This is a genomic window from Pseudomonas sp. GW822-FHT06D10 (genome assembly GCF_058799535.1).
In genome coordinates this window covers 1-57,432 of record NZ_JBXALN010000014.1, presented here as the reverse complement: position 1 = coordinate 57,432, position 57,432 = coordinate 1, and the positions used below count along the sequence as shown (strand labels likewise).

The 57,432-nt window shown below is 66.7% G+C and carries 45 protein-coding genes and 1 pseudogene (1 of these 46 only partly in view); 22 read left to right on the top strand and 24 right to left on the bottom strand.

Annotation, left to right across the window (positions count from 1 at the left end; translation table 11 throughout):
• A protein-coding gene (locus tag AC1RL5_RS31720) for an amino acid adenylation domain-containing protein (protein WP_492590219.1) crosses the window boundary here: on the bottom strand, positions 1-3,775 show its beginning. Its footprint begins 7,373 nt before the window's first position; only the first 3,775 of its 11,148 coding nucleotides appear in the window; it begins with the start codon at positions 3,773-3,775; its stop codon lies off the left edge, out of view.
• Positions 3,776-3,987: 212 nt separating this feature from the next.
• On the opposite strand from AC1RL5_RS31720, the gene AC1RL5_RS31715 reads away from it, so the two are divergent.
• On the top strand, positions 3,988-4,956 hold the full coding sequence (locus tag AC1RL5_RS31715; protein ID WP_015636427.1) for a siderophore-interacting protein: 969 nt from the start codon (positions 3,988-3,990) through the stop codon (positions 4,954-4,956).
• 181 nt (positions 4,957-5,137) lie between these two features.
• On the opposite strand, the gene AC1RL5_RS31710 is transcribed toward AC1RL5_RS31715, so the two are convergent.
• Both AC1RL5_RS31710 and AC1RL5_RS31705 read right to left on the bottom strand, forming a co-directional pair.
• Positions 5,138-5,878, bottom strand: a complete 741-nt coding sequence (locus AC1RL5_RS31710; RefSeq protein ID WP_015636428.1) for a thioesterase II family protein — start codon at positions 5,876-5,878, stop codon at positions 5,138-5,140.
• Positions 5,879-5,948: 70 nt separating this feature from the next.
• Positions 5,949-7,121 (bottom strand): MFS transporter, encoded by a 1,173-nt coding sequence (locus tag AC1RL5_RS31705; RefSeq protein WP_011062379.1) that lies wholly within the window; start codon positions 7,119-7,121, stop codon positions 5,949-5,951.
• 135 nt (positions 7,122-7,256) lie between these two features.
• Here AC1RL5_RS31705 and AC1RL5_RS31700 point away from each other — a divergent pair, with 135 nt between their 5' ends.
• The 9 genes from AC1RL5_RS31700 to AC1RL5_RS31660 all read left to right on the top strand — a co-directional run bounded on the left by AC1RL5_RS31700 (position 7,257) and on the right by AC1RL5_RS31660 (position 17,111).
• Complete coding sequence (locus tag AC1RL5_RS31700) at positions 7,257-7,844, top strand: TetR/AcrR family transcriptional regulator (RefSeq protein ID WP_492590217.1); 588 nt, start codon at positions 7,257-7,259, stop codon at positions 7,842-7,844.
• Positions 7,845-7,956: 112 nt separating this feature from the next.
• Positions 7,957-8,757 carry a glucose 1-dehydrogenase gene (locus AC1RL5_RS31695; RefSeq protein ID WP_011062381.1) on the top strand — a complete coding sequence of 267 codons (801 nt, stop codon included), beginning with the start codon at positions 7,957-7,959 and terminating at the stop codon, positions 8,755-8,757.
• The gene (locus AC1RL5_RS31690; RefSeq protein ID WP_492590215.1) at positions 8,750-10,576 is read left to right on the top strand and encodes a glycoside hydrolase family 15 protein; all 1,827 of its coding nucleotides are present in this window, start codon (positions 8,750-8,752) and stop codon (positions 10,574-10,576) included. Before AC1RL5_RS31695 ends, AC1RL5_RS31690 begins: the two co-directional genes overlap by 8 nt.
• A gap of 66 nt (positions 10,577-10,642) precedes the next feature.
• A complete protein-coding gene (locus AC1RL5_RS31685) occupies positions 10,643-11,020 on the top strand; it encodes a VOC family protein (protein WP_145714143.1) in 378 nt (125 codons plus the stop codon).
• Positions 11,017-11,478 (top strand): cysteine hydrolase family protein, encoded by a 462-nt coding sequence (locus tag AC1RL5_RS31680; RefSeq protein ID WP_011062384.1) that lies wholly within the window; start codon positions 11,017-11,019, stop codon positions 11,476-11,478. The genes AC1RL5_RS31685 and AC1RL5_RS31680 overlap by 4 nt, the downstream gene beginning before the upstream one ends.
• Positions 11,479-11,744: 266 nt before the next feature.
• Entirely contained in the window at positions 11,745-12,650 is a 906-nt protein-coding gene (locus AC1RL5_RS31675) for an alpha/beta fold hydrolase (RefSeq protein ID WP_072453056.1), read from the top strand.
• Positions 12,651-12,726: 76 nt separating this feature from the next.
• Positions 12,727-13,200, top strand: coding sequence for a hypothetical protein (locus AC1RL5_RS31670; protein ID WP_065363168.1), 474 nt, complete (start codon positions 12,727-12,729; stop codon positions 13,198-13,200).
• A 15-nt stretch (positions 13,201-13,215) separates the two neighbouring features.
• The gene (locus AC1RL5_RS31665; RefSeq protein ID WP_011062387.1) at positions 13,216-14,658 is read left to right on the top strand and encodes a TIGR01777 family oxidoreductase; all 1,443 of its coding nucleotides are present in this window, start codon (positions 13,216-13,218) and stop codon (positions 14,656-14,658) included.
• 14 nt (positions 14,659-14,672) lie between these two features.
• Positions 14,673-17,111, top strand: coding sequence for an alpha/beta fold hydrolase (locus AC1RL5_RS31660; RefSeq protein ID WP_492590213.1), 2,439 nt, complete (start codon positions 14,673-14,675; stop codon positions 17,109-17,111).
• Positions 17,112-17,120: 9 nt separating this feature from the next.
• Here the strand turns inward: AC1RL5_RS31660 and AC1RL5_RS31655 are convergent, their stop codons facing one another.
• On the bottom strand, positions 17,121-18,104 hold the full coding sequence (locus AC1RL5_RS31655) for a GlxA family transcriptional regulator (protein WP_019094099.1): 984 nt from the start codon (positions 18,102-18,104) through the stop codon (positions 17,121-17,123).
• Between the two features lie 92 nt (positions 18,105-18,196).
• Between AC1RL5_RS31655 and inhA the strand changes: the two genes are divergently transcribed.
• Positions 18,197-18,883 carry an isonitrile hydratase gene (inhA, locus tag AC1RL5_RS31650; RefSeq protein WP_011062390.1) on the top strand — a complete coding sequence of 229 codons (687 nt, stop codon included), beginning with the start codon at positions 18,197-18,199 and terminating at the stop codon, positions 18,881-18,883.
• A gap of 4 nt (positions 18,884-18,887) precedes the next feature.
• On the opposite strand, the gene AC1RL5_RS31645 is transcribed toward inhA, so the two are convergent.
• Together AC1RL5_RS31645 and AC1RL5_RS31640 are read right to left on the bottom strand one after the other, a co-directional pair.
• Positions 18,888-19,232, bottom strand: a complete 345-nt coding sequence (locus tag AC1RL5_RS31645; RefSeq protein ID WP_011062391.1) for an antibiotic biosynthesis monooxygenase family protein — start codon at positions 19,230-19,232, stop codon at positions 18,888-18,890.
• A gap of 24 nt (positions 19,233-19,256) precedes the next feature.
• Positions 19,257-19,889: a LysE family translocator gene (locus AC1RL5_RS31640; protein ID WP_011062392.1), complete on the bottom strand. Its 633-nt coding sequence runs from the start codon at positions 19,887-19,889 to the stop codon at positions 19,257-19,259.
• Positions 19,890-19,976: 87 nt separating this feature from the next.
• On the opposite strand from AC1RL5_RS31640, the gene AC1RL5_RS31635 reads away from it, so the two are divergent.
• Positions 19,977-21,302, top strand: coding sequence for an aminotransferase-like domain-containing protein (locus tag AC1RL5_RS31635; protein ID WP_015636436.1), 1,326 nt, complete (start codon positions 19,977-19,979; stop codon positions 21,300-21,302).
• Positions 21,303-21,635: 333 nt separating this feature from the next.
• On the opposite strand, the gene AC1RL5_RS31630 is transcribed toward AC1RL5_RS31635, so the two are convergent.
• Together AC1RL5_RS31630 and AC1RL5_RS31625 are read right to left on the bottom strand one after the other, a co-directional pair.
• Positions 21,636-22,439, bottom strand: coding sequence for an aminoglycoside phosphotransferase family protein (locus tag AC1RL5_RS31630; protein ID WP_093410219.1), 804 nt, complete (start codon positions 22,437-22,439; stop codon positions 21,636-21,638).
• A gap of 78 nt (positions 22,440-22,517) precedes the next feature.
• A complete protein-coding gene (locus AC1RL5_RS31625) occupies positions 22,518-22,976 on the bottom strand; it encodes an SRPBCC family protein (protein ID WP_011062395.1) in 459 nt (152 codons plus the stop codon).
• A 133-nt stretch (positions 22,977-23,109) separates the two neighbouring features.
• On the opposite strand from AC1RL5_RS31625, the pseudogene AC1RL5_RS31620 reads away from it, so the two are divergent.
• From AC1RL5_RS31620 to AC1RL5_RS31610, 3 genes and pseudogenes are all read left to right on the top strand, one after another.
• Positions 23,110-24,009: pseudogene (locus AC1RL5_RS31620) on the top strand (ADP-ribosylglycohydrolase family protein); the annotation flags it as partial.
• Complete coding sequence (locus AC1RL5_RS31615; RefSeq protein WP_239690439.1) at positions 23,983-24,432, top strand: GFA family protein; 450 nt, start codon at positions 23,983-23,985, stop codon at positions 24,430-24,432. The pseudogene AC1RL5_RS31620 and the gene AC1RL5_RS31615, both read left to right, overlap by 27 nt.
• A gap of 37 nt (positions 24,433-24,469) precedes the next feature.
• The gene (locus tag AC1RL5_RS31610) at positions 24,470-24,868 is read left to right on the top strand and encodes a lysozyme inhibitor LprI family protein (protein ID WP_015636438.1); all 399 of its coding nucleotides are present in this window, start codon (positions 24,470-24,472) and stop codon (positions 24,866-24,868) included.
• A 102-nt stretch (positions 24,869-24,970) separates the two neighbouring features.
• Here AC1RL5_RS31610 and peaD read toward each other — a convergent pair whose 3' ends face one another.
• The 4 genes from peaD to peaA all read right to left on the bottom strand — a co-directional run bounded on the left by peaD (position 24,971) and on the right by peaA (position 29,531).
• Complete coding sequence (gene peaD, locus AC1RL5_RS31605; RefSeq protein ID WP_011062398.1) at positions 24,971-26,089, bottom strand: quinohemoprotein amine dehydrogenase subunit beta; 1,119 nt, start codon at positions 26,087-26,089, stop codon at positions 24,971-24,973.
• Positions 26,090-26,112: 23 nt separating this feature from the next.
• Complete coding sequence (qhpC, locus tag AC1RL5_RS31600; RefSeq protein WP_011062399.1) at positions 26,113-26,436, bottom strand: quinohemoprotein amine dehydrogenase subunit gamma; 324 nt, start codon at positions 26,434-26,436, stop codon at positions 26,113-26,115.
• 1 nt (position 26,437) lies between these two features.
• On the bottom strand, positions 26,438-27,871 hold the full coding sequence (peaB, locus tag AC1RL5_RS31595) for a quinohemoprotein amine dehydrogenase maturation protein (protein ID WP_015636440.1): 1,434 nt from the start codon (positions 27,869-27,871) through the stop codon (positions 26,438-26,440).
• A 79-nt stretch (positions 27,872-27,950) separates the two neighbouring features.
• Positions 27,951-29,531, bottom strand: a complete 1,581-nt coding sequence (gene peaA / locus AC1RL5_RS31590; protein ID WP_492590211.1) for a quinohemoprotein amine dehydrogenase subunit alpha — start codon at positions 29,529-29,531, stop codon at positions 27,951-27,953.
• A gap of 412 nt (positions 29,532-29,943) precedes the next feature.
• On the opposite strand from peaA, the gene AC1RL5_RS31585 reads away from it, so the two are divergent.
• Both AC1RL5_RS31585 and AC1RL5_RS31580 read left to right on the top strand, forming a co-directional pair.
• A complete protein-coding gene (locus AC1RL5_RS31585) occupies positions 29,944-31,599 on the top strand; it encodes a WG repeat-containing protein (protein WP_015636442.1) in 1,656 nt (551 codons plus the stop codon).
• 101 nt (positions 31,600-31,700) lie between these two features.
• A complete protein-coding gene (locus tag AC1RL5_RS31580; protein ID WP_492590209.1) occupies positions 31,701-32,366 on the top strand; it encodes an HAD family hydrolase in 666 nt (221 codons plus the stop codon).
• 387 nt (positions 32,367-32,753) lie between these two features.
• Here AC1RL5_RS31580 and AC1RL5_RS31575 read toward each other — a convergent pair whose 3' ends face one another.
• Positions 32,754-34,469, bottom strand: coding sequence for a 2-isopropylmalate synthase (locus AC1RL5_RS31575; RefSeq protein WP_183001520.1), 1,716 nt, complete (start codon positions 34,467-34,469; stop codon positions 32,754-32,756).
• 275 nt (positions 34,470-34,744) lie between these two features.
• On the opposite strand from AC1RL5_RS31575, the gene AC1RL5_RS31570 reads away from it, so the two are divergent.
• The gene (locus AC1RL5_RS31570) at positions 34,745-35,575 is read left to right on the top strand and encodes an AraC family transcriptional regulator (protein WP_015636445.1); all 831 of its coding nucleotides are present in this window, start codon (positions 34,745-34,747) and stop codon (positions 35,573-35,575) included.
• 4 nt (positions 35,576-35,579) lie between these two features.
• On the opposite strand, the gene AC1RL5_RS31565 is transcribed toward AC1RL5_RS31570, so the two are convergent.
• The 3 genes from AC1RL5_RS31565 to AC1RL5_RS31555 are packed head-to-tail and all read right to left on the bottom strand — an operon-like array spanning position 35,580 to position 39,746.
• Positions 35,580-37,169 carry a DHA2 family efflux MFS transporter permease subunit gene (locus tag AC1RL5_RS31565; protein WP_093410209.1) on the bottom strand — a complete coding sequence of 530 codons (1,590 nt, stop codon included), beginning with the start codon at positions 37,167-37,169 and terminating at the stop codon, positions 35,580-35,582.
• A complete protein-coding gene (locus tag AC1RL5_RS31560; protein ID WP_492590207.1) occupies positions 37,162-38,271 on the bottom strand; it encodes an HlyD family secretion protein in 1,110 nt (369 codons plus the stop codon). The genes AC1RL5_RS31565 and AC1RL5_RS31560 overlap by 8 nt, the downstream gene beginning before the upstream one ends.
• Positions 38,268-39,746 (bottom strand): TolC family protein, encoded by a 1,479-nt coding sequence (locus AC1RL5_RS31555; protein ID WP_125063726.1) that lies wholly within the window; start codon positions 39,744-39,746, stop codon positions 38,268-38,270. Before AC1RL5_RS31555 ends, AC1RL5_RS31560 begins: the two co-directional genes overlap by 4 nt.
• A gap of 236 nt (positions 39,747-39,982) precedes the next feature.
• On the opposite strand from AC1RL5_RS31555, the gene AC1RL5_RS31550 reads away from it, so the two are divergent.
• The 3 genes from AC1RL5_RS31550 to AC1RL5_RS31540 all read left to right on the top strand — a co-directional run bounded on the left by AC1RL5_RS31550 (position 39,983) and on the right by AC1RL5_RS31540 (position 44,356).
• Positions 39,983-40,561 carry a DUF4337 domain-containing protein gene (locus tag AC1RL5_RS31550; protein ID WP_103291432.1) on the top strand — a complete coding sequence of 193 codons (579 nt, stop codon included), beginning with the start codon at positions 39,983-39,985 and terminating at the stop codon, positions 40,559-40,561.
• A 200-nt stretch (positions 40,562-40,761) separates the two neighbouring features.
• Positions 40,762-42,252 carry an aldehyde dehydrogenase family protein gene (locus tag AC1RL5_RS31545; protein WP_072445027.1) on the top strand — a complete coding sequence of 497 codons (1,491 nt, stop codon included), beginning with the start codon at positions 40,762-40,764 and terminating at the stop codon, positions 42,250-42,252.
• 184 nt (positions 42,253-42,436) lie between these two features.
• The gene (locus AC1RL5_RS31540; protein WP_145714123.1) at positions 42,437-44,356 is read left to right on the top strand and encodes an amidohydrolase; all 1,920 of its coding nucleotides are present in this window, start codon (positions 42,437-42,439) and stop codon (positions 44,354-44,356) included.
• Positions 44,357-44,493: 137 nt separating this feature from the next.
• Here AC1RL5_RS31540 and qhpG read toward each other — a convergent pair whose 3' ends face one another.
• From qhpG to AC1RL5_RS31505, 7 genes are all read right to left on the bottom strand, one after another.
• Positions 44,494-45,813, bottom strand: a complete 1,320-nt coding sequence (gene qhpG / locus AC1RL5_RS31535) for a flavin-dependent monooxygenase QhpG (protein WP_145714119.1) — start codon at positions 45,811-45,813, stop codon at positions 44,494-44,496.
• A complete protein-coding gene (qhpE, locus tag AC1RL5_RS31530; RefSeq protein WP_492590205.1) occupies positions 45,798-46,481 on the bottom strand; it encodes a subtilisin-like serine protease QhpE in 684 nt (227 codons plus the stop codon). Before qhpE ends, qhpG begins: the two co-directional genes overlap by 16 nt.
• A complete protein-coding gene (locus AC1RL5_RS31525) occupies positions 46,471-48,189 on the bottom strand; it encodes an ABC transporter ATP-binding protein (RefSeq protein WP_019094086.1) in 1,719 nt (572 codons plus the stop codon). Before AC1RL5_RS31525 ends, qhpE begins: the two co-directional genes overlap by 11 nt.
• Positions 48,189-50,093, bottom strand: coding sequence for a sigma-54-dependent Fis family transcriptional regulator (locus AC1RL5_RS31520; protein ID WP_015636456.1), 1,905 nt, complete (start codon positions 50,091-50,093; stop codon positions 48,189-48,191). Before AC1RL5_RS31520 ends, AC1RL5_RS31525 begins: the two co-directional genes overlap by 1 nt.
• Before the next feature lie 455 nt (positions 50,094-50,548).
• The gene (locus AC1RL5_RS31515) at positions 50,549-51,574 is read right to left on the bottom strand and encodes a histone deacetylase family protein (RefSeq protein ID WP_072453103.1); all 1,026 of its coding nucleotides are present in this window, start codon (positions 51,572-51,574) and stop codon (positions 50,549-50,551) included.
• Positions 51,575-51,584: 10 nt separating this feature from the next.
• Positions 51,585-52,814: a Zn-dependent hydrolase gene (locus tag AC1RL5_RS31510; RefSeq protein ID WP_492590223.1), complete on the bottom strand. Its 1,230-nt coding sequence runs from the start codon at positions 52,812-52,814 to the stop codon at positions 51,585-51,587.
• A 19-nt stretch (positions 52,815-52,833) separates the two neighbouring features.
• Positions 52,834-54,147 carry an MFS transporter gene (locus AC1RL5_RS31505; protein WP_072453106.1) on the bottom strand — a complete coding sequence of 438 codons (1,314 nt, stop codon included), beginning with the start codon at positions 54,145-54,147 and terminating at the stop codon, positions 52,834-52,836.
• A 178-nt stretch (positions 54,148-54,325) separates the two neighbouring features.
• Here AC1RL5_RS31505 and AC1RL5_RS31500 point away from each other — a divergent pair, with 178 nt between their 5' ends.
• A complete protein-coding gene (locus AC1RL5_RS31500; RefSeq protein ID WP_019094647.1) occupies positions 54,326-55,291 on the top strand; it encodes a LysR family transcriptional regulator in 966 nt (321 codons plus the stop codon).
• A 1-nt stretch (position 55,292) separates the two neighbouring features.
• Here AC1RL5_RS31500 and mrdA read toward each other — a convergent pair whose 3' ends face one another.
• A complete protein-coding gene (gene mrdA / locus AC1RL5_RS31495) occupies positions 55,293-57,185 on the bottom strand; it encodes a penicillin-binding protein 2 (protein ID WP_011062421.1) in 1,893 nt (630 codons plus the stop codon).
• Positions 57,186-57,432: the final 247 nt, after the last annotated feature.

Sequence of the window (57,432 nt, the reverse complement as noted above, 5' to 3'; positions counted from 1 at the left end):
CGACGAATTCCCGGGCCAGCACACTCATGGAGGCGCCATCGGAAATGATGTGGTGCAAGGTCACCACCAGCAGGTAATCGCGCTCGGCGATCTGCAGCACCCGGGCCCGGCAAAGGGGCCCGCGCTCCAGATCGAACAGTTGCTGGGTCTCCTCCAGGGCGCGGGCCTGGACGGCTTCGCGGGGCAGGCCCGGCGTCAATCGCTCCCAGGCCACGCTGATCGCGCCCTGTGCATGCACCACCTGGCACAGGCGTTCCTGATGCTGGGTGAAGGTGGTGCGGAACGCTTCATGGCGCTGGGCCAGGGCATCGAAGGTCTGCTGCAAGGCAGCCTGGTCCAGTTCCCCCTGCAAACGGACCACGATCGGCGTGTGGTAGGCGGTGCTCTGCGGATGCATCTGCCAGAACAGCCATTGCCGCTGCTGGGCATGGGAGGCCGGCAAGGGCCCATCACGCTCCAGCACCTCGATCTGCGGCAGTGCCGCGGCGCCCGCGCAGGCCTGTACCTGTTCGACGAATTCGTCCAGGCGCGAGGTTTCGAACAGCACCCGCAGCGGCACGTCCGCCCCCAGCAGGCGACGCACCCGGGACATGATCTGGGTTGCCAGCAATGAATGGCCACCCAGGGCGAAGAAGTTGTCGCCCAGGCCCACCCGCTCGACCTTGAGCACCGCCTGCCAGATCGCCGCGATGCCCTGCTGCAGCTCGCTGACCGGGGCCACAAAGGCTTCCACCGGCGCCTGCTGCTGCAATGGCGGCAGGGCCCGCAGGTCGAGCTTGCCGTTGGGGGTCAAGGGCATGCCGGCCAACGCCAGGAAATGCATGGGCAGCATGTAGTCGGGCAAGGCCACCGCCAGTTGCCGGCGGATCTCCTGCCACGCCGCCTCCGGTTCCTGAGCCTTGGCCAGTACCACATAGGCCGCCACTTGCGACTCGCCCGCCACACTGACCACCTGTGCCACGGCGTCTTCGACCTGGGGCAACTGCTTGAGGGCCGCGGTGATTTCCCCCAGCTCGATACGGTAACCGCGGATCTTCACCTGATGGTCGATGCGGCCCAGGTAGTCGATAACCCCGCCGTCCAGATAGCGCGCCAGGTCACCGGTGCGGTACAGGCGTTGCCCGTCGCCGCTGAAGGGGTCCGGCACAAAGCGCTCGGCGGTCAAGGCCGCCCGCTGGTGGTAACCCCGCGCCAGGCCGGCGCCACCCAGGTACAGCTCGGCCGGAGTGCCGGGCGCCACCGGTTGCAAGGATGCATCCAGCACCCGCGCACGGACGTTGGCCAGCGGCAGGCCCAGGGGCACCACCGCCCGCTCGGCCGCCAGCGTGGCGGCGGCCATGGTCAGGGCGCCGACCGTGGTTTCCGTGGGGCCGTAGTGGTTGAACACCGCGCACTCCGGTGCCAGGGTCGCGATCCTGCGGACCAGAGCCGCCGGGCAGGCCTCGCCGCCCAGCACCAGGCACTGGCGCGGCAGGGAACGGGCCGGTTCTTCGCCACTCATCAGCGCCTGCAAATGCGACGGGACGATCTTCAATACATCAATCTGGTGGGTGTGCAGGTAGGCGCCGAAGGCGTCGGCGTCCAACCCGGTATCCAGGTCGATCACGTGCAGGCAACTGCCGGAGCACAAGGCGCCGAACAGCGTGGTGTGACCAAGATCCGCGGCGATGGTCGAGACCACGGCCATAGTGCGCGCAGCCCCCAGCGGCAGGCGCTGGATGATCGCCTGCACATAGTTGGCCAGGGCTCCGTGGGTGATGCTCACGCCTTTGGCGGCACCGGTGGAGCCGGAGGTGTAGATCGAATAGGCCAGGTTCCCGGCAGCCATCCCGGGCAAGGCTGCCAGCGGATCGCTGTCCGGCGCCCAGGCCTGTGCCTGATCCAGCAACAGCGCCTCGACCCGGGCCGCCACCGGCAGCCGCGGCTGCACCGCCGTCTCGCTCAGCAGCAGGCGTACGCCGCTGTCTTCAAGCATGTAGCTCAAGCGCTGTTCGGGGTATTGCGGGTCCAGGGGCACATAGGCACCGCCGGCCTTGAGCACCGCCAACAGGCCCAGCACCATCTCCAGGGAACGCTCCACAGCGATACCCACCGGCACTTCCGGCCCCACGCCACGCGCCACCAGCGCTGCGGCCAGACGGCTGGCACGCAGGTCCAGCTCGCGGTAGCTCAGGCACTGCCCGGCGAATACCAGGGCCGGTGCTTCGGGCTGCGTGGCGACCTGGCGGGCAAAGAGTTCGAGCACCGATTCGGCGCTGAACACCTCTTCTGCGCCAGCCCCCTGGGCCAGGAAGCCCCGGTGCTGCTGGGCACTGAGCAGCGGCAGTTCGGCAAGCGCCGACTGCGGCTCGCGCACCATCGCCCACAACAGGTTCTGCCAGTGGCCGGCCATGCGCTCGATGGTCTGCGCTTCGAACAACTGGCAGTCGTAGGTGAAGGCGGCCTGCAACTGGCCACCGCGTTCGAAAGTGTCCAGGGTCAAGTCGAACTGCACCGTGCGCTCGTTGCGCGGCAAGGCCTGCACTTGCAGCCCGGAGCGGCTGTGCAAGGTGGTCAGTTCGGTGACCTGGGGCTGGTGGTTGTACAGCACCTGGAACAGCGGGCTGTGGCTCAGGCTGCGCTCCAGGTGCAGGGCTTCCACCAGGCGCTCGAAGGGCAGGTCCTGATGGGCCTGGGCGCTCAGGGTAGTCTCGCGGATATCGGCCAGCAGTTGCTGCACTGTCAATTGCGGGCTCAGTTCGGTACGCAGTACCTGGGTGTTGACGAAGAAACCGATCAGCCCCTCGGCTTCCTGGCGCGTGCGGTTGGCGATGGGCACGCCGACCCGGATGTCCTGCTGGCCGCTGTAGCGCGATAGCAGCAGCTTGAAGCCGGCCAACAGCACGGCAAACAGGGTCACCCCCTGCTGGCGCGCCAAGGCGCCCAGTTGCTGGGCCAGGGGTTGTTCCAGGGCAAAATCCAGGCGGCGCCCCTGGCGGCTGGAATGGGCCGGCCGCGGATGGTCGGTGGGCAGTTTCAGCGGCGGATGCTCGTCACCCAGCTTGGCGCGCCAGTAGTCCAGTTGCCGCTCCTGCTCCCCTGCCTCCAGCCAGCTGCGCTGCCACAGGGCGTAGTCGCGGTACTGGATCGGCAGCGCCGGGACGTTCGGCACCTCACCCTGGAGCAGGCTGTCGTAGGCGTGCAGGAACTCTTCGATCAAGACCCCCATCGACCAGCCATCCGCGACGATATGGTGCAGGGTCAGCAGCATCACGTGCTCCTGCTCGCCCAGGCCCAGTACGCAGACCCGCAGCAAAGGCCCCTGTTGCAGATCGAAGGGCCGGCGCGCTTCGGCGTCGGCCAGCTGTTGCACCCTGGTTTCGCGCTGCGCCGGGTCGAGGTCGCAAAGCTCCCGATAATCGATGTCGACCCGCGCCTCCTGGATCACCTGCCGAGGCTCATCGTCCTCCAGGGCAAAGACCGTGCGCAGGCTCTCATGCCGCTCCAGCAGCCAGTCGAAGGCCTGCGCCAGCACTGCCCGGTCCAGCGGCCCGCTCAGGCGGACCGCGTTGGGCAGGTTGTAGGCCGCGCTCTGCGGGTCCAGTTGCCAGAGAAACCACATGCGCTGCTGCGCATAGGACAGGGCCTGGCGATCAGGCACCGCAACCCCCGCCGGAATCGGCAGCAGAGAGAAGTCGACGCCTTCCTTGTCCAGAGCCTTCAAGAACAGCCGGCGCTTTTCCAGCGGCAGTTCAATGAATCTGCGGGCGAGCTTCAAGGAGTCTTCTGCATTCATCGGGAGTCATCCGTACTTACTTGTTGGGTATCGAGCATTGGCTCGGTCATCCCTACGGAACGGATGAAGGCCGGGGAAAATTAACCCCGCACAGCGCCAGAACAACCCGCTTGCGGGCCCCTCAGGGTGATTGGGCAGGCGCCGCCGGCAGTAAATCACCCCGCTCATCCTTCGTTCCTTCCTTATCCTCCCCTTGCAGCAGGTACCCGCCCATGTCCTCCGCTCAATCGCTGACCGGCCTCCTCACCCAAGGCTTGCGCAAACTGACCGGCATCGACCGGTCCAGGCCAAAGGGCTACCGGGTAATCAACGTCGAGCTCAAGCAGCGCATCCACCTCAGCCCGTCCATGGCCCGCCTGGTGTTTACCGGCGAGGACATCGCCCAAGCGCGCACCCTGGCACCGGACCAGCGCATCAAGCTGCTGTTTCCCGGGGCCGATGGCACGCCCTCGCAACTGCCGGTGGAAGGCGACTGGCAGGCGGCCCGGCGCAAGCTGCCGGCCGAGCAGCAACCGCCGATGCGCACCTACACCATTCGCGCCCTGCGCCTGCAGCCTGCGCAAATGGATGTGGATTTCGTCCTGCACGGGGTCAACGGCCCGGCCTCCGCCTGGGCCACCCATGCCCGGCCCGGCGACCGCCTGCAGATGGTGGTGCCGAACAAGGCCTACAGCGGCGACCCCGGTGGTTATGAATGGCTGCCGCCGGCAGGGATCCGCAAGGTGCTGTTGATGGGCGATGAAACCGCGCTGCCGGCGATTGCCGGCATTCTGGAAGAACTGCAGGGTTATCCGGACCATCCGGATGTGCAGGCGTTTATCGAAGTGCCCTATGAAAGCGATTGCATCGACCTGCGCTGCCACCCGCTGGCGCGGATCAACTGGCTGCCCCGGGACCTGCTGGGCGCACGCCATGGCGAAACCCTGATCCATGCCGCCCGGGAGCTGGCCGAACTGCCGCCGGCCAACAGCCAGCGCCGGCCGATCAAGGTTTCCGAACGCAACGACGAACAGCGCCTCTGGGAAACCGCCCAACCGGCGGACAACGATTTCTACGCCTGGGTGGCCGGCGAGTCGGCCACGGTGATGAACATTCGCCGCCACCTGATCAACGAGCGCGGCCAGGAGCGTCGCAACCTGACCCTGATGGGCTACTGGCGCCTGGGCAGCTCCCTGGGTTGAGCCCCACCAACCGCCCCACCCTCTTCCCTGTAGCCGCTGCCGAGGCCGCGAAGCTGCACAAAGGCCCGCCGGACCTTGCTTGGCGATCGCCAGCCGAACCCCTGGCGAGCTCGGGATTTTTGCGCCCCTGCGGGCCGTGCGCAGCCTGCGCCAGTGGCTACAGCAAGCAAGTGTGTAGCCGCTAGGAAACCGCGGCTACCGGTTGCAGGTGGCGGCGGCGATGCACCTCCAGATGGCCCTTGAGCAGGCTCAGCACCTTGGCCTCGTGCTCGTGGATGAAGAAGTGCCCGCCCGCCAGCATGTCCACCGAAAAACTGCCGTGGGTTTCCTTGCTCCAGCCGATCAGTTGCTCGGTGGTGGCGCGATCCGTCTTGCCGCCCAGCACATGCACCGGGCAATTGAGCAGTGGCCGTTGCACCGGACGAAAGCGCCCGCACAAGAGAAAGTCGGCCCGCAGGATCGGCAAGGTCAGGCTCATCAGTTCCTGGTTGGCCAGCACTTCTTCACTGGTGCCGTTGAGGGTGCGCAACTGTTCGATCAGTTGCTCATCGGTCTTGGGCTCGGCAAACCCCCGGTCGTATTCGGTGCGCAGGGTCGGCGCAGCAGTGCCCGAGGCGAACAGCGCCACCGGCTCCGGGCACCCCAGGGCGCGTAGGGCATGGGCCAGTTCGCAGGCCAGCAAAGCGCCCAGGCTGTGGCCGAACAGGGCGTAAGGCGTGCGCAGCGTGCCCCGGATTTCCAGGGCAAGCTGCCGCGCCAGCTCGCGCATGTCGGTGTGCAGCGGCTCGGCATAACGGGCGCCACGCCCGGGCAGCTCCAGCGGTTGCAGGTGCAGCCACTGCGGCAGCTTGCGGCGCCAGCGGCTGTAGACCATGGCGCTGGCGCCGGAATACGGCAGGCACAGCAGGTTCAACTGAGTCACGGTTATTCCCTCGACGGATGGACGCTAAAGAAACGCAGCACGAGGGGAACAAATTAGTCCACCGATCAGCTCAGCGCATGCGCCGATAGCTCTGCAACGCCGCCCCCAGTACCACCGCGCCGCCCGCCAGGGCCAGCCAAAAGCCGCTGCGGGCGCCGAACTGGTCCACCAGCGCTCCGGACCCCGCGGCCCCCAGGGCCACGCCGATGCTCAGGCCGGTGACCAGCCAGGTCAGGCCCTCGGTGAGCTTGGCCGGCGGCACGCTGCGTTCCACCAGGGCCATGGCGACGATCAGGGTCGGCGAGAAAAACAGTCCGGCAACGAACACCGCCAGGGACAGGCCGAGGATGTTGCTCGCCAGCAGCAGCGGCAAGGTGGTCAGCGCCGTGGCGATGCCGCCGTACATGAACAGCCGGGGCAAGGGCGTGGCCAGTTTCAGGGCGCCAAAGGCGATGCCCGCCAGGCATGAGCCGATGGCGTACACCGAGAGCACGATGCTCGCCGCCGCCGGCTGCCCCTGTTGCTGGGCGAAAGCCACGCTGACCACGTCCACCACCCCGACGATGGTGCCCATGGCGGTCATCAGCAACAGCAGCAGGCGGATTTCCACCGAACGAATGATCGAGCCAGCGTGCCCTTCCTCATGGGGATGGACCGGCGGCTCGGTGCTCTTCTGCATGACGAACACACTGACCCCCAGCACCAGCATCAGCAGCGCCGCCAGGGGCCCGGCTTCGGGAAACAGGCCGACGCTGAGGCCCACCGACAAGGGCGGGCCGACAATGAAGCAGACCTCATCGAGCACCGACTCCAGGGCATAGGCGGTCTGCAGCTGCGGCTGGCCGCGGTACAGCTCGGTCCAGCGGGCACGAACCATGGCCGACATGCTGGGCATGCAGCCGGCCAGGGCGGCGCAGAGGAACAGGGTCCAGTGCGGGGCCTGCAAGCGGGTGCACAGCAGCAGGGCCAGCAGCGCCCCGCCCCCCAGGCCGGCGGCCAGGGGCAATATCCGGCTCTGGCCGTAACGGTCCACCAGGCGCGATACCTGGGGGGCGCAGAACGCCGTGGCCAGGGCGAACGTCGCCGCCACCGAGCCGGCCAGGGCGTACCCGCCGTGCAGTTGAGCCAGCATGGTGATCAGGCCGATGCCGGTCATGGAGATCGGCATGCGCGCGATCATCCCGGCCAGCACAAAGGCCCGGCTGCCGGGGGCCTTGAACAGTTCGCGGTAGGGGTTTGCCATTTACAACGACTCCTTGGGGGGCTGCAACTTGCCACAAAGGGCAGGCACAGTAGAAACACATACGCCTCGTATGTTAAAAATCATGTAAACATACGCCTCGTATGTCAACCCGCCATTTGTTGGAGAACTGTGTCCATGAGCAGCCGCCCACGCGCCGCGATGATCGAGCAAACCCGCGCCAGGCTGATTGCCAGCGCGCGCCAGGCCTTTGCCCGCCTGGGCTACGCCAAGACCTCGATGGACGACCTGACCGCCGAAGCCGGGCTGACACGAGGCGCGCTGTATCACCACTTCGGTGACAAGCAGGGGTTGCTGGCGGCGGTGGTGGAGCAGATCGACAGTGAAATGGATGAGCGCCTGGAGGCCATTTCCGCAGCGGCCAGTGATCCCTGGCAAGGCTTTGCCCAGCGCTGCCGGGCCTACCTGGAAATGGCCCAGGAAGCCGAAATCCGCCGCATCGTTCTGCAGGATGCCCGGGCCGTGCTGGGGCAACGGCAGCCAGCCGAGGAACACTGCATCGACTCCCTCAACCGCCGCCTGCAAGCGCTGGTCGAAGCCGGGCTGATCACGCCCGCGCCGAGCCAGGCCCTGGCGCGCCTGATCAACGGCAGCCTGGTGGACGCGGCGCTGTGGATCGCCGCCGCCGAGCAGCCCGGGCAACGCCTGCAACAAGCCCTGCAGGCGCTTGAGCTACTGCTGCGCGGGTTGCAACCACCGCGCTGAACTGAACTCCTGAACCGCGTCCGGGGTCAGCACAACAGGGGCCACTGATGCGTTGCGTGTCGCATGGGCGCATCAGCCCCGGCCTTCGACAGCGGCGACAGGAGTGCAGTGCATGCAGATATCCCTCGACCAGCAGGTAGCCCTGGTCACTGGCGCCAGCTCCGGCATTGGCGCCGCCACCGCAATCGCCCTGGCGGCGGCCGGTGCCAGCGTGGTGCTCAACTACAACTCCCAGGCCGCGCCGGCCGAGCAGTTGGCCGCGCGGATCAATGCCGAAGGCGGCCGGGCCATTGCCATTGGCGCCGATGTAGCCGATGAGGCCCAGGTCGAGGCGCTGTTCGCCCAGGCCATCGAGGCCTTTGGTTTTCTCGACATCCTGGTGGCCAATTCCGGCCTGCAAAAGGATGGGCCGGCCGCCAGCCTGAGCCTGGACGACTGGAACCGGGTGATCGGCGTCAATCTCACCGGGCAGTTCCTCTGCGCTCGCGCGGCGCTGAACATCTTCCAGCGCCAGGGGGTGCGCGCCGGGGTGTCCAAGGCGGCGGGCAAGATCATCCACATGAGTTCGGTGCACCAGTTGATTCCCTGGGCCGGGCACGTGAATTACGCGGCCTCCAAGGGCGGCGTGGACATGCTGATGCGCACCCTGGCCCAGGAAGTCAGCCAGCAGCGGATCCGCATCAACGGCATCGCCCCGGGGGCGATCCGCACCGCCATCAACCGCACCGCCACCGAGGGCGCGGCAGAGCAGGAACTGCTCAAGCTGATCCCCTACGGCCGGGTCGGCGACCCCGAGGATGTGGCCAATGCCGCGCTATGGCTGGCCTCGGACGCCTCCGACTATGTGGTCGGCAGCACCCTGTTCATCGACGGCGGCATGAGCCTCTATCCGGAGTTTCGCGGCAATGGCTGAGCAGCATCCCACGGCACAACGCCCCATCGACGCCCACGGCATCATCGGCGACATGCGCAGCGCCGCCCTGGTCGACGACCAGGGCAGCATCGATTTCTTCTGCTGGCCGGAGTTCGACAGCCCGAGCATCTTCTGCTCGCTGCTGGACTCCCCCGCCGCCGGGATCTTCGAACTGGCACCGGTGCTGGCCGACACCCGGCGCCAGCAGATCTACCTGCCCGACAGCAACGTCCTGCAGACCCGCTGGCTGGGAACCGAGGCGGTGGTGGAAGTCACCGACCTGCTGACCATCGACGACGACCCCGAGCAGCTGCCGCTGCTGATCCGCCGGGTACGGGTGGTCAGCGGCCAGGCCACCCTGCGCCTGCACTGCGCGCCGCGCCTGGACTATGGGCGGGCCGCCACCGGGGCACGACAGGAAGGCGACTCGGTGTGCTTCGAAGCCCCCGGGCAGCCCGGGCTGCGCCTGCTGGGCGACCAGCCGCTGCACCTTGAACGGGACTCGGCCCGGGCCGAGTTCGTGCTGCAACAGGGCCAGGGCGCCGAATTCATCCTCGGTGGCGTCGACGATCTGCGGGTGCGGCACGGCGATAGCGAGCTGCACCTTACGCGCACCCTGAAGTTCTGGCGCGACTGGATCGGCCAGTCCAACTACCGCGGCCGCTGGCGCGAGATGGTCAACCGTTCGGCCCTGGCGCTGAAACTGCTGACCTCCAGGCGCCATGGCGCGATCCTCGCGGCGGCCACCTTCGGCCTGCCGGAAAGCCCCGGCGGCGAACGCAACTGGGACTACCGCTACACCTGGGTACGCGACGCCTCGTTCACCGTCTACGCCTTCATGCGCCTGGGCTTCGTCGAGGAGGCCAACGCCTACATGGGCTGGCTGCGGGGCCGGGTCAGCGACTGCCATGGGCAACCGATGAAGCTCAATATCCTGTACGGCATCGACGGCCGCCAGGAGTTGCCGGAGACCGAGCTTGGGCACCTCTCCGGGCACGGCGGCGCGCAACCGGTGCGCATCGGCAACCAGGCCTACGACCAGGTGCAGCTGGATATCTTCGGCGAGCTGCTGGATGCGGTGTACCTGGTGAACAAGTACGGCGAGGCCATCTCCCACGAAGGCTGGAAACACACGGTACAGGTGGTGGACCAGGTCTGTGACAGCTGGCAGAGCAAGGATGTGGGCATCTGGGAGATGCGCGGCGAGCAGCACCACTTCCTGCACTCGCGGCTGATGTGCTGGGTGGCGGTGGACCGCGCCATCCGCCTGGCCTCCAAGCGTTCGCTGCCGGCCCCCTTCGCCCGCTGGGACCAGACCCGGCAAGCCATCTACGACGATATCTGGAGCCGGTTCTGGAACCAGGAGCACGGGCATTTTGTCCAGCACATCGGCAGTACCGCCCTGGACGGTTCGATGCTGCTGATGCCCCTGGTGCGCTTTGTCAGCGCCAAGGACCCGCGCTGGCTGGCGACCCTGGATGCCATCGAAAAGAGCCTGGTGCGTGACGGCATGGTCTACCGCTACCGCAATGACGACAGCCAGATCGACGGCCTGGCCGGCACCGAAGGCGCCTTCGCCGCCTGCTCGTTCTGGTACGTCGAATGCCTGGCCCGGGCCGGGCGCCTGGAGCAGGCGCACCTGGAGTTCGAGCAACTGCTGCGCTACGCCAACCCCCTGGGCCTGTACGCCGAGGAGTTCGACAGCCACGGCCGCCACCTGGGCAACACGCCCCAGGCCCTGACGCACCTGGCGCTGATCAGCGCGGCAAGTTTTCTCGACCGGCGCTTGAGTGGCGACAAGAGCGTCTGGCAACCTTGAGCCCGGCCCCGGTGCTGACACCGGGGCGTTCTTCCCTTGGTGCCCGATAGAAATGGAACTCGCCCCATGCCCGACTCGCCGATCATCGCCGTGATGATCCATGCCGCCGACTGGCGTGCCGCCACCCATTGGTACGCCCAGGCCTTTCCCCAGGCCCGCCGGGTGCTGCACGAGCCGGATGATTTCGGCCATTTGCAGCTCGCGGGCCTGTCCCTGGAAATCGTCCCCTGCGACGCCAAGGTCGGCCAGGGGCCGACGGGCACGGTGGTGTACTGGCAGGTCGCCGATCTGCCCGGCCAGGTGCAGCGCCTGACCGGGCTGGGTGGGCGCCTGTATCGCGGGCCCATGGTCATTGAAGGCGGCGACTCGATCTGCCAGGTGCAGGACCCCTGGGGCAACTGCATCGGCCTGCGCCAGCCGGCCCGTTTGGGGCAAGCGTCATGAACCAGGTGCTGCTGATCATCGACGTGCAACCCTGCTTCAACCCTCCGCAGTGGCTGGTGGACGGCATCAACCGCCTGCTCGGGCGCATGCCCTCGGTGGCCACGGTGGAGCGCCATGATGAAAGCCGCACGCCCTTCGCCCGGCAACTGGGCTGGCAGCCGGCGGTGGATGACCAGAGCCTGGTGGCCGCCGACAAGGTCTTCATCAAGCACGGCTACGGGCCGACGACGGAGATTCTCGAGCACCTCAAAAGCCTCGCCCCCGAGCGCGTGCTGGTGTGCGGTATCCAGACCGACACCTGCGTGCTGGCCGCAGGTTTTGCCCTGTTCGATGCCGGCTTGCAGCCGACCCTGCTCACCGACCTGACCGTTGGTTCGTCCCTGGACCGCAGCGGCGGCCTGGGCATCGACCTGTGGCGGCATCACTTCAAGCACCTGGCCCGCAGCGACGAACTCTAGGGGCTGGCTTGCCGGCGAAGGCGATCTTGCGGGCCACACAGCGCTAGAGTCCGCACTCGCGCTCCTTCACCAGGCCCCTCATGAGCTTCACCGGCGGCCTGCGCTGCTACGTGCACATCAAGGGCCCCGAACCGTAGGGCCACAGTTCCCTGGAAGACATCCGCCGGCTGCTGGCGCGACGCCCACGGGCTGCATGCCGCTGCGGCTTGAGGACAGCACGCAAGTTTTGCGCTAGCTTTTCCCGGCCCACCGGATCCGGAGTCGTCATGCCCAGCCCAGCCTCCCTGCACCAGGTCAGCACCCCCAGCCTGCATATCGCCTATGAGGAACATGGCCCGCGCAGCGCCGAACCGGTGATCCTGCTCCACGGTTTTCCCTACGACCCGCGGGCCTACGACGAGATCGCCCCGCCGCTGGCCGAGCGCGGCTATCGGGTCATCGTTCCCTACCTGCGGGGCTACGGCCCGACGCGCTTTGTCAGCGAGCAGATCATGCGCTCCGGGCAGCAGGCGGCCCTGGCCCGGGACCTGCTGGAGCTGATGGACGCCCTGCACCTGCCCCAGGCCACCCTCGCCGGCTACGACTGGGGTGGGCGCGCCGCGTGCATCGTCGCGGCGCTGTGGCCGCAGCGGGTCAAGGGCCTGATGAGCGCCGACGGCTACAACATCCAGGACATTCCCCGGGCCATCGAGCCCCGGGCGCCGGAGACCGAGCTGCGGCTGTGGTACCAGTACTACTTCAATACCCAGCGCGGGGTGGACGGCCTGACGGCCAACCGCCGGGAATTCTGCGAGCTGTTGTGGCGCCTGTGGTCGCCAACCTGGAAACAAGGGCCGGGGCTCTATGGCCTGAGCGCGCCCTCTTTCGACAACCCGGACTTCGTCGCGGTGGTGATCCATTCCTACCGCCATCGCTTCGGCTATGTGCCGGGCGACCCGGGCCTGGAAAGCATCGAGCGGGCGCTGGAGGCGCAACCGCCGATCCGGGTGCCGACCATCGCCCTGTGCGGCGCTGACGACGGCGTCGGCCCGGCCACCGAGCCGGACCCCGATGTCGGTCTGTTCAGTGGGCCCTATCAGCGGCGGATCCTCCCGGGGATCGGCCACAACCTGCCCCAGGAAGCGCCGCAAGCCACCCTCGACGCGCTGCTGGAGTTGCTCGGCAAGCCCTGAGATGGGCACCGGCGCACGCCATGGGCCGGAAAAAATCGGTACACTTCGCGGCCTCGATCCCCCCACAGGACATGGAATGTTATCTGTCGCCGCTTCTCCCCGACCCGGCCTGCGCCGGGCCCTGGTGCTCTGGCTGTATGCCGTCGGCGCCGGCCACCTGCTGGCCGGGCTGCTGCTGACCTGGGCCGGCCACAGTGGCCTGTTCAACGATTACCTCGCGGGCATCGAACAGGCCTTCTGGGGCGCCGCCGCGCCGGCACCGGCGCGGGCCCAGCAGATCTGGTGGCTGGGGCTGTTCGGCGCCACCCTGCAAAGCTATTCGCTGTTCCTGCTGGGGCTGGTGCACCTGGGCAACCGCCTGCGGGCCCCTGCCGCCTGGGCCTGTCTGATGGCCGGGATTGTGCTGTGGGCGCCCCAGGACATGTGGCTGTCCTGGCAGATGAACATGACCGCCCACCTGTGGATCGACAGCTTCGCCCTGCTGGTGCTGCTGCCGCCGTTACTGTGGCTGCAGCGCCACGACCGCCGTACCTCTCGTCTTCCCTCGTAAAAGGACTTCACCATCGTGGCTGATTTGCCAATCCTGCAGTGGGCTATCGCCCTGTTGCTCGCCCAGGGCGTGCTCGGCGCCCTGGATACTCTCTACCATCACGAACTCACCGTGGCTCTGCCGCAGCGTCACAGCGCCCGCAAGGAGCTCAGCATCCATGCCCTGCGCTCGTGCTTCTACGGCGTGCTGTTCATGGGCATCGCCCACCTGGCGTTCCAGGGCATCTGGGCCCTGGTGATCGCCCTGCTGTTCGCCCTGGAAATCGGCCTGACCCTGTGGGACTTCGTGGTCGAGGATCGCAGCCGCAAGCTGCCGGCCATCGAACGCATCATGCACACCGTGCTGGCGATCAACGCCGGGGCCTTCTTCGCCCTGTACGGCCTGCAACTGCTGGAATGGTCACGCCTGCCCAGTGCCTTGAATCCCATCGACCTGGGCTGGCAGGGCTGGGCCCTGAGCCTGTTCGCCGTGGGCGTCACCGCCTCGGGCATCCGCGACGGCCTGGCGGCGCTGCGCCTGCAACGCCAGGGCCAGGGCGCCAACCCCTTTGCCGGTGGCAGCGGCAAGCGGGTGCTGGTCACCGGTGGCACCGGTTTTATCGGCGAGACCCTGGTCAACCAACTGCTGGATGCCGGGCACACGGTCAGCGTGCTGGCCCGGGACCCGCTGCGCGCCGCCTACCTGTTCGACGGTCGTGCCCGTTGCCTGCGCTCGCTGAGCAAGCTGGGCCACGGCGAAGCCTTCGACGTGATCATCAACCTGGCCGGTGCCCCGGTGGCCGGGCCGCGCTGGTCGGCCAAGCGCCAGGCGCAACTGCTGGCCAGCCGGGTCGGCACCACCGAAGCCCTGCTCAACTGGCTGCAACACGCCCAGCACAAGCCGGAGCTGTGGATCCAGGCTTCGGCCATCGGCTTCTATGGCGTGCGCGACGCCAGCCAGAGCCTGGATGAAAACGCCGAGCGCGGCGAGGGCTTCATGGCCGACCTGTGCGCGCGCTGGGAATCATCGGCGGAACCGGCCACCCGCTTCGGCGTGCGCCAGGTGGTGCTGCGCCTGGGGATCGTCTTCGGTCCCGGCGGCGCCCTGAAGCCATTGCTGATGCCCTTCCATTTCGGCTTTGGCGGACGCATGGGCGATGGCCGGCAGATCATGAGCTGGGTACACCGCGACGACGTGTTGCAGGTGATGGCCCGGGCCATGAACGACCCGTCCCTGTCCGGCACCTACAACATGGTGGCGCCGGAAGCGGTGAGCCAGGGCACCTTCGCCACTACTGTCGGCAAGGTGCTCAAGCGCCCGGTGTGGCTGCACGTGCCGGCTGCGCCGGTACGGGCCCTGGCCGGGGAGATGGCCGAGCTGTTCTTCGATGGCCAGAAGGTAGTGCCGGCGCGCCTGCTGCAGGCCGGCTACCGCTTCCGTTACCCGACCCTGGACGCCGCCCTGCGCGACCTGACCTGAGCTGAGGAATGCCCATGAGCAAGCCCCTGTTGTACCTGCTGGCGGGCAATGGCAGCGCCGCCGACTGGTGGGACGATGCCCTGCCGCACTTCCAGCGCTATCAGGTGCAGGCCCTGGAGCTGCCGGGGTTTGGCGACAACCCGCTGCCGCCCTGCCAGGACCTGGGTGAATACGCCGAGGCCCTGCTGGGCATGACCGAGCCGGGCCAGGGGATTGTCGCGGTGGGGGTCAGCGCGCTGATCGTGCTGCACGCCTTGCAGCGCCGCCCGGGGCACTTCTGCCGCAGTGTGCTGTTGTCGCCGGTGGGGGCCTTTCTCTGGCAACGGCGCTTGCCGGCGCTGATGTCGCCGCTGCCCGCGCGCTTGCTGGTTCATGGCTTGCTCAGCCATAAACCGACCCTGTTCGCTGGCAAGTTCTCGCGCCAGCCGTGGTCGGCCCAGCAGTACCGGCGCATGGGCGCCGGCTATGGTCGGTGCCGGGCCTTCGTACCGCTGTGGGAGCAACTGCGGGCCGATACCGCGCTGCCGCTGCTGGAGTGGATCAAGGACCCGGTGCAACTGGTCTGGGGCGACCAGGACCGGCTGCTGGGGATTGCCCAGGCCGCAGCCTGGTCGGCCATCCTGGCCCGGGCCGACCTGCGGGTCAGCCTGCGGCCGGGCTGGGGCCATTACCCCTGGATCGACCACCCCGCCGAGTTCGTCGCCTGGCTGGAATCCGCCGACAACGGCTTCGTCGCCCACACCAAGGGCGGCCGCCTGCGCCTGGCGGAGCTGGCCGGCCAGCCGGTGCCCAGCGCCCTGTCCCTGGACAGCGCCAGCGACCCGCATCTGCCGGTCCTGCTCGCCAGCCAGCCTGCGGCGCTGTGGGCGGTGCGTTCCTCCAGCTACGGCGAGGACCAGGCCGACTCTGCCAATGCCGGCTTGAGCACCACTTACCTGCGGGTGCCCAGCGAGCAAGTGCCCGGGCGCATCAGCGAACTGCGCGATGCCGGGGTCGAGGAAGTGGTGGTGCAGCGCTTTATCCAGCCGACCCTGTCGGGGATCGCCTTCGTCCGTCACCTGGCGGTGGAACTGGAGTGGGTCGAGGGCCATCTGGAAAGCCTTGCCGACGGTCAGGTCAGCCCGCAGCGGGCGATCCTTTCACGCCTGGGCGCGGCCTGGGAAAGCGGCCATTTCGCCACCACCCGAGGCCTGAGCGCCAGCGCCCTGTGGGACTTCCTGCAAGGGGTGCTCAAGACCTTCCACTACGTGCCCGGTGATGTGGAATGGGCCTGGGACGGCCAGCAACTGTGGCTGCTGCAGTACCGCCCCATCAGCGACTACGGCTGGCGCCGGCACCTGACCGCGGCCAATATCGCCGAGATCCTGCCACCGCAACCCAGCCGTTTCGTCGAGTACGGCCAGCGCCGCGCGGCGGCGAGCATTCCGGCGATCATGGCGCGCTGGGACGCCCGTGTACTGCAGGACAACGAGCCCTTCACCGCAGTGTTCGGCGGTGCTTCCTATATCAACAATGACCTGTTCCTGGCGCGGCTGGCCGACTGGGGCCTGCCCTCCTCCAGCTATGCCGGCGAGGTGGGCGGCGCCACCCCGCAGCTGCCCTTGCGGCCCCTGCGCCTGTTGCGCTCGCTGCCACGGTTCCTGCGCATGCAGCACATCGCCCGCGGCCACCTGCTGAGCCTGGAACCGGGCCTGCGGCGCTTCGACCGGGAGCTGGCGCAGTTGCACGCCGCCGGGGCCGACGGCCAGCAACTGGCAGACTGGTTCAGCCGCTTCTATGTGTTCGTGGTGCAGGGCAACCTGTGCATCGCCACCGCCCTGGCCAGCAGTGGCGGCGCGCTGCTGGGGCGTCCGCCCACCGCCTACGACAACCTGGACAACAGCCCCCATCGCCAGCCCTGGGAAACCGACCCCGGCACCCCGCGCCCGCAGTGCGCCGAGTTGCCGTTGCAAGCCTTCCCGCACTGGAACCCGGCCATCACCCTGGCCCACCGCCTGGGCTTGCCGGGCATGCGCGGCTATTACCTGCAAGTGCGCGAGTGGTACCGGGACAACCTGATGCGGATCTTCTTCCGCCTGCACCACGCCGTGCCCGAGGCTGATCGCGGCTACTGGTTCGCCCCCCATGAGCAGGTGCGCAACCGTGGCGGCAGCTTCTGGCAGGACGGCCGCGAAGGCAGCGAGCAGGCGGCGGGGTTCATGATCTACCCGGGCCAGGTCCAGGGCGTGCTGGGGGTCGACATTCTGCTGGAGGACACCCTCGACCCCGGGCGCCATGCCCACTATCAGCAGGCCCGGGCAGTGATCGCACGCATGGGCGGGCGCCTGTCCCACGGTTCGACCCTGTTGCGCGAACTGCGCAAGCCCTCGGCGGTACTGCCCCAGGTAGACCCGGCCTGGATCGGCCGCGAAGTGCTGTATGCCGACGGCCAACTGAGCCTGGTAGAAGGCTGAAACCCGCGCTCAGGGCTGCGCAATGCTGGCGAAGCGTTCGCGGTAGGCCTGGGGCGTCACGCCCAGGGCCCGCAGCACGCTGCGACGCAGGGTTTCCTCGCTACCGAAACCGCACTGGGCGGCGATGCGCTTGATCGGCAGGGTGCTATCGGCCAGCAGGCGCCGGGCGCTTTCCACACGGATCAGTTCAATGGCCCGGGCCGGGGTCTGGCCGGTGTCGGCGCGGTAGTGACGGACGAAACTGCGCTCGCTCATTCCCGCCTGCTCGGCCAGCACCGGCACCGTCAGTTCGCGGTCCAGGTGTTCGGCGATCCAGGCGTGCAGCCGGTCGAAACGCCCACCCTGGTTCTGCAGCGACAGGGTTACGCTGAACTGCGACTGGCCTCCCGGGCGCTTGAGAAACACCACCAGTTGCCGCGCCACTTCCAGCGCCACTGCGCGCCCCAGGTCGGCCTCCACCAGGGCCAGGGCCAGGTCGATGCCGGCGGTGACCCCGGCCGAGGTCCACACCGGGCCATCGTTGATGAAGATCGGATTGGCCTCCACCTGCAGTTGCGGATACTGCTCGGCCAACTGCTCGCAGCGGGTCCAGTGGGTGACCACCCGGCGCCCGTCCAGCCAGCCGCTGGCGGCCAGCAGAAAGGCCCCGGTGCAGACCGACGCCACCCGCCGTGACGCCGCAGCCCGGGCCGCCACCCAGGCCACCAGTTCAGGATCACGGGCCGCCTCGTAGACGCCCCAGCCACCGGCAACGATCAGGGTGTCGCAGGGCTCTTGCGGCAGCGGCAGCGGCTCGGCCAGCAGCGCCAGCCCCGAGGAGCTCAGGGTCGCCCCGCCCGGGCTGGCAATCACCCGCGGGTGGTAGGGCAAGGGCAGGCCCAGGCCGCGGGCCCGGTCATTGGCCGAGGCGAATACCTGCAGCGGCCCGCTGACATCCAGCAACTGGGCATTGGCGAAGGCCAGGACAAACACGTTTTTCGGCGCAGTGGGCATGGTTGGCGTAAATCGAGGGCTGGTTGGCGTATGCGCCAAATCCTAGAGCGCTAGAGTCAAGCCGTCCACTTCATCGACACAAGGAACAGGCAATGGCAGTGCAGATAGGTTTTCTGTTGTTCCCCGAGGTCCAGCAACTGGATCTGACCGGCCCCCATGACGTACTGGCCTCGCTGCCGGATGTGCAGGTGCACCTGATCTGGAAGGAGCCGGGGCCGGTGGTGGCCAGCTCGGGGCTGGTGCTGCAGGCCACCACAAGCTTCGCCGACTGCCCGCCGCTGGATGTGATCTGCATCCCCGGCGGTACCGGGGTCGGGGCGCTGATGGAAGACCCGCAGGCCCTGGCGTTCATCCGCCAGCAGGCCGCCCGGGCGCGCTACGTGACCTCGGTGTGCACCGGCTCCCTGGTGCTCGGCGCCGCGGGCCTGCTCCAGGGCAAGCGCGCCACCACCCACTGGGCCTACCACGAACTGCTGGCGCCGCTGGGGGCGATACCGGTGCATGAGCGGGTGGTGCGTGACGGCAACCTGCTGACCGGCGGCGGTATCACCGCCGGCATCGACTTCGCCCTGACCCTGGCCGCCGAACTGTTCGACGCCGCCACCGCGCAGCGGGTACAGCTGCAACTGGAGTACGCCCCGGCGCCACCGTTCAATGCCGGCAGCCCGGACACGGCCCCCGCCAGCGTGGTGCAGCAGGCCCGCCAGCGCGCCGCGGATTCGCTGCACAAGCGCCGGGAAATCACCCTGCGCGCGGCCGCGCGGCTGGCAGCCGGCTGAGCCTTCAGGCACGGCGCACCGGGCCCTGGCGGGCATTGCCCAGCAACTGGGTGATGGCGCCATCGCCATAGGTGCGCTCGACCCTGGAAATCACCACCTGATAACCGGCGTACCAGCGCCGGTACTGGCGCTTGGCTTCGATGTGCCTGGGGTGACTGGCAAAGGCCTGGATCGAGGCTTCGTCCTCCCAGTAATAGCTGGCGTTGATCAGCCCCTGGTCGGCGCTGGTCCAGGATTGGGCGCCGACGAAGCCCGGCAGGCTGATGGCAATTTCGTCGATCAGCGCACTGAGGCGGTGGAACTCCTCGTCGCGCTGGCCCGGCTGGTAGATAAAGGCGGCGATGTACATGGGCAAACTCCATTGGCTGATGAATCAGAGCGGACGCGCCAGCAGCGCCAGGCGCAGGGCCAGGGCCAGCAGCACCGCCGCCAGCAGCCAGGATTGCCAGCGGGCCAGCCGCGAATCGCTGCCGGGCAAGCCACGGCGCAAGGCCGCGCCGAAGATCCCCAGGCTGGTATGGAAGACCCCGCTGACCAGGGTCAGCAGCAAGCCCAGGACCACCAGTTGCACAGCGATGCTGCCGTGCTCGGGCCGCACGAACTGCGGCAGGAACACCATGAAGAACAGCAGCGCCTTGGGGTTCAGCAGGCTGTTGCACAGGGCCCGGACAAACACCGTGGCCAGCGGCACCCGGGGTGTATCGGCAAGGTCCAGGCCCCCCCGCTGGCCCAGGGCCTTCCAGGCCAGCCACAACAGGTAGGCAACCCCGGCATAGCGGATCAGGTCGAACGCCGGCGGCCAGCTGGCCACCACGGCGGTGACGCCCGTGGCCGTGAGCAGGGTCAGGCCGATATCCGCTGCGCCGATCCCCAGCCCCGATGCCACCCCACCGCGCCAGCCATAGGCTGCGCCGTGGCTGATGACGAAGGCCATGTTGGGTCCCGGCGACAGCAGCAACAGCAGCACGGCGCCGAGGAAGATCGACAGGGTGGAAAGGTCCGGCATGTGAGCGCTCCTGCGCAAAAGCCGCTAGATTAGGCGCCCTATCTGATACAAACAAAAAAGTGTTCTAGATACACAAGGTGGCCGAGCATGCGCCGTACCCGCTACAAAACCATCGTCGATCACTTCGCCCAGCGCATCCGCGCCGGCCAGCTGTGCCCAGGCACTCAGCTACCGACGGTGCGGGCGCTGATGGCCAGCGAGCAGGTGGCGCTGGCCACGGCGCTGCGGGTGTATCACGAGCTGGAAGCCATCGGCCTGGTGGTGGGCGAGCCCGGGCGCGGCACCTTTGTCCGCGACACCAGCCTGCCCCGGGGCATGGGCCTGGAACAGCACCCGGCCAGCGCCGCCTCGGTGGACCTGGCGTTCAACTACCCGTCCCTGCCCGGCCAGGCGGAAAGCCTGCGCGAGGGGCTGCGGGCGATAGCCGCCTCCGGCGACCTGGATGCCCTGCTGCATTCCGCGCCCCAGGGCGGCCGCCCCCATGAACGCCAGACCGCGGCGCGGCACTTGCGCAACCGCGAGATCCGCGTCGCCGCCGAGCAGGTGCTGATCGTCAATGGCGCCCAGCAGGGGCTGGCGGTGAGCCTGCTGGCGCTACTCCAGCCCGGAGACATCCTGGCAGTGGACGCCCTGACCTACCCCGGCCTCAAGACCCTGGCCCAGGTCCATCGCCTGGACCTCGAAGCGCTGCCCCAGCACAACGGCCAGATGGACCTCGACGCCCTGCAGGCCCTGTGCCGCCGGCGCCCGGTGCGGGCGCTGTACTGCATGCCGACCCTGCACAACCCCCTGGGCACGGTGATGCCCCTGGCCGAACGCCGGCGCCTGGCGCAACTGGCCCGCGAGCATGACCTGCTGCTGATCGAGGACGGCGCCTACGCCTTCCTCGCCGAACCGGCCCCGCCGCCGCTGCAGACCCTGGCCCCGGAGCGCACGCTGTATATTTCCGGGCTGTCGAAAAGCGTCGCCTCGGGCTTGCGCCTGGGGTTTATCGTCGCGCCCCTGGAGATGATCCCGGCCCTGGAACGGGCGATCCGCGTGTCCACGTGGAGCACCCCGTCGCTGACCGTGACCCTGGGCTGCCGCTGGATCGAGTCGGGGCTGGTGGACAGCCTGGAAGAACAGAAGCGCAACGATGCCCGCAGCCGCCAGCAACTGGCCCGGAGGGTGCTCAAGGGCTGCGATTACCAGGCCTATGGCTCATCGTATTTTCTCTGGCTGAAACTGCCGGAAGGACGGCGGGCCGATGCCGTGGTGGCGGCCCTGGAACATCAGGGGGTAACGGTGACCTCGGCCGAGCCCTTCGCCACCACCGCCCATGTGCCCCAGGCCTTGCGCCTGGCCCTGGGCTCCATCGGCCTGCCGCTGCTGGAGCAGGCTCTGGAAAAGGTCCGCAACGAAATCACCCGCTAAGCACACCTGCAGAAGCCCGCGCTTAGCGTCGGGCTGAAAAGAACCTGCCACGTTCATGTTCCGCTGCATGAAGTATCAAAGTGGCCACCGCACCCAGGCTGCAGGCACGAAATGCCGGACGAAAAAAACCCGCCGAAGCGGGTTTTTTCCAAGACCATCATGACTTCCTGTCTGCAGCATCCGTGCTAATGGTCGACCTTCCCTGATCCTGAGCGCTTCCTGCGCTGCAGTTGTGGGAAAGAAGATTAAACACAAAGCCCGGTGCGCAGAAGGCGCATTGAATTACAGCGCGTGTAGGAAATTCGCTATACCGCACTTACGCAAACCCCTAGTTCACCCCTCCAGTGCCTGGGCGGCCAAAGCCGCGAGCTTGAGCTGGTGCTGCGCCCCGGGCTGATGATCGTCCTGGAGAAACCAGGCAGCGGACAAACCACTGAAGGCCAGCACCCACTGCACCAGCCGGCGCGGCTCCAGCTGCGCCGCCCGGGCAATCACCTGCACCTGGCGGGCAAAGCGCACAGGGTCGGTGGCGCTGGGCAGGTCCGGGTTGCAGATCAGGTTGGCGAAATCGAAGGTGCGCTCGCCATGGACCCGCTTGGGGTCGATCACCCGCCAGCCGCGCTCGGCGAAGTCCAGCACATTGTCGTGGTGTATATCGCCATGCAGCACCACCGGTTCCCGGGGCGTGGCCAACAGGTGCTCGGCTTCGGCCAGGCAGCGCAGGAACAACCCGCCCTGCTGCGGCGCCGCCTCGCGCAGGTCGGCAAACCAGCGATCCAGCGACACCAGCGGCGGCCGCGGTTGTGCCCGTGGCCGGTGCAACTGTTGCAGGGTGGCGCAGACGATATGGCTGACCTCATCGTGCTGGCCCGCCAGGGCCATGCGCATCAGCGAACCCTTGCCCATGGCGCGCTCCATCAGCAGGGCATCGCCTTGCTGGGCATGAACCCGCGCCGCCCCCTCCCCGGCCCACCAGGCCATCAGCCGGTTGCCGGCCTGCTCGTGCTCATCCAGGGCAATCTTCAACATGGCCGGCGCACCGTCTTGCAGACGCACCGGCAACAGGCGGCTGCCCGAGGTGACGATGGGATCGCCATCGGGCGTCAGGCGCCAGCGTTTCATATAGGTTTCGAACAAGGGGCTGCTCCAGACGGGAAGCGGCCAGTTTCAGGCGACAGGCCTGGCTCTGCAACGTGCCGCTTGCAACTGCCTGTTTCAACCCTGCTGCAGGTAGTTCTCGATATTGCTCATCTGCTCGTCCCAGCCCCGGCTGTTCATGCGAAAGGCCTTGAGCCGGCGCTCGGCGGGAATGCCGTCGAAGCCCGACTCGGTGACCCGCAGCAAGGTACCACCGGCGTGCTCTTCCAGTTCGAACCGGACCAGGGTGCTGGGCTCTGCCGAATAGTCCTGAGCGGGATCGATGGCGTAGGGGTGCCAGCGGAAGGAGAACAGCTCCTGGGGCAGCATCTGCTCCACCAGGACATCCCAGGTCAGGTGCTCATAGCCTGGGTAGGTCACCGCGCCCCGGGCCCGCTGGCCGGGTATGAACTGCTGGCCGGCCAGGGCCACGCCAAACCAGCGGCCGAAGCGTTCGGCCTCGCTCAGCGCCTGCCAGACCTGGGCCGGGTCGGCCTTGAGCAGGATCTTGCGTTCGATGCGATCTGAAGAATTCATGGGCCACCTCCAGTGATGAACACTAGACCTCTCTGAATCGAGCGCAACCTTTATCTGGCCGAAGGACCCACTGATTGCCCAGAACGAAAAATGCTACTGTCGCCGGCGCCAATACCTCTGCAAAGGACCTGCCATGCCCCTCACCCTCACCGACCGCTACCGTGGCAGCCTGCTGGGCCTGGCCTGTGGCGATGCCCTGGGCACCAGTGTGGAATTCAAGCCACGGGGCAGTTTCCCCCCGGTCACCGATCTCTTGGGCGGCGGCCCGTTCAACCTCAAGGCCGGACAGTGGACCGACGACACCTCCATGGCCCTGTGCCTGGGGGAAAGCCTGTTGCGCAAGGACGGTTTCGACCCCGCCGACCAGATGGGCCGCTACCTCAACTGGTGGCAATGGGGCTACCTGAGCGCCACCGGCGAATGCTTCGATATCGGCATGACGGTGCGCCAGGCCCTGGCCGACTATCAGGAACACGGCCAGCCCTTGGCGGGCTCCAGCGACCCGCAGACCGCCGGCAATGGCTCGCTGATGCGCCTGGCGCCGGTGGTGCTGTTCCATTACCCCGACCTGGCCCAGGTCCGCGAGTTTGCCGGGGCCAGTTCGCGTACCACCCACGGCGCCGCCGAAGCCATCGAATGCTGCCAGCTGTTGGCCGGGCTGATCGCCAAGGCCCTGGACGGTGCCAGCAAGCAGCAACTGCAACGGCTCGACGCCCAGGGCTTTCGCGAGAGCAAGGTCGCGGCCCTGGCCCAGGGCAATTACCTGGATAAAACCCGCGACCAGATTCGCGGCAACGGCTATTGCGTCGACTCCCTGGAGGCCGCGCTCTGGTGCTTCCAGCACAGCGACAGCTATGCCGAAGCAGTGCTGGCCGCCGCCAACCTGGGGGACGACGCCGACACCACCGCCGCCATCGTCGGCCAGTTGGCCGGAGCCTTCTACGGGGCCCAGGGCATACCGCCGCACTGGCTGGCCAAGCTGCACATGGGCGAGGAGATCCAGGCCATGGCCGACGACCTGCTGGCCGCCGCCCGGCGTCGCGCGCCTGCCCGGCCGCTGCATGGCAGTTGCCTGTGCAAGGCGGTGCAATACCGGGTCGAGCGCCTGGACATGCCCATCGGCCACTGCCATTGCCAGACCTGCCGCAAGGCCCACGCCGCGGCCTTTGCCTCGACCGCCGGAGTCATGCGCGAACACTTCCAGTGGACCCAGGGCCAGGAACGGCTGAGCACCTACGAATCGTCCCCGGGCAAGCTGCGGCACTTCTGCTCGGTCTGCGGTTCTCACCTGCTGGCGGAGCGCCCGGGGCAGCCCCACGTGATCCTGCGGGTGGCGACCCTGGACGATGATCCGGGGCAGACGCCACAGGTGCATATCTGGACCTCCCACGATGTGCCCTGGCTGGCCGACGAAGCGCTGCAACGCTGGCCCGAGTGGCAACCCAGCCGCGGCTAGACTGTTTCTTCCTCATTGACCGATTGCGAGACTTTCCATGCGTCCGATCCTGTTGCTGGCCCTTGCGCCGCTGCTGCTTGCTCCACTGGCCCAGGCCTATGAGTGCAACAACACCACCCAGACCGATATGAGCCTGTGCGCCAACTTCCAGCACAAGGCCGCGGACAAGGAGCTGAACGCCCTTTACCAACAGATCAACCAGCGCCTGAAAGACCAGCCACACAGCAAAAAGCTGCTGGTCAGCGCCCAGCGCGCCTGGGTGGCGTTCCGCGATGCCGAGTGCAGTTTTTCCACCTCGGGCGTGGAAGGTGGCAGCCTGTATCCGGTGGCCTACAGCAACTGCATCACGGCCCTGACCAAGACCCGCGTGGAGAGTTTCAAACAGTACCTGCAGTGCAAGGAAGGCGACTTGAGCTGCCCGGTCCCCGCACGGTAGGAGCGGGCTTGCCCACGAAGGCGTCGGCGAGGGCCCTGCACGGCTTGCCGGCCTGTTCGCCGGCAAGCCGGCTCCTACAGGAGCCGGTGGCTGGCGGCGGGGTCAGCGGACGAAGATCTGCGCCGTGGTGATGGCCATGTCGCCGCCCGGCAGGGTGATCTTGCCGATCTGCTTCATGCTCTGGACATCGAAGATCGCCACGTCGTTGAAGGTCCCCGCCAGGTAGATCTTGGTCCCGGCCCGGTTGAACGAGATGCAGTAGTAGGAGTGTTCCAGGGTCGCGGCCTGGAGCAGTTTCTTCTGCTTGATGTCGTACTTGGCCAGGCGGTTGAGCACGCCGAACATCAGGTTGGGGTCCGTGGGCGAGCGCATGCCGCTGAAGTAGATCTCGGTCAGCGGGCCGAAGTCGGTGGTCTCGGTCTTGCCGGTCGCAAGATCGACGCTGAACAGCCCGTACAGCGGCTCGGCGGTGGCCGGGTCCTGCTTCTTGTCCTTGAACTTCGCCGCGGTGTAGAGCAGCGAGAAGTCATGGCGGAAGGTCTGCTGGTTCCACACGTAGAGCACGTCCGGCGCGCTGTAGTTGGGGCGTTTCCAGTGGCGGCTGGGGATCAGTACCTCGAACTTGCCGGTCTTGACGTCGACCTTGTACAGGTCCGGCCCGGCCACATACAGGGTGCCGTCGTCGCCACTCTGCATGATGGTCAGCTGGCGCGGCGCGGGGAAACTGCGCAGCGGCTTGGCGTCGAGCCCGGCATCGGTGGCGTAGACATCCAGCCGCGGCTCCTTGACCTCATAGCGGTCATTGAGCAACAGGGTCGGGTTGGCCACGGTGTATAGCTCCTTGCCGTCGTGGCTGACGGTGAAGGCGAACATCGAGCGCGCCTTCTCCCCCGGATGCTGGGTGATGCTGGCGTGGAACACCTGCTTGCAGCTGTCGAGCTCGACGCCGTAGACATCCGCATAGTGGTTGTTCAGCACGTAGGCGATCTTGCGGTCCGGCGACAGTTGCACGGTGCCGGGGCCGAAGGCGTCGGGCATCTTGCAGGTCTTGTACAGGCTGTCGGTGGCCAGATCGAGAACGTGCAGGTTGTTCGGGTAATTGGTGGTCACCATGTACTCGTGACCGCTGTTGAGGGCCAGGCCCTCGTCGGCCAGGGCGGTGAAAGAACAGGCGCTGAGAACCGCGCCGGCGGCCAGGCCGCACACTGTGATAGCTCGCATGCTGGAATCCTTGTGCTGTCCGGTTACTTGTCTTTGGGGAAGACGGTGCCGAGGTTGCGCCAGTTGTCGTTGGAGGCCTGGGCGTCCTTGTTCCAGTCGGGGTAGGTGCTCATCATGTCCGGCACCTGGGCCGGCCACCAGCAAGGGTCGGAGCAGCCGTAGAGGTCGGCCTCCATCGGCTGGCACAGCGACGAGACGCCGCCAAAGGCATCGATTTCCCAGCCCGGGTCGGTGGTCGAGGCGCAGCCGGCCACGGAGTTCATCGCCAGCACTTCTTCGATACGGTCCTGGGCCGCGGCCTCGGTCAGTTTCTGAGCTTTGTTGTTGATCGGCTTGAGATGTTTCATGTCAGTGAGCCTTGCGCGGAGTGATGTAGCTGCTGATGAACGCAGGGTTGTGCGCCATGATCCGGCTGTAGACTTCGATGCCGAAATCCACCCAGTCACGCATCAGTTCGCAATAGTGATAAGTCGGATGCGCCGGGTCGCCGTAGCGGGCATAGCTCTCGTGGTAGCAGCCGCCGGAACACAGGTTGCGGATGCGGCAGCTGTCGCAGCCGGTGTTGGTGCGGTCCAGGCGCTGGGACAGGAAGTCATTGAGCTCCATCTGCTTGACCCCACCGTCATGCACATTGCCGAAGGTCGGCAGGGATGAGCCGGTGAAGCGGTGGCACAGGTTCAGCTCGCCCTTGTGGTCCACCGCCAGCATCTTCAGCCCGGCGCCGCAGGGCAGCGCCTTCTTGTGGCCCTCGTGGATATCGGTGATCAGCTGGTGCAGGTTGGAGAAGCCGATATTGCGGTGCTCCAGTGCCGCCGCCAGGTAACGCCGGCCCAGGCGCTTCATGCTGGCGAAGACTTCGATCAGCTCCTCGCTGCTGAGGTTGAAGCTGCTGATGTCCCCCGAGGTCACCGGGGCGAACCCCACTTCGGCGAACCCCAGCTCGTTGAACAGGTGATCCCAGATGGTCTCAAGGTCGGTGACCCCGGTGGTCAGGGTCACCCGCGCCCCCACCGGCCGGCTGTCGTAGCGTTCCAGAAGCATCTGCGCCTTGCGCCGCACCACGTCATAGGTGCCCTGCCCGCCCACGGTGATGCGGTTGCGGTCGTGCACGGTCTTGGGCCCGTCGATGCTCACCGAAAGCCCGAAGCGGTGGGCGTTGAGGTAGTCCACCACCTCTTCGGTGAGCAGGGTGGCGTTGGTGGTCATGACGAACTCGACGAACTTGCCGGCCGCGGCAAAGCGCTGTTCGCAGTAGTCCACCATGGCCTCGATCAGCGGCCGGTTGCTCAAGGGTTCGCCGCCGAAGAACACCACGGTGTAGCGCTCCTCGTCCGGGGACTCCTGGAGCAGCATTTCCACCGAGGCAATGGCCGTGTCCAGGCCCATCTTCTTGCCCGCCGAGGGCTTGTCCAGGTCTTCCTTGTAGCAGTAGGTGCAACTCAGGTTGCAGCCGGTATTGACGTTGAGCACCACGGTATTGATCGCCGTGCGTTCGACCCGTTTGACGCCGATTTCCGGGGTCAGGGGCGAGCCGTCGCTGACCAGTTCCAGGGCCATCAGCTCGCGCAGGGTGTCGCTGACGTCGGCACCGTCATAGGCGCCGGCCAGACGCTGGATCAAGTCTTCCGGGGTACAGCCCGGGCCACGCAGCGCATCGATGATGCTGCCGGTCAAGGCATCGCTGGCAAACAGCGAACTGCTGGGGATATGGAACAGCATGCGGTTGGCGTCCACCTGCACTTCATGCAGGTTGCGCTCCACCAGATTCAGAATTGCGCCCATTACAACCTCCTGTGCCTGCCCCGCGTTCGGGGCCTGCGGTCATTGCCTGAAAGTGTCTGTCGGTATCGCTCGACGCCCCTCAGGGAATGGGTGGATTGTTCCAGCGTTGCACGGTGACGATCAGCTGGCCTTCACCGGTCAGGGCCTTGCCCCCCTCCTCCACCGCAGCGATCACCTTGAGGTTGCCGGCGTTGTTGGTGGACATCTTGCGCAGCGGGTTGGGCCCGGCATCCCCCGGGGTGAACACGCCGCTGTCGGCCTGCATGCTGCCGGCGTACTTGACGTCTTCATCCTTGGCCGCCTGGGCGTCGAAGGCCTCGACCTTCCACTGCGCCGGCATCACGCCGATGCGGTAGGCCTTGCCGTCGGCCCCCTTGCCCCAGGCTTCGGCATCGAAGCGGCCCTGGACCTTGGGCGTCGAACCGCCGCCGTCACCGATCCGCGCCACGGCAAATGCCGGCACCACCCTGACCTCGGCGATGCGCTGGTACACCGCCAGCGTCGCGCCCTTGAGGCTGCCGACGCTGACCTCCCGCAGCCCCGGCTGGGCGCTGGCCGCCGCCTTGAGGCTGACGCGGATGCGTTCGGGGCTCTGCTCCAGCACCTGCACGACCTCCACCCCTTTGCCGAAGCTCGGAGTGCCCACAAGGCCCGCGCCCACCAGGGTCACCTCGGCCTCCTCACCGGCCTTCAGGTAACCCGGCTGCACCGCCAGCAACCGCTGGCTGCCTTGGCGGGCGGCGATGAAGTCCAGGCCGCGCTCGTCGTGCTCGGCCTCGAACATCCGCCCTTGCAGTGCATTGCCCTGGGCCGCCAGCACCTGGCGCATGACCACGCCATCCACGGTGACATTGCCGCGCCATTCATAACCGTTGTAGAGGATCGCGCTGCCCTCGCCATTGAACGGGCTGCCATCGGCGTACTGGCCCTTGACGCTGAGCTTGAACTGATCGCCTTCCCCGGCGCTGACGCTCATCACCCCGGCCAGTTCGCCCTTGCCCGGCAGGTGGCCGCTGAAGCTCCAGTCCCCCGCCAGCGCCGCCGCTTGCGGGCGGGCCTGTTGCCAGGCTGTCCAGGCGGGGTTGTCGAGGGGATAACGCTTGGCCAGCAGCGGCACCATTTCCTTGAGGGCGGTGGGCAGCCATTCCCGGTCCCGGGACAGCGCCTGGTACTCCAGGGATGGCCATTGCCCAAGGTGAAAATTCACCAGCCGCTCCCATTCCTGGGCCGGCCGGCGTTGCAGGGCGATCCGCGCGCCGGAGTGACAGCGGGCGCACATCTGGGTGGTCTGTTCGTCGAAATGCTCGACGGTGTTCAGCCGTCGCTCCAGGGCGTAGCGCACGCCGTCGGTCTCGCTGGGCGCCAGGCCCTGGGTATCGGCCAGGTACTTGACCAGGGTGCGGCGCTCGTCATCGCTGATTTGCAGCCCGTGCATGGTCTGCATGCGGGCAATGCTCATCAGCCAGCCTTCCGGGGTCTTGCGCTGGTGGCTGATGCGGCTCAGGGCTTCCCCGGCCTCGGGGGTGTGGCAACCCTGGCAGGTTTCCTTGAGGATGCTCTGTGCATCCCGCGCGGCGAAACTCGAAGGGGCATGCAAGGCGGTACAGGTGGCAATGGCCAGCAGGCTGGCACTGAGCCTCAGGCGCAGTCTTCTCTTCATCAACGTCAAACCTCCCACGGTGCTTTCTTATTTTTAGCGAGTCGTTTTTATGGTTTCTGCCATGCCCGGCACGCCCGGTCATGGAGGCAAGAGAAACGTCTGCTGATATGCAATACACGGAGCGTGCCAGCTTATAAAAGAACCCGGAATCAACGACTTGGGCGAAGACGCCGGTCCCTGGCGGGCTTGCGGGTGTTACCCGACGTTCAATTTCGAGACAAACGTCTCAGTCTGAGACAGCGATTAGCCAGCGCCAGAACAGCTCTCAAGGCCGGCGACGAGGCTGTACCGCTGGTTTTCTTTGCAATTGGATCTTGCATTTATCCGGCGGCGCCGCAGAATCACCCCCGCTTTGCCTGCCCCGTCCCATGGGGTGTGCCGCACCTCCCCTCTTACAAGGAACCTGAAGTTCATGGATAGAAGCGCCTGTGCCCGTCTCGGCTCGCTGATCCTCTCGTTGTCTGCCCTGACCCTGGTCGGATGCAAGGAAGAAACCAGTCCCAAGACTGCAGCCGTCGCTGCGGCCCCCGCGCCGGCGGCCATGGTCATGCCGATCTGCGCCAATGGCGAATGCGCGGTGCTGGACCAGGACGGCAAGGTGCTGGTCAGCGCCGACAACGACTACGACGCCGTGGTCGCCCTGCCCCTGGACAAGACCTTCCTGTTCGCCAAGGACGGTACCTGGAACCTCAGCAGCGCCGATGGCAAGCAGACCCTCAAGGCCGCCTTCACCGATGACCTGCGGCTGCTGACCCCGGGCTACTTCGGCTTCGGCCAGGACGGCAAGCTGGGCATCATCGACCAGAGCGGCAAACAGATTCAGCCACCGCGCTTCGACGACCTGTACGTGGGCGGCAACGACGACTTCATCGTCTACGAGATCGGCGGCAAGCGCGGCATTCTCAGTGCCAAGGGCGAGGTGGTGACCGAAGCCCTGTATGACAGCAGCATGGTCCGCGATGACTTCGCCAAGCGCGGCTGGTGGATGATCGCCGAACGCGGCAACGACAAGTGGGCGCTGAACCTCAAGACCGGCGAGCAGAAGAAGATCGACTTCGACAGCATCGACTACTTTGCCAACCAGCATCTGGTGGTCAGCACCGAACAGGGCAAGGCCCTGGCCGATGCCCAGGCCCAGTTGATCAGCGCCGCCACCTACAACTGGATGGGCGAACCGGGTGACGGCCTGGTGGCCTTCCGGGAAAAATACGACAGCCCCTGCGGCTACATGGATTTCCAGGGCAAGACCGTGATCCAGGCCCAGTTCGGCACCTGCCAGGTATTCGGCAAGCAGGGCGCGCTGGTCACCGCCAAGAACGCCGACGGCAGCTCCGGCAAGGCCGGGCTGATCGACCGCCAGGGCCAATGGAAGGTGCAGCCGGTCTACGACTCGGCGGACCCGGCCGGCTTCAGCCCCCTGGGAATGTTCCGGCAGGTACCGGGGCTGAACCAGGTCGCGGTGCTGCAGAACGTGTTCAGCGCCACCTTCGGTATCTTCGATGTGGACAAGGGCGTCGAGCTGTTCAAGCCCACCTACGCCCAGATCGGCGCGATCAATGCCGACCTGTTCGTCTTCAGCACCGCCAACAGCCCGACCAAGCAGGCCACCCTGTTCGGCCAGGCCACCCAGGTGCGTACCGTGGGCCTGATGGACGCCAGCGGCAAGGTGCTGCTGGAGCCGGGCCAGTACGTCGACATCCGCCTGGACAACAGCGGCCACTACCTGCTGGCCACCGACGACACCTCGGCCCTGGCCACCTCGGCGCTGTACGACCTCAAGGGCAAGCGGCTGATCCCCGGCAAGTGGCAGGAACTGGTGGTGGACGAAACCCGCGGCGCCATCTTCGGCTATGCCGTGGAAGGCATGGGCGACGATCAGTCCCGCAGCCTCAAGGCCCTGTATCGCCTGGACGGCACTCCGAGCTTCCAGGTCAGCCAGGTCGATTGCGGCGCCGAACAGGTGCACGACGGCCATGACCAGGTGCTGTGGCCGGCCAACCCCCAGGACTACTGCCCGCAGCCTGACGAAGTGGAAGACCAGGGCGAAGGCGACAACGCACAGGGCTGAGACCCCGAGCGAGCCGGTCACGGTTGGGATCAAGCCTGCTAGGATGCGGGCTTGATCGATTCAGCCAACCGGCCCGGATGGGGCCCGACAGGAACTGTCCCATGCTCAATGCTCTGCTCTTCGACCTTGATGGCACCCTGACCGACACCGACGCCCTGCACCTGCTGGCCCTGCAGCAACTGCTGCTGGAAGAGGAGGGCCGGACCTTCACCCAGGAAGAATTCGAAGCCCATGTCAGCGGCCAGGCCAATGCCAACATGTGCCGCTACCTGTTCCCCGAGCGCAGCGTGGCGGAACATGAAGCCTTTGCCGAGCGCAAGGAAGTGCGCTTTCGCCAACTCTCCCCGCAACTGATGCCCATGCCCGGCCTGCTGCGCCTGCTGGATTTTGCCCAGGAGCACGGCATCGGCGTGTGCGTGGTCACCAACGCGCCCCGGGCCAATGCCGAGCACATGCTCGAGGTGCTGGGCCTGCGGCAGCGCTTCCAGACGGTGCTGGTGGCCGAGGAGTTGCCTCGGGCCAAGCCCGATCCCCTGCCCTACTTGAGCGGCCTGGAATACCTGCAGGCCACCGCCGACCAGGCCCTGGCCTTCGAAGACTCGGTACCCGGGCTGACAGCCGCGGTAAAAGCCGGGATCTGCACGTTCGGCCTGGCCACCAGCCAGCGCCCGCAAACCCTGCTGGATGCCGGCGCCCACCGCGTGATCAACGACTTCGACGACCCGCAACTGTGGGCCGAGATCCGGCGCCGGCTCGATCTGCCCTGAAGGGAATGGGATGAGGATATTGGCCAGGCCAAGCGGGAAGGAAACAGCCAGGGAGAAAGAAACGGCAGGAGGGAAAAAGGTGCTCGCCCATCACTTCGGCAGTGGCATCCAGACCGAAGTACCCCCTTTGGCTGGGCGAGCAGGAGGGAATATACGCGGGCTCCAGGGGCAGTAATATCGGACATATCCGAAAACACCCTACGACTTGGGCAAAGATGCTGGAGGTTTATCCCTGCACGACTTTTTTTTCACGGTGCTTTCACCTCGCCGCCCCTATATTGCCAATCACTCCTTAACGAATCCCATTTGGCCCGCGCTACAGCGGGCTTTTTTTTGCCCGGGCTCCAGCGGCCGGCCCCTGGGGCGCCGACTGCTGGTGCGGGTCACTCAGGGAGCCGCCCGCTCCGCAAGCGATGCCTGGGTGGGGACGAATGCCGGCGCCTGCTCGGGATAAAACCGCGCCGCGGCATTGATCACGGCCTGCACCGACGCGGTGACGATATTGGCGTGACAGCCGGCGCCAAAACGTGACCCGGCAACGCCCGGCCACACCGCTTCGACAATTGCCAGCGCCTGCGCATCGGCCCCCGCCCCCAGGTTGCGCTCTTCAAAACTGTCGATGCGCAGCGGCAAGCCCAGGGCGGCCAGGGCCGCCGCGACAGGTCCGTTGCCCACGCCATGCAAGCACGCCTCCTGGTTCCCGGGGGTGGCGACCCGCAGCTCGATCCCCTGCCCCTCGGGGGCATCGAACAACCGATGAGCGAGATACCGCAGGCCGGCCGTGCCCTCTGCACACGCCAGATAGGTGCGCTGGAACACCTCCCATAAAGCGTCGCTGCTCAACTCGGCGTCACTGGCATCAGCCAGCTTCTGCACAATGGCGCTGAACTCGATCTGCATGCGCCGGGGCATGACGATGCCGTGGTCACGCTGCAGCAGGAAAGCGATCCCGCCTTTGCCGGACTGGCTGTTGACCCGCACGATGCTGTCGTAGGTCCGCCCCAGGTCCTGCGGATCGATGGGCAGGTAGGGCACCTCCCAGAAACCGTCGGCCGCCTGGGCGGCAAAGCCCTTGGCGATGGCGTCCTGGTGCGAGCCGGAAAAGGCGGTGAACACCAGGTCGCCGACATAGGGATGGCGCGGATGGATCGGCAGCGCCGTGCATTCCTCGGCAACCCGGGCCACTGCCGCGATATCGGAGAAGTCCAGCCCGGGGCTGATGCCCTGGGTATAGAGATTCAGTGCCAGGGTCACCAGATCCAGGTTGCCACTGCGCTCGCCATTGCCGAACAGGCAGCCCTCCACCCGCTGGGCGCCCGCCAGCAACGCCTGTTCGGCACAGGCCACGCCGGTGCCCCGGTCGTTGTGCGGGTGCACTGACAGCGTGACCTGGTCGCGGCGCTCCAGGCGCTTGTGCATCCATTCGATCTGGTCGGCAAAGACGTTGGCGGTGGCCACCTCGACGGTGGTCGGCAGGTTGATGATGATCGGGCGCCCCGGGCCGGCGTCCCAGGTACGGATCGCGGTGTTGCACATGCGCAGGGACACCTCGAGCTCCGCCATGCAGAAGGTTTCGGGGGAGTACTGCAACACCCATTCGGTTTCCGGGTGCTGGTCGGTCAACTCGCGCAACAGCCTGACATGGCGCTCCACCAGGGACTCGACCTCGTCCACCGAAAACCCGAACACCACGCGCCGCCAGACCGGGGCGATGGCGTTGTACAGGTGGACGATGACCCGGCGCGCACCCTGCACACTGCGTACGGTTTCGCGGATCAGGTCCTCGCGCAGTTGGGTCATCACCATGGGGGTGACGTCGGCGGGAATCCGCTGCTGCTCCACAAGCTCGCGGACCACCTCGAAATCGGTACGCGAGGCGGCGGGGAATCCCACTTCGATTTCCTTGAAGCCCAGGCGCACCAGTTCCTCGAACAGGCGCAGCTTGCGCTCGCGGTTCATCGGCTCGAACAGCGCCTGGTTGCCATCGCGCAGGTCGGTGGACAGCCAGATCGGAGCCTGGGTGATGGTACGTGACGGCCACTGGCGCGAGGCCAGGTCCACGGGAGCAAAGGCACGGTATTTGGTATGGGGATGGGCGAGCATACTGACCTCGAAAGCACAATGGAGAACGCGATGGATCTCCCCTGCTTTCATCATGGAAAGCGCTTCGAGGCCGGAGTCTGGGGGAGATCAGCCTGGGTGCCAGGTTCCTGGCAGCACCGGCAGACCCCGGCCGTAAGGCAGGGGTAGCGCTAGTAGCAGGGTCAGGAACAGGGGGTTCATGGGCGGTTGCAACCGTCGGCGGGCAAGGAGTGATCTGTAGTCTAGGTAGCGATCTTCTGAATGTAATGCGCTAAACACCCTTTGATTATCGCAAAATGGACATTTTCACCTATGATAAGCGCCCCATGATCCCTTCCGGGGCGGAGGCGCTGCGCTGCATGTCCGATCTGCTTGTTGTCTCGTCCATCGACTGCCTGTCCATGCCGGTTACCAGCATCGCCGTGGATTACCCCAACGGCCATGAAATACCTGCCCACAGCCATCCACGCTCGCAGCTGGCCTATGCCATCGAGGGCGTGCTGGTGATCGACACCGAGTCCGGCCGCTGGGTGGTGCCGCCCAGCCGCGGGGTGTGGTTGCAGGCCGGCGTCGAGCACCGGGTACGCATGCGCGGCGCGGTGCGCATGCGCAGCCTGTTCATCAATGTCGATGCCATTGCCGGCCTGCCCGAGCATGACTGCGTGATCGAGGTCTCGCCGTTGCTGCGCGAGCTGATCCTGGCCGCCGCCCAGGTCGGCACGCAGTATTCGCCGGACAGCCGCGACGGCCGCCTGATGCGCCTGATCCTCGATGAGATGCGCTCGCTGCCGGTGCTGCCGTTCAGCCTGCCCTGGCCCCATGAGCCGCGCATGCTGCGGGTGTGCCAGGCGCTGGCGGACGATCCTTCGGACAACCGCACCGCCGAACAATGGGGCGACTGCCTGGCCATGAGCGCCAAGACCTTCCATCGCCAGTTCCAGCGCCACACCGGCATCACCTTTGGCCGTTGGCGCCAGCAGGCGCGGTTGCTGATGTCCCTGGAGTGCCTGGCCGAAGGCATGCCGGTGGTGCAAGTGGCGCTGCAGCACGGCTACGACAGCCAGAGCGCCTTCGCCGCCGCCTTCAAGCGCCAGTTCGGCACGCCGCCTTCGGAGTTCTACCGCTGAGGGCTCAGGCCCGGCGCAGCAGCACACCGGCCACCACGCACAACAGCATGGCCAGCCCCGCCAGCAAGAAGGCATCGCTGTAGGCCAGCAGCAGGGCGTCGCGGTGCAGCACCTTGTCCACCATGCCCAGGGCTTGCTGGCGCAGGGGCGCCAGCGCCGCCGAATGCAGGGCCGTTGCGTACTCTACCGGTGCCTGGGCCAGCAGGCGCACCAGTTCCACCAGGCGCTCCTCGGTGGCCTGGGCGAACAGGCTGACGGATTCGCCAATGCGCTGGGCGTGGAGTTTCTCGCGCTCCACCACGATCTGGCTGGACAGCGCGATACCGATGGCCCCGCCGACGTTACGCACCATGGAGAACAGTCCGGAGGCCGAGCCCACCTGGTCCTTTTCCAGCCCCTGGATCGCCATCACCCCCAGCGCCACCACCACCAGCGACTGGCCGATACCACGCACCACCAGCGAGGGCACGATGACGTTCACCGAGGCATCGGGGTTGAGGTGGATGTTCATCAGGCAGCCGATGCCAGTGATGGCGAACCCGGCAATGATGATGGTGCGGGCGCTGGTCCAGCGCATCAGCCGCGGGGTGGCGAACGACATGACGAACTGGATCAGGCCGTAGGGAATCATCATCAGGCCGATCTGCCGGGCGTTGTAGCCGTGGATCTGGGCAAAGTAGTTGGGCACCAGGAACACCACGCCGAACACCACCGCACCGAAGGTGAATTGCATCAGGCTGGCAATGCCGAAGTTGTAGCGCCCCAAGAGGCGCAGGTTGATCAACGGCTGCTCGCGACGCAGTTCGATGGCCACGAAGGCCAGCAGGCCGACCGTGGCCAGGATCGCGCAATGGCTGATGAAGCTTGAGGCGAACCAGTCGTAACGGCCACCCTCCTCCAGCATGATCTGCAACGCCGAGAGGCCCACGGCCATGCTGGCGATGCCGCCCCAGTCACCCTGGCGCAGTTTTGCCAGGACCATGGGCTGGGGCCGCACCGACCAGCCGATGGCCGCCAGCAGCAACAGCCCCGGCGGCACTTGCAGGTAGAAGATCCAGCGCCACGAATAGGCATCGGTGAGCCAGCCGCCCAGGGACGGTCCCGCGGCCTGGGCGACATTGTTGGCCACGGCGAACAGGGCCATGCCCATGGGATGCCGGGCCGCCGGCAGCTCGGTGACAATCAGCTGGAACGACAGGGGAATCAGCACCCCGCCAAAGGCCCCTTGCAGCACCCGGGCGAAGATCAGGCTGTGGATGTTCGGCGCCAGGGAACAGGCGATCGAAAACAGCACGAAACCGGCGGTGCCGACCATCAGTACCCTGCGCATGGAAAACACCGAAACCAGCCAGCCGGTCATGGGAATGATGATGATCTCCGCCACCAGGTAGGCGGTGGTGATCCACGACCCCTCCTCGAAAGTCGCCCCCAGGGAGCCACGCACGTCCGGCAGGGAAGCGTTGGTCACGTGCACGTTCATCCCGGCCATGAAGCAGCCCACCACGCTGCCCAGCACCGCCACCCAGGTGCGCAGGGAGATTGCCTGTGCGGCGGCCTCGCCGGTGCCTTCCGATACGGCCTGGGCACTAGTCATGACGGGTGTCCACGGTCACCACCACCGACATCCCGGGGCGCAGCTGCGCCTGTCGCGGCTGCCCCGGATCGAGGCGGATGCGCACCGGCATGCGCTGCACGATCTTGGTGAAGTTGCCGGTGGCGTTGTCCGCCGGCAGCAGGGCGAATTCGGCGCCGGAAGCCGGGGCGAAACTCTCCACCCGACCCTCCAGTACATGGCCACCCAGGGCGTCGACCTCGACCCGCGCCGCTTGCCCGGGCCGCATGCCGTCGACCTGGGTTTCCTTGTAGTTGGCCACCACATAGGCGTCCTCAGGCACCACCGCCAACAGCGGCGCGCCGACTTCGACGTACTGCCCCAGGCGCAGGCGCCGCTGGCCGGCGATACCGTCCACCGGGCTGCGGATCAAGGTGCGAGCCAGATCGATGCGGGCCAGTTGCCGCTGGGCCGTGACCCGGACCACGCCCGCTTCGAGCTTGTCCAGTTGCGCCCGGGCGCTTTGCTGTTCGGTATCGAGCACCTGTACCTGTTGGCGCCGCGCGGCCAGGCTGGCGCGGGCCGCGCCCAGGGCGGCATCGGCCTGACGGGCCAGGGCGGCGGCGTTTTCCAGTTGCTGCACGCTGCTGACTTGCTGGCTGGCCAGGTGTTGCTGCCGCCGCCCTTCCTGGCCGGCCCGTTGTGCCTCGGCCTCGGCGGCGCCGACCCGGGCCTGGGCTTCGGCGATCAGGCTCTGCTGCTGTTGCTGGCGGGCGGCCAGATTGGCCAGCCGCGCCTGCCCGGCACGCTGTTCGGCCTGGGCCTCGCGCAGCGCCGCTTCCGCCTGTTCGACCCGGGCCCGGTAGTCGCTGTCGTCGATCCGCGCCAGCAGGTCGCCAGCCTTGAGCGGCTGGTTGTCCCGGACCTCGACCGCCACCAGGTAGCCGGCGACCCGGGGCGCGATGGTGACGATGTCCGAGCGCAGGTAGGCATCGTCGGTCTCCACCAGGAAACGCCCGTTGAACCACCAGCGCAGGCCCCAGGCCAGAACCAGCAGCAACACCAGCGCCAGCCCGGCATAACCGAGTAAGCGACGGCGGGTGACGGCTTGCGCCGGGAAAGCGGGAACAGGGGTCTGGGTCATTGCAAAGGCTCGTTGGGGGTTCGCGGGAAAGGGTTGGCCGCAGCCCGGCTCGGCTGCGGCAGGACAATCGGCGGCGCGCTGCGCCAGCCGCCGCCCAGGGCCTTGAACACCAGCACCTGGGTATCGATGACGGCGGCATCGGCCTGCGCTGCCGCGGCCCGGGTACGTACATCGGTGCGCTGGGCATCGAGGTAATCCAGGGCCGTGGAGGCACCGGCGGCCCTGGCTAGCCCGGCCAGGCGCAAGGCCTGGTGGTCACGTTCGGCTGCCAGGTGCAGGGCTTGCTGGCGCTGCAACGCGGCCTGGTAGTCGCTCAGGGCCTGTTGCTGCTCCTTCAGGGCCGCCAGGATGCTGCGGTCGAAATCCGCCAGCGCCGCGCTTTCTCCGGCGCTGGCCTGGGCGATGCGGGCGCGGGCGGCATTGAGGTTGGGCAAGCTCCAGGACAACAGCGGCCCCAATTGCCAGACCGAAGCGTCGCGCTCGTCGAAACCCGAGGGCTGGTGCGCCGACGTGTAGACCCCAGCCCCCAGGCTGACCCTTGGATAGAGGTCGGCCCGGGCCACGCCGATGCGCGCCGTGGCCGCCGCCAGCCGGCGCTCGGCCTGGCTCACGTCGGGGCGCCGACGCAACATGGCCAGGGCATCGCTCTGGGGCATGGGCGACCCCAGGGTCGGGGCCTGGCGACAAGCCTGGGCCGCCGCCGGTGCATCACCCGGGGGGCGCCCCAGCAAGACGGCCAGTTCGGCCAGGGCCCGTTGCCGTCCGGCCTGCAGCGGCGGCAGGCTGGCCTGCACCTGGCCCACCAGGCCTTCGGCGCGCACCACATCCAGGGTCACCGCGGCGCCGGCCCGATACAGCCGGCCGCTCAGGGTGCGGCCCTGCTCCACCAGCGCCAGGGACTCGCCGGCCACCTGCAGGCGCTGGCCGTAGCTGCAGGCCTGCAACCAGGCACGGGTGGTTTCCGCGGCCACCACCACCCGCAGCCCATCTTCGGCGGCCCGGGCCGCCTCGGCATCGGCCCGGGCGGCATCGGCCAGGCCGTGCAGGCGGCCGAACAGGTCGGCCTCCCACTGCACATCCAGGCCGACCCCATAGCGGCTGCCGGTGCGGATGTGCTGGCTGTCCTGCAAGGCGGCTTCCAGCTGGTCGTCGGCGGTACTGCCGTAGCCGGCGCGGGCCGTCACCTGGGTGGAAGGCTGGCGCAGGGTATCGGTTTCGCGCAGCAGCGCCCGGGCCTGCAGCAGGTTGGCCGCGGCCATCCGCAAGTCGCGGTTCTGGCTCAGGGCTTCCTGTACCGCGGCATTGAGCCCAGGGTCACGGTAGAGCTGCCACCACTGGTCGAGCCCCTGCTCGGCCGTTGCGTCCAGGTGGCTCACGGGCAGGGGCACAGTGCTGCCGGGCGGCCGTTCCGGCCCCAGGGTGCAACCGGCCAACAGGGCGCACAGGGCCCATGCAGGCCTCGGGTAAATGGGCATGGGAAGTACTCACGGATTCGAAGCGCCTACTTTAGAAAGGCCAGCTGGCGACCGTCTAACGAGAACTTCTTTTCGATTATCGCGAAATGGTCAACCTTGATCCCGAGCGCGGCCCTTCCGGCCTGGGCCCACAGCTCCAGGCTGTCGGCCAGCTGAACGAACTCACACTGGCCCTGCTGGCGCCAGTGGCCATGGATACAATTTGAAACACCCCCTACCCAGCCAATCGGATCGCCATGACCGAAGAATTCGATGTGCCCAGCCCCCACGAAAAGCACCTGGAACACGTGAGCGAACATGCCCACGCGCGCAGTGATCGCTTCGCCAGCAAGATCGCGGTGATGACGGCGATCATGGCCACCCTGGGAGCACTCCTGAGCTATCAGGCCGGCTCCTCGGAGAGCCTGGCGGCGATGGACAAGAACAATGCCGCGATGAAAAAGACCGAAGCCGCCAACCAGTGGAGCTACTACCAGGCCAAGTCCAGCCGGCAGAACCTGGCGGAGCTGGCGACCCACATTCCCGGAGTCGATGCCGCGCACTACGGCATCGAAGCCCAGCGCTACCAGAAGGAAAAGGAAGCGGTGCGCCTCAAGGCCGAGGCCCTGGAAGACGAGGCCCGGGACTGGGACGAGCAATCGGAAGCCGCGCTGCACCAGCACCATCGCTGGGCCCAGGCCATGATGGCGATCCAGATCGCCATCTCGATGGCGGCCATCACCCTGCTGACCCGCAAGGAATGGCTGAAGAAGCTCGCCTACGGCGCGGCCGGCGGCAGCGTGCTGCTGGGCACCCTGGCCTGGCTGCACATCTAGAGCCCCCTACCGGCCCCCGGAACCTGCCAGCCGATGCGTCTCTTGAATCTCACCGGGCTGTCGCAGTTTGCGAAAAACTGCCGCCGCGCAAGCCCCGGTGCTGCGCCCCTGGCCCCGCCATAGCGGGGCCGCGGCGCCTGGGTGGAACTGGCACAGCCATTGCGAAAGCCCCTGCCTCACCTACAACAAGAGGCTTCGCCATGGCTATTGCCCCACTGCTCGCCGCTACCACGGCCTTTATCCAGCGCGCCCCGCGCATGCTGATCGGTGCTCACTGGACCGAGGCCGGCGACGGCCAGACCATGCCCCTGCGCAACCCCGCCACCGGCGAACAGCTGTGCCTGGTGCCCCGGGCCACGGTGGACGATGTGGACCGCGCGGTGCTGGCAGCGCGCCAGGCCTTCGACGATTCGCCCTGGACCCGCACCCGCCCCCGGGAGCGGCAGAACCTGCTGTGGAAACTCGCCGACCTGATGCAGCGCGACGCCGAACTGCTGGCCCAGCTGGAATGCCTGAACAACGGCAAGAGCGCCGCCGTGGCCCAGGCCATGGACGTGCAACTGTCCATCGATTTCTTGCGCTACATGGCCGGCTGGGCGACCAAGATCGAGGGTTCAAGCGTCGAGGTCTCGCTGCCCCTGATGCCTGACGATCAGTTCCACAGTTTTATCCGCCGCGAAGCCGTGGGCGTGGTCGGCGCCATCGTCGCCTGGAACTTCCCGCTGCTGCTGGCCTGCTGGAAACTCGGCCCGGCCCTGGCCACCGGTTGCACCCTGGTGCTCAAGCCCGCCGATGAAACTCCGCTCAGCGCCCTGAAACTGGCCGAGCTGGTGCAGGAAGCCGGCTACCCCGACGGCGTGTTCAACGTGGTCACCGGCACCGGCATCACCGCCGGCAGTGCCCTGACCCGCAACCCCCTGGTGGACAAGCTGACCTTCACCGGCTCCACCGCCGTGGGCAAGGAAATCGGCAAGATCGCCATGGACTCCATGACCCGGGTGACCCTGGAACTGGGGGGCAAGTCGCCAACCATCGTCATGGCCGACGCCGATCTGGCCAGCGCCGCGGCCGGGGCTGCCAGCGCGATCTTCTTCAACCAGGGCCAGGTCTGCTGCGCCGGCTCCCGGCTGTATGTGCAGCGCAAGCATTTCGACAAGGTGGTAGCCGACATCGCCGGCATCGCCAATGCCATGAAGCTGGGCAATGGCCTGGACACCAGCGTCGAGATGGGCCCGCTGATTTCCGCGCGCCAGCAGGAGCGGGTCTATCGCTACATCGAGATGGGCCGCGAAAGCGGCGCCACCATCGCCTGCGGCGGCGAACAGTTCGGCCCGGGGTATTTCGTCAAGCCGACGGTGATAGTGGATGTGGACCAGAGGCATTCGCTGGTGCAGGAAGAGATCTTCGGCCCGGTGCTGGTGGCCATTCCTTTCGACGATGAGGCCGACGCCCTGCGCATGGCCAACGACAGCCCCTACGGCCTGGGCGCGAGCATCTGGTCCAACGACCTGGCGGCGGTGCACCGGATGATTCCGCGGATCAAGTCCGGTTCGGTGTGGGTCAACTGCCACAGTGCCCTGGACCCGGCACTGCCGTTTGGCGGCTACAAGATGTCCGGGCTTGGTCGGGAAATGGGGCACGCGGCCATCGAGCACTACACCGAGTTGAAATCAGTGCTGATCAAGCTCTGATCCGCCCCGCGCCAACCGCCCCACCCGGGGCGCCGGAGGTGGTCCGGCGCCCCCCGACGACCGTCCTGTTCGCCGTGCAAAGCGCTGCTACGCTCAGCCCGAGCCGGCTGGCCACCTCGTTTGAAGAGCCTGGGCTCATCCCCCCACAACGCCTCATCACCACCGAAAACCCGAGGAAAGCATCATGGGATCAAATGGAAATGATCACGATTACATCCAGTGCGGCTGCCACAACCCCGTCTGGGAAGCCTTGAAAGACACCCTCGACCCCGCCAGCTATATCGCCAGCCACCCCAACGCGGCACAGGGCCCGGCCAGGGACGCGAACGGCGAGTCCCTGGTGTTTCATGACGGCATCATCTACCCCTTGCGCGACGGCAACATGGATGAGCGGGTCGAAGCCCTGGGCATCCATGCCGGCGACGTGGTCGCCGCGGGCACCCTGGCCGCCGTCGAAGCCCGCATGCAGGCCCTGGGCATCGACTACAAGAAGCAGTCGCTGCACGGCAAGACCCTGCTGCCCGGCCTGGTCGAGCCCCACGCCCACATCGTGCAGAGCTGCGCCATGGATGGCTGGCTGAACCTGGGCGCCATCGAGCCCGACGACGGCGATACCCAGCAGGCGCCAGAGAAAAACAGCCAGCGCCTGCGGCCGCTCTATACCTGGGGCTGGCTGAAGGAAACCATCCAGAACAACCTCCCCGAAGACAGCACGAGCTGGGTCCTCGGGCACCTGGTCGACCCGGCGCTGATGCCGTTCAAGGTGATGCCGGGCGGCCTGAACCAACTCATGACCCTGCAATGTGGCGACACGCCCGAAGAGGGCTACCTGGACACCATCGAGGCCAAGCGGCCGATGCTGCTGATCAGTGCCTCCATGCACACCGCCTACATGAACACGGCGGCCCGGGATCTGGTGCATGAAAGAACCGGGGTCATGGTCGAGAATGGCGTGCTGCAGGAAACTCAGATAGTGGCCGGGATCCTGTCGATTCCCGCCAGGCAGAAGCTTGCAATGCTGAAGATCTTCGAGCGCCTGGACACCTTCTTCGCCACCGCGGCCAGCCGCGGGATCACCCTGCTGTACGACGCGATGATGGACCCCTTGTCGAAGCTGGTATTGAACGCCTACTTCCTGTCCCACCCCAGAACGCTGCGGATCGGCTACGCCGCCGCCTGCAACAACTCGCTCGAAGCCCTCAAGCTGCTGCCGGACTATCGGCCGGCCACGCGGGAAGAGGCCAGGCACATGTATCAGGGTTCGATCAAGGTGATCTCGGACGGGTCCAACCAGGGGTTGACCGGCTATCAGGTCGCGCCCTACTGCTGCGAGACAGACCGCCCGGTGGGCAACTTCAATCTGTGCGACAAGGGCGAGGACACCCCGAAAACACTCCCGGTCAAATACCAGGAATTTATCCACGCGGCGGTGAAAAAAGGCTGGCCGCTGATGATCCATGCCAACGGCGACCAGGCCATCGAATTCACTCTGCAGGCCTATGACCTGGCCCTGCAGGGCCAGAGCGGCCTGGACAAGCGCCATCGCATCGAACACTGCTCGCTGCTGAGCAAAAGCACCCTGGAAACCATGCAGCGCCTGGGCCTGTCACCGAGCTTTTTGATTGGCCATGTCGGCTACTGGGGCTACGCCTTCGATAAAGCCATTTTCGAAAAGAAGGCACACAACATGCTCGACCTCTGCAAGTCGGCCCTGGACCACGAGCTGCGGATTTCCCTGCACAGCGACTATTCCGTGACCCCACTGGGGCCCCTGCGTTCGATGGAGCAGGCGGTGACCCGCAAGATGGAAGGCATCCGCAATCATGACAACCAGTTCGTCCATGACCCGCGCCTGCAACCCATCCTCAATGAGGGCCAGTGCCTGACCCGCAAGCAGGCGCTGAAAGCCATCACCTACGACGCTGCCTGGCAGTGCCATGCCGAGGCCTGGACCGGCTCCCTGCAGGACCAGAACTTCGCCGACTTCGTGATCCTCGAGCAGGACCCACTGGACGAGAAGTTCCCGGCCACCCGGATTCGCGACATCAAGGTCTGCGAAACCTGGAAAGGCGGCCAGCGGGTGTACCTCAACCCCCGTAGCTGACCAGTGCAAGCCCGGGGGCTGCGCCAGCTCCCGGTGCCCTCTGTAGGAGCCGGCTTGCCGGCGAAAAAGACCGCAGGTTCACTCCGGTGGATGGCCGCTGCGCGGTTCGCGAGCAAGCTCGCTCCTACGATCCCCGTTCAGGGGCGGTAGCCTTGGGCCAGCAACCAGCTGCGTATCAGCCGATTCTGGTCCGGGCTCAGCTGCGCCAGGGCCTGGGCCGCCCCCTGGCTGCGCAAACGGCGCAACAGCGGCGCCAGTTCCACGCCCTGTACATGCCAGATGCCCAGGGGCTGGTCCGGGGTGATCACCACTTCGGCTTCATCCACCAGGCCGTCGCGCAGCACCGGGGCGCGCTCGATGCGCAAGGCCGAAAAGTCCACGGCACGGTGCGCCGGCTGGCAATCCGGCCACTGCCGGCGGGCCTGCCAGAACGGCTGCTCGGGCCAGCGTTGCTCGTCGGCGTAGAAGTCCCGGCCGATGCGCGCAAAACGCAGGAACAACTGTTCCACCCGCTGCCCGTGAAAACGCTGCGCCAGCGCTGCACGTTGCGGCCGCTGCAACAGGGTGTTGATCACCGCCGGGGCCTGCAACGCCGAGGACAGGGATTGGAAAATGCCGTTGCCGGATAAAGGGTCCACGGCCATGGCCGCATCGCCGACCCGCAGCCAGTTCGCGCCACAGGCCTGGGGGTTGAGGATCGCCGTGCTGCTGCGGGCATGCAGGTGCAATTGCTGCTCCTGGCCACCGGCAAAGAATTCCCGGGCCATGGCCGAGCCCAGGCGGCGCTGGCGACAGTACTCCAGCAACTGCGCCTTGCCCGGCAGCCCGGCGCTCTCCACATCCAGGGTCAGTTGCCAGTAGCACTGGCCGTCCTCGCGCCGGGCCATCCAGGCCCAGCCGTCCTCCAGGCTGTGCACCGCGCTGGCGGCGCTGCCGCCAGGGCCCTGCCAGCGGTTGAGCAGGCTGACGGTTTCCGGGCCGCGCAGGCCCTTGCCGCCCCCCTGGCGCAAGGCTTTGTCCAGCACCGGCGCCTGCCGGCCACGGGCCTCCACCAGGAACTCGCCGCGCACCTCGCCCTGCCCTTGCACCTGGACCCGATGCCCGGCCTCGCTGGACTGCACCCCCAGCACCCGGCCCTCGATCAGCTTGACCTGCGCTTCGCGCAAGGCCTCCCGCAGGCCGCGGTCGAAGGCCGGGCGATCCAGCAGGTATTCGATATTCTGCGCATGTTCTGCACCGTTCCATGCCACCTGCCGCTGGGACGGTTGCAGGGCCTGGGCCAGCGCCTGTTCCAGGCCGGCACCGCGCAAGGCTTCAAGCACCCGCAGCGAGACCCCTTCCAGGGCCGGAAAGCGTCGCCAGTCGCTGACCAGGGTCACCGGGTAGCCGAGGCGGCGCAGCCCCAGGGCCACTGCGGCCCCGGCCGGCCCCGCGCCGAGGATCAGGATGGTGTGCATGGCTGTTGCCGGCGTTCCGGCCCCTGGTAGTGGGCGTTGTCCTGCAGCCACTGCCGGACCTGGGCCTTGTCGGCTTGCGGCTGGGCACCCAGGTAGGCCGCGATATGCCCGCTCAGGGCCGCGCACCCCAGGCTGGCGCCGGACTGCCCCGGGCTGCTGCCGTGCACGCAGGCGGCGAAATCAGCCTGGGCGGTGTTCAGCCATGACCATTGCTGCGCGCTGCATCGCGCATCGCCGGTGACGCGCAGCACCCCGGGGTAACTGGCCGGAAACACCGCCTCGCCCTGGGCCGGGCTGGATGCGCACAACAGCACCCCGCGGGCCTCGGCCGCGGCACAGGCCTGGCGCAGCAGGTCGCGATCCTGGCGCAGGCCCAGGCTCAGGTTGATCAGGCGCACGTCCTGCGCAAGCAACCAGTGCAGCGCGGCGCTGACTTGCGCGGCGCTGGTGACTGCGCGCCGGTCGAACACCTGGGCCACATAGACCTGCGCCGTCGGCGCACGCTGGCCGATGGCCTCGATGATCGCGCTGCCATGGCCCAGGGCGTCTTCCTGCAAGGGGCCCTGGCCTATCCCTTCGGGCTGCAGGAAGAAGCGTCGTCCGCCCGCCACCCGCTGATGGGCGGCATGGCCGCTGTCGATCACGCCGACGCGCAGCTCAGGCTTCATGGGCCACCTCCAGCGCATGCAGTACGCCATCGCGCAATTCGAAGCGCAGTTCGGCATCGGCCAGGGTCGAGGGCCGGTGGCTGATGAGGATCCGCGTGCGCCCGGCGAACAGGTGGTCGATGGCCTCGATCACCTCGCGCTCGGTGGCCTCGTCCACCGCCGAGGTGGCTTCGTCCAGCACCAGGATCATCGGGTCCTGGAGCAGGGCCCGGGCAATGGCGATGCGTTGTTTCTGGCCGCCGGACAATTGCTGGCCGCGCTCCCCCAGGGGGCTGTCCAGGCCTTCGGGCAGGGACTCGATCAGCCCTTGCAACTGCGCCAGCCGCGCCACCTCGGCCACGGCTTCGCGGCTGGCATCGGGCACGCTGTAGGCCAGGTTGTCCGCCAGGCTGCCGCGAAACAGCACGATGTCCTGGCTGACCACCGCCACCCGCCGGCGCAACTGCGCCAGGTCCAGCTGGCGCAGGTCGACGCCGCCCAGCAGCACCTGCCCGGACTGCGGGTCGTGATGGCGCTGCAACAGGTCGATGAGCGTGCTTTTGCCTGCGCCCGAGGTGCCGCTGAGGGCCACTTTGCGACCGTAGGGAATACGCGCCTCGATGCCCTGCAGGGTCGAGCCGCGGCCCGGGTGGCAAAAGTGCACTGCGTGAAAATGCAGCTCGCCCTGCTCCGGCACCGGCAGCGGCGCCTCGGGGTTGCTGATGCCCGGTTCCTCGCCACGCAGCTCCATGACCCGGCCCAGGCTCACGGTCATGCGCTGGATTGCCACATACAGGCCCAACAGGCTCTGCACCGGGCCCACCGCCATGCCCAGGTAGGTGGAAAAGGCAATCAGCGCCCCCAGTTGCCAGGTGCCCTGCACCACCCAGTAACCGCCAATCAGGAAGGCGCAGGCCCGGGACAAGGAGGTCAGGGTACCGGGCACCGCCTGGGTGAAGAACTCGGTGACTTGCAGTTTCAGCAGCTGTTGCAGGTAGCCCTGGCCAAGGCCATCCAGGCGCCGGGCCTCGCGCTGCTGCTGGCCGGCGCTCTGGATGAACTTCATCACCGGCAAGGTTTCCACCATGAACGAGGACATGTCCGCCGAACGCTCGCGCAACTGGCGCACATCGCGCTCCACCTTGCGCCGCATCCAGCGCAGCCAGAGCACGTCCAGGGGAATCAGCACCAGGGCCAGCAGCGAGAGTTGCCAGGACAGGGTCAGGAGCATGGCCAGGGCCACCACCAGGCCGATCACGCTGGACACGGCGGAGAACAATGAGTCCACGGCAAAGCGCTGGATCTCTGCCACATCGCCATCCAGGCGCGACATCAGGTCGCCGATCCGCCGCTGACCGTAAAAGCTCGGCGACAGCCGTTGCAGATGGCGATAGAGATCGTCGCGCAGGGCAAACAGGATGCGTCCGGACAGGCGCGTATGCAGGTAGCGATTGACCCCGGAGAGCACGGTGCCCAGCAGCCCGGCGCCGATCATCAGCGCGGCGATCAGCACCAGCCGCGGGAAGTCCCGGGCCAGCAGGCCGTCGTCGATCAGCAGCTTGGTCAGCCAGGGCTGCACCAGCACCAGCAGGGAAGCGCACACCGACAGCCCCAGCAGGCCGCCGATGGCCAGCCGGTGGGGCCGCACGAAACTGTAGAGCCAGCCCAGGGCGGCACTCAGGGCCTGGGGGTCACGGCTGTCCACCAGCCGGGTGATCAGGCGCCGCATCAGGCGCGCAACTGTTTGAGCTTGCGGTACAGGGTCGCGCGGCTGATGCCCAGGGCGTCCGCTGCCGCCGAGACATTGCCCTGGTGGTTGTCCAGGGCACTGCGGATCAGCTCCAGCTCGTTCTCGCGGATGCTCCCGGTCTGCGGTCGGGCACTGGCATTGAGGTCATCGAGCATGCTGTCGGGCAGGTGCTCCAGGCCGATGTGGCACTCACCGTCTTCGCGCAGGGCCAGGGCTGTGCGCAGGACCATCTCCAGCTGGCGGATATTGCCCGGCCAGTGGTAGTCCGCCAGCAGCCGACGCAGCTCATCGCTGAGGCTCACCTGGGCGCCACCGAGCTTGGCCAGCAAGCTGTCCACCAGGGGCTGCAGGTCTTCGCGTTCGCGCAGGGCCGGCAACAGCACGCTGATGCCGTTGACCCGGTAGAACAGGTCTTCGCGAAAAGCCTTGTCCTGCACCTGCTGCTTGAGGTCGCGGTGGGTGGCGCAGATCAGGGCGATGTCGATGTCCTGTTCTTCGCCGGCCCCCAGGGGCGCCACCTTGCGGTCCTGCAGCACGCGCAGCAGGCGGGCTTGCAGGGCCAGGGGCATGTCGCCGATCTCATCGAGGAACAGGGTGCCGCCGTGGGCCTGTTGCAGGCGCCCGATCATGCCGCCACGACGCGAGCCGGTGAAGGCGCCTTCGCGATAGCCGAACAGTTCCGACTCGATCAGGCCTTCGGGGATCGCCGCGCAGTTGACTGCGACAAAGGGTTTCTCGGCGCGGCTGCCGGCGCGGTGCAGGGCCCGGGCCAGGACTTCCTTGCCGGTGCCAGTTTCTCCCAGTAGCAACACCGGCAGGTCATTGGCCAGGCCCTGACGGGCCATGCGCAAGGTGCGGGCGTAACGGCTGTTGCCCCCGGCCAGGGCTTCCAGGTCCTGGGGCATGGCTGCGGCTTTCGGAGCGCTGCGTGGCGCACGATGCAGGTTGAGCGCTGGCTGCGGCGCCCGCAGGGCCTTGTAGAACAGCTCGCCCTTGGCGGTTTGCAGGCTGCCCACGGCGCCCTGTTGCAGGCGTGCGAGCAGTTGCAGGCCATCGACCCCGAGGAACTCTTCGCAGCGCCGGCCCACCAGGGCTGCGCGCGGGGTGTTGAGCAACTGGCAGGCCTGGCCGCTGACCGCGAGGATCTGCCCGCCCAGGCTCAGGGCCAGCAGCCCCTGCCACGGTGATTCGAGGTATTGCCGGCGGCTGTGGAAGGCCAGGACGATCTGCTCCGGGTAGGTGGCATGGAACACCCGGGCTTCGATCTGGCTGACCGCCATGGCCAGCAGCGCGGTGCTGTCCTGGGCCCGGCCCAGGGGGCCTTCGCGGGTCAGGTCGAGCACGCCCAGAATCTCGCCCTGGGGGCACTGGATGGGCACCGAGGTGCAGGAGAAATGGCTGAGACGGTCCAGGTAGTGCTCGCCGCAGTCGATCAGGGTCGGCCGGGCCTCCACCAGGGCCGTGCCCAGGGCGTTGGTGCCGCGGGTGGCTTCGCTCCAGCAGGCGCCAAGGGTGATGTCCTGCACGCCGCTGTCCTTGAGACGGTCGGCGCGGCCTTCGATGGCCAGGATGGTGGCGTCGGCATTGGCCAGGATGATCATCCCGTCCTTGCCCTGATGCTGGCTCAGGTAGTCGATGGCCGGGATCGCCGCGTCCAGCAACAGGCGGTTGCTGGCCAGCAGCACTTCGAGGCTGGCGCTGGATTCCAGGGTCAGTTGGTGCTGGCTGCCAAAGTGCACGCCATGGCTGAGGCTGCGCCGCCATGAGGCATCGATTTCCGCACGCAGAACCCCGTCGGGGATCTGGCCTTCCAGGTGCAGCCGTTCCCGGGCCAGCCGGGCTTCGTGTTGCTGCTCACCCTTTATTGTTTTTATAAGAGTCATCAAGCGCTCCGAATCGGTCCGCCCGCTGCATCCCGCTCCACTCCCTTGGATTGCGCGAAGCACGCAAGCCGTGGTCAATGTCTACACCGGGTTCAGGGGGCAGTAAAGGGGCTTTGCCCGGATCATCGGGCAGCCCTGAATTGCTTACCCTGTCATTGGAGATCAAGCAAAACCTGCGCCAGTGGAACGGGCGCTCGAGCATCTTGACGTTAACGTAAAGCAAATGGCAAGTACCGCACGCCCCCTCCCGTTGGCACTGGCCTGCCAGCGAAGAGGCCCCGAGACGAGCGCAGGGCTTGAGCCCCCTATGCCGGCAGGCCGGCTCCTAAGACGAATGCATGCCAGCTTGTGCAGGAGCTGGCTTGCCAGCGAACGAGGGCCTTTAGTCGGGTGCAAGACGTAAGGACCCTTTCGCGGGCAAGCCGGCTCCTGCGAGCGGGCGGGGCTGGTGGTGCCTACAGGGCCCAGGCGCCAGAGTCTGCGAAGAAGGCGCGGGCGTTGTCTTCCAGGCTTTCCAGGTGATAGCCGCCTTCCTGGACGATCAGGCACGGCAGGCCCAGGCTGCGGATTCGCTGGCCAAGGATGGCGAAGCCGTCCCGGGTCACTGCCACCTTGCTCTGCGGGTCGAGTTCATAGATATCGAACCCCAAAGACAGCACCAGCACCTCGGCATCGAACGCCTTCACCGCCTCCAGGGCCTGTTCCAGAAGGGCGAGGAAATCCCCTTCGCTGGCGCCATGGGCCATCGGCAGGTTGAGGTTGTAGCCCTCCCCCGCCCCGGCGCCACGCTCTTCGGCGAACCCGGCCACCCCCGGGTAGAAGTTGGTCGGGTCGCCGTGCACCGAGACATACAGCACATCGGCGCGCTCGTAGAAGATTTCCTGGATGCCCTGGCCGTGGTGCATGTCGGTGTCCAGCACCGCCACCCGGGCGTATTTGTCCCGCAGGACCTGGGCGGCGATCGCCGCATTGTTCAGGTAGCAAAAGCCCCCGGCCGCCTCGGACCGGGCGTGGTGGCCCGGCGGGCGGCACAAGGCGTAGGCCGCCGGCTCACCGTCGAGCAACGCCTGGGCCCCGGCGACGGCACTTTGCGCCGACCAGTAGGCTGCACGCCAAGTCGACTCACCCACCGGGCAACTGCCGTCGGCCAGGTAGCACGCGGCCTGGGCCAGGACCCCGCGCAGGGCATTGGGCTCACGCACGAAGATGTTGGACATCACCTCATCGCCCCAGTCTTCGGGGATGTCCTTCCAGCCCTGGTGCGCATCCTGCAGGAACGCCAAGTACGGTGCGCCGTGTACCGCCAGCAACGGTGCCATCCCGGCATCCCGTGGCTGCTCGACGGCAAAACCCAGGGAGTGTGCGGCCTGCACCAGGCGCTGGGCGCGCTCCGGCACCTCCTGGGGTATGCGCATCTGGCCGCGCGAGTAGTAGCTGCGTGGATGGTGGAGCAACTGTTCGGGGTGGAAAAAACTGCGCATGACCTTCTCCTTATTCAACCTGGCCAGCACGGGCCAGCACGGCGTTAAGCAATACATCGGCGCCCTGGCGCACGTCCTCGGGCAACACGTCTTCGGCTTCGTTGTGGCTCAGGCCACCGACACAGGGAATGAACACCATGGCCGTCGGGCAATAGCGGGCCAGCAAGATGGCGTCGTGGCCAGCGCCGCTGACGATGGACTGCTGAGGGTAGCCCAGGCCATCCACCGCCTGCTGCACCGCCGCCACGCACTCGGCATCAAATGGCGTGGCCGGGCTGACCCAGTGCCGGCTGATACTGACCTTGAGCCCGCGCTGGCCGGCGATGGCCTGCAGGCGTTCCTCGACCTGCTGCTCCATGGTGGCGATCTGCCGATCCTGGTGGTGGCGCAGGTCGACGGTGAAGCTCAACAGGCCGGGAATGGTATTGCGCGACGACTTGGCGATGCTCAGCTCACCCACGGTGGTCAGGCCCTGGGGGGCAAAATCCGCTGCCAACTGCTCCACTGCAAGAATCATCTGCGCCGCGCCGTACAGCGCATCCTTGCGTAGCGGCATCGGCGTGGTGCCGGCGTGGGCCGCCAGGCCTTCGACCTGCACATCGAGCCAGCGGATGGCCTGGCCGCCGCTGACCACGCCGATGCTCTTGGCGTTGTCTTCAAGGATCGGGCCCTGTTCGATATGGGCTTCGAAGTAGGCATCCACCGCTGCGCCCAGGGGCCGGCTGCCGGCATAACCGGTGCGCTGCAGGGCCTGGGCGACGCTGATGCCATCGGCGTCACGCACCGCCAGGGCGGCGTCCAGGGCCATGACCCCGGTGAACACCGCCGAGCCGAACATCGCCGGGGTGAAACGCGCGCCCTCCTCGTTGGTCCAGACCGCCACTTCCAGGGGCTTGCGGGTCTGGATCCCTAGGTCATTGAGCGTGCGTACCACTTCCAATCCGGCCAGCACACCGTAGACCCCATCAAAGCGCCCGCCTTCGGGCTGGGTGTCCAGGTGGCTGCCCATCATCACCGGGGCAGCGTCCGGATCGCTACCTGGGCGCCGGGCAAACAGGTTGCCAATGGGGTCGACGCTCAGGCTCATGCCGGCCTCGGTGCACCAGTGGGCAAACAGTTCGCGACCGACCCGGTCTTCATCGCTCAAGGCCAGGCGGCAGCTGCCGCCACGGGCCGTGGCACCGATTTCGGCCATGGCCATCAGGCTCGTCCAGAGGCGCTGGCCATTGATTTTCAACATCATCAGATTCTCCAGACAATCAGGCGTGGGATGCCATTTCCAGGCGATGGGCGTGAGCGTGCCGGCGTGCCAGGGCCAGCACGCAGATCAGCGAAACGGCAGCGATCAGGCTGTAGAACACCGCCATCGGCCACCATTGGCCAATGAAGCGATGGGCCAGCCAGGTGCCGATCAGCGGGGTCAGGCCGCCGGCCAGGGCACCGCATACCTGATAGGCCAGGGAGATCGCGGTGTAGCGCACCCGGGTCTCGAACATGCCGCTGACGTAACCGGCGATCACCGCATAGAAGGAAGCCATGCACACCACCGCCAGGGCAATGCCGAGGATCATCAGCGGCGCCTGCCCGGAACTCACCAGCACGAACATCGGATAGGGCGATGCCATGGCCAGCAGCGACACCAGGCAGAGAAAGCGCGTGGCGCCGATTTTCTCGGCGGTCCAGGCGGCCAGGGGCTGAATGCAGAACTGGATGAGCGCCACCACGAACAGGCATTCAAGGATCAGTGAACGGGGTATCTCCAACTGCTGGGTGGTGTAGGCAATCATGAAGGTGTTGGTGAAATACACCCCGGCAATCCCCAGGGTGTTGGCGCCGATGCACAGTAGCAAGGGACGCCAGGCGGTGCGCAGCACCTCCATTACCGGAGCCTGCTCCTTGCGTAGCGACCTGGCCGCCAGCTCGCGACTGGCGAGGAACTCCGGCGACTCGTTGACCCCCAGGCGAATCGCCAGGCCCACCAGCAGCAACAGCGCACTGGCCAGGAACGGCAGGCGCCAGCCCCAGCTCATCAGGGCGTCCTCGGGCAGGCGGGTCACGGCGCTGAAGGCCAGCAGCGAAAGGATCAGCCCCGCGGGGCTGCCCAGTTGGGCGAAAGACGCGAAGAAATTGCGCCGGCCCTTGGGCGCGTGCTCGCCGGCCATCAACACCGCCCCGCCCCACTCACCGCCCACGGCAATGCCCTGGACGATGCGCAGCAGGATCAGCAGCACCGGCGCCAGGGCACCGATCTGTGCATAAGTTGGCAGCAGGCCGATGCAGACCGTGACCACGCCCATCATCAGCAGGGTGATGACCAGGGATTTCTTGCGGCCGATGCGGTCGCCGATATGGCCAAAGATGATGCCCCCTAAAGGTCGGGCGAAGAAGCCCACGGCAAAGGTGCCGAAGGCGGCCATGGTGCTGAACAGCTTGTCGTCGGAGGGGAAGAACAAGGTACCGAACACCAGCGCCGCGGCAGTGGCGTAGATGTAAAAGTCGTACCATTCGATCATGGTGCCGATAAAGGCGGCGGCCGCAGCCCGGCGAGGCTGAGGCGAAGCGGAAGGCTTCATGGTTGGCTCCCTTGATTATTTTTTTGGCAGGAGGAAGGGTCGGGCGCAGGGGCTTCTGCTGGCACCTGTCTGGGGTGGATTTATCCGTTCCGGGGGATAATTAGTCAATTTTCTATTGGTTATCTCGATTATTATCCTGGCTTATTATTCAGCTACCGCCCGAACCAGAGCCCCTGCCATGTCCGACCGCGATGCCCGCCGCCTGCTCAACGACCGCCTCGACTGGAACCTGTTGCGCACCTTTCGGGTGATTGGCCAGGAGCTGAGCATCAGCCGTGCAGCGGCGCGCCTGCACTTGACCCAGCCGGCGGTCAGCCAGGCCCTTAAGCGCCTGGAAGAACAACTGGGCCGGCAGTTGATCGCCCGGCGCGGCCCACGCTTTGCCCTGACCGAAGTGGGTGAGCAGATCTTCGCACTGGCCGGAGAGATCTACGGCCAGATGTCCCAGGTCAGCAGCATGCTGGAACAGCCCGCCGACGAAGTGATCGGCAAAGTGCGGCTGTTGATCATCAGCCGGATCTTCAGCGAACGCTTCGACGACTTCCTGGCCGACTTCCATCGTCAGCACCCGCGGGTCGATCTGGAGGTGGAAGTGATGCGCAGCTCGGATATCGTCAGCGCCCTGCAGGAAAAGACCGCGACCCTGGGCTTGAGCCTTAACCGCCGGCCACAGCCGCGCCTGGAACAGCGGCTGTTCCTGCGTCAGCGCTATGCGTTTTTCTGCGGCAAGCACCACCCGCTGTTCGGCCGTGGGGATGTGGCCGAGGGCGATCTGCAACGGGAGAACTTCGTCAGTTTCACCAGCGACCAGATCGGCGGCATGCTCTCGCCGCTGACCATCTTCCGTGACCAGCAGGGCTTCAGCGGACGCATCGTCGCCTCCTCGCCGAGCCTGGAGGAAGTACGACGCCTGGTGATCGCCGGCTTCGGCATCGGCTGCCTGCCGGAACATGTGGTGGCCGCCGATACCGAAGCCGGGCTGCTGTGGCGCCTGCCGCCACACGAAGGCATTGCCGATGTCGACATTCACCTGCTGTGGAACCGCGAGCAGCGCATGAGCCGGGCCGAGGTACTGTTTCTGCAGAGCATCCAGCACATGCTCAGTCAGCATGAGCCGGCGCCGGGTAGCCTGATGTTGAAATGATTCAGACGTGGGGATCGCCAGGGGCCTTGGCCGGGGCTGCGTACTGCGGCTTGAGGTGGCCGTTCTGGTCCAGTAGCCAGGCGTCCATGATCTGCCGCACCACGGGGCCGGCTACCCGACCACCGGCTTCGCCGTTCTCGATCATCACCGAAATCACGATCTGTGGATGCTCCGCCGGGGCGAAGCCCACGAACAGGGCGTTGTCACGGTTGCGCTCGCGGGTCTTGAGACGGTCATAGCGCTCGCCCTGCTTGATCGCCACCACCTGGGCCGTACCACTCTTGCCGGCGATGCGGTACTGCGCCCCGGCTGCCGCGGCGCGGGCGATACCGCGGGGATCGTGCATCACCATCTGCATGCCGTGGTTGACCTGATCCCAGTCACGGGGATTCTTCAGCAGGATGTTGGGCATCGGATGCTCGTCCACCGGGGCCACGCCGTCGATGGTCTTGGCCAGGTGCGGACGGTTCCACACGCCCTTGTTGGCAATCAGCGCGGTGGCCTGGGCCAGTTGCAGCGGCGTGACTTGCATATAGCCCTGGCCGATGCCGAGGATCACGGTTTCCCCCGGGAACCAGGGCTGGCGACGGGTGGCGCGTTTCCAGGCCTGGGAGGGCATCAGGCCGGGAGACTCTTCGAACATGTCCAGAGAGACCTTCTCGCCCAGACCGAACATCGCCATGTAGTCGTGCAGGCGGTCGATGCCGAGCTTGTGCGCCAGGTCATAGAAGTAGGTGTCGTTGGAACGCATGATCGCTGCGTCCATGTCCACCCAGCCATCGCCGCTGTGGTTCCAGTTGCGGTACTTGTGGTCGAAGTCCGGCAGTTGGTAATAGCCCGGATCGAAGACTCGGGTCGAAGCGGTAACCACGCCGCTATCGAGGCCGGCAATCGCCACTTCCGGCTTGATGGTGGAGCCCGGCGCGTAGAGGCCCCGCAGCACTCGGTTGAACAGGGGCCGGTCGATGGAGTCGTGCAGCGCAGCGTATTCCTTGAAGCTGATGCCGGTGACGAACAGGTTGGGGTCGAAACTTGGCTTGCTGACCATGGCCAGAACTTCGCCGGTGGCCGGGTCCAGAGCCACCACGGAACCACGGCGATCGCCCAGGGCCTCCTCAGCGGCTTCCTGGAGCTTGATATCCAGGCTCAGGACGATGCTCTTTCCAGGGATCGGATCGGTGTGCTTGAGTACTCTCATCACCCGGCCCTGGGCGTTGGTTTCTACTTCCTCATAGCCGACATGACCGTGCAGTTCGGCTTCGTAGAATTTCTCGATGCCGGTCTTGCCGATGGATTGGGTGCCACGGTACTCCACCGAGTCCAGGGTCTTGGCTTCTTTCTCGTTGATCCGCCCGACGTAACCGATGGAGTGGGCAAAGTGTGCGCCTAGGGGATAGTGGCGGACGAACTGGGCTTCCACGTCCAGGCCGGGCAACCGGTATTCGTTGACCGCGAGCACGGCGATCTGCTCTTCGGTGAGCTCATAGAACAGGGTCACGGGGACGAAGGGATGACGGGCCTGCTTCATCTCCTTGTCGAACAGCGTGCGGTCTTCCGGGGGCAAGTGCAGCAGATCGACCACGGTGTCCAGCTCGCCCTTGAGGTCGGTGGTGCGTTCGCGGGTGATCGTCAGGTTGAAGCTGGGGCGGTTGTCCGCCAGGACCACGCCGTTGCGGTCGTAGATCAACCCACGGGTGGGAGTGATCGGCAGCACATGAACGCGGTTGTTCTCGGAAACGGTGGAGTGGTAGTCGAACTCCACCACTTGCAGAAAATACATCCGCGCCACCAGGGCGCAGGTGATGGCCACCACCAATACGGCACAGGCCAGCAGCCGTTTGTTGACCAGGCGGCTTTCTTTCTCGTGGTCCTTGATCGGAATCGCTTCGGGCATTGCTACAGCTTCTCGATGAATAGAGGTCGACGCTGTTCCGTGCGGATGAACTCAAGTCCTTTAAAAAAGAGCTGCACCATACCAAAAACCACCCACGGACTTTGAGAGGATTTCCATCGCGGCTGATCAATGGCGCCTTGGTGGCTACTTGGATACCGTAAGTTTTTCCACGCGCAAAAACAAAACCCCAACTGCATGCGCAGTTGGGGTTTCGGAATTTAATCTTGACGATGACCTACTCTCACAT

Bases quoted from the DNA above. Each gene is read 5' to 3' on its own strand.
- AC1RL5_RS31715 (WP_015636427.1), top strand. From the start codon at position 3,988: ATGTCCTCCGCTCAATCGCTGACCGGCCTCCTCACCCAAGGCTTGCGC.
- AC1RL5_RS31705 (WP_011062379.1), bottom strand. From the start codon at position 7,121: ATGGCAAACCCCTACCGCGAACTGTTCAAGGCCCCCGGCAGCCGGGCC.
- AC1RL5_RS31700 (WP_492590217.1), top strand. From the start codon at position 7,257: ATGAGCAGCCGCCCACGCGCCGCGATGATCGAGCAAACCCGCGCCAGG.
- AC1RL5_RS31695 (WP_011062381.1), top strand. From the start codon at position 7,957: ATGCAGATATCCCTCGACCAGCAGGTAGCCCTGGTCACTGGCGCCAGC.
- AC1RL5_RS31690 (WP_492590215.1), top strand. From the start codon at position 8,750: ATGGCTGAGCAGCATCCCACGGCACAACGCCCCATCGACGCCCACGGC.
- AC1RL5_RS31685 (WP_145714143.1), top strand. From the start codon at position 10,643: ATGCCCGACTCGCCGATCATCGCCGTGATGATCCATGCCGCCGACTGG.
- AC1RL5_RS31680 (WP_011062384.1), top strand. From the start codon at position 11,017: ATGAACCAGGTGCTGCTGATCATCGACGTGCAACCCTGCTTCAACCCT.
- AC1RL5_RS31675 (WP_072453056.1), top strand. From the start codon at position 11,745: ATGCCCAGCCCAGCCTCCCTGCACCAGGTCAGCACCCCCAGCCTGCAT.
- AC1RL5_RS31670 (WP_065363168.1), top strand. From the start codon at position 12,727: ATGTTATCTGTCGCCGCTTCTCCCCGACCCGGCCTGCGCCGGGCCCTG.
- AC1RL5_RS31660 (WP_492590213.1), top strand. From the start codon at position 14,673: ATGAGCAAGCCCCTGTTGTACCTGCTGGCGGGCAATGGCAGCGCCGCC.
- AC1RL5_RS31655 (WP_019094099.1), bottom strand. From the start codon at position 18,104: ATGCCCACTGCGCCGAAAAACGTGTTTGTCCTGGCCTTCGCCAATGCC.
- inhA (WP_011062390.1), top strand. From the start codon at position 18,197: ATGGCAGTGCAGATAGGTTTTCTGTTGTTCCCCGAGGTCCAGCAACTG.
- AC1RL5_RS31645 (WP_011062391.1), bottom strand. From the start codon at position 19,232: ATGTACATCGCCGCCTTTATCTACCAGCCGGGCCAGCGCGACGAGGAG.
- AC1RL5_RS31640 (WP_011062392.1), bottom strand. From the start codon at position 19,889: ATGCCGGACCTTTCCACCCTGTCGATCTTCCTCGGCGCCGTGCTGCTG.
- AC1RL5_RS31635 (WP_015636436.1), top strand. From the start codon at position 19,977: ATGCGCCGTACCCGCTACAAAACCATCGTCGATCACTTCGCCCAGCGC.
- AC1RL5_RS31625 (WP_011062395.1), bottom strand. From the start codon at position 22,976: ATGAATTCTTCAGATCGCATCGAACGCAAGATCCTGCTCAAGGCCGAC.
- AC1RL5_RS31615 (WP_239690439.1), top strand. From the start codon at position 23,983: ATGGCCGACGACCTGCTGGCCGCCGCCCGGCGTCGCGCGCCTGCCCGG.
- AC1RL5_RS31610 (WP_015636438.1), top strand. From the start codon at position 24,470: ATGCGTCCGATCCTGTTGCTGGCCCTTGCGCCGCTGCTGCTTGCTCCA.
- peaD (WP_011062398.1), bottom strand. From the start codon at position 26,089: ATGCGAGCTATCACAGTGTGCGGCCTGGCCGCCGGCGCGGTTCTCAGC.
- qhpC (WP_011062399.1), bottom strand. From the start codon at position 26,436: ATGAAACATCTCAAGCCGATCAACAACAAAGCTCAGAAACTGACCGAG.
- peaB (WP_015636440.1), bottom strand. From the start codon at position 27,871: ATGGGCGCAATTCTGAATCTGGTGGAGCGCAACCTGCATGAAGTGCAG.
- peaA (WP_492590211.1), bottom strand. From the start codon at position 29,531: ATGAAGAGAAGACTGCGCCTGAGGCTCAGTGCCAGCCTGCTGGCCATT.
- AC1RL5_RS31585 (WP_015636442.1), top strand. From the start codon at position 29,944: ATGGATAGAAGCGCCTGTGCCCGTCTCGGCTCGCTGATCCTCTCGTTG.
- AC1RL5_RS31580 (WP_492590209.1), top strand. From the start codon at position 31,701: ATGCTCAATGCTCTGCTCTTCGACCTTGATGGCACCCTGACCGACACC.
- AC1RL5_RS31575 (WP_183001520.1), bottom strand. From the start codon at position 34,469: ATGCTCGCCCATCCCCATACCAAATACCGTGCCTTTGCTCCCGTGGAC.
- AC1RL5_RS31570 (WP_015636445.1), top strand. From the start codon at position 34,745: ATGGACATTTTCACCTATGATAAGCGCCCCATGATCCCTTCCGGGGCG.
- AC1RL5_RS31565 (WP_093410209.1), bottom strand. From the start codon at position 37,169: ATGACTAGTGCCCAGGCCGTATCGGAAGGCACCGGCGAGGCCGCCGCA.
- AC1RL5_RS31560 (WP_492590207.1), bottom strand. From the start codon at position 38,271: ATGACCCAGACCCCTGTTCCCGCTTTCCCGGCGCAAGCCGTCACCCGC.
- AC1RL5_RS31555 (WP_125063726.1), bottom strand. From the start codon at position 39,746: ATGCCCATTTACCCGAGGCCTGCATGGGCCCTGTGCGCCCTGTTGGCC.
- AC1RL5_RS31550 (WP_103291432.1), top strand. From the start codon at position 39,983: ATGACCGAAGAATTCGATGTGCCCAGCCCCCACGAAAAGCACCTGGAA.
- AC1RL5_RS31545 (WP_072445027.1), top strand. From the start codon at position 40,762: ATGGCTATTGCCCCACTGCTCGCCGCTACCACGGCCTTTATCCAGCGC.
- AC1RL5_RS31540 (WP_145714123.1), top strand. From the start codon at position 42,437: ATGGGATCAAATGGAAATGATCACGATTACATCCAGTGCGGCTGCCAC.
- qhpG (WP_145714119.1), bottom strand. From the start codon at position 45,813: ATGCACACCATCCTGATCCTCGGCGCGGGGCCGGCCGGGGCCGCAGTG.
- qhpE (WP_492590205.1), bottom strand. From the start codon at position 46,481: ATGAAGCCTGAGCTGCGCGTCGGCGTGATCGACAGCGGCCATGCCGCC.
- AC1RL5_RS31525 (WP_019094086.1), bottom strand. From the start codon at position 48,189: ATGCGGCGCCTGATCACCCGGCTGGTGGACAGCCGTGACCCCCAGGCC.
- AC1RL5_RS31520 (WP_015636456.1), bottom strand. From the start codon at position 50,093: ATGACTCTTATAAAAACAATAAAGGGTGAGCAGCAACACGAAGCCCGG.
- AC1RL5_RS31515 (WP_072453103.1), bottom strand. From the start codon at position 51,574: ATGCGCAGTTTTTTCCACCCCGAACAGTTGCTCCACCATCCACGCAGC.
- AC1RL5_RS31510 (WP_492590223.1), bottom strand. From the start codon at position 52,814: ATGTTGAAAATCAATGGCCAGCGCCTCTGGACGAGCCTGATGGCCATG.
- AC1RL5_RS31505 (WP_072453106.1), bottom strand. From the start codon at position 54,147: ATGAAGCCTTCCGCTTCGCCTCAGCCTCGCCGGGCTGCGGCCGCCGCC.
- AC1RL5_RS31500 (WP_019094647.1), top strand. From the start codon at position 54,326: ATGTCCGACCGCGATGCCCGCCGCCTGCTCAACGACCGCCTCGACTGG.
- mrdA (WP_011062421.1), bottom strand. From the start codon at position 57,185: ATGCCCGAAGCGATTCCGATCAAGGACCACGAGAAAGAAAGCCGCCTG.